Source organism: Microbacterium mangrovi, from assembly GCF_000802305.1.
Classification (GTDB): Bacteria; Actinomycetota; Actinomycetes; order Actinomycetales; family Microbacteriaceae; genus Microbacterium; species Microbacterium mangrovi.
Map to the genome: position 1 here is coordinate 1 of NZ_JTDK01000008.1, position 55,963 is coordinate 55,963.

A 55,963-nucleotide genomic window follows, 5' to 3' on the forward strand; every position below is an offset into this window, starting at 1 on the left:
GACAACGGCATCGAAACTCCGATCAATCGGTGTGCGAGAGGAACTCGGCGGTGGCGTCGTCGAACGACGCGCCCTCGCGGTGCGCCCACAGCGCGAAGGCGGCGGCACCGAAGGCGGTGCCCTCCTCGACAGTGTCGAGGCGGATGTCGGGGAGGATCTCGGCGCGGGCACGGACGACGCTGCGCATCGACGCCCATCCCCCGGTCAGGACGGTGGAGGTCGGCGCCGGCACCTCGCGGTGCATGACGGCGAGGAGCTCCTCGCACAGGTCGTTGCCGTGCTGCAGCGCGGCGATGAACAGCTCGGCGGGCGACAGGTTGTCGCTGCGCGCCGTAATCCGCAGCACACCGTCGCGATTCTCGCCGCCGCGCACCTCGAGCGCGTCGTCGACGAGGTTGCCGCCGGTGGACAGGGCCATCACGGCGGCGTCGAGGCGCTCGCGGCCGGCGGCGTCGGTCACCCCGACCAGCTGCAGCATCCGGCGCATGAGCAGACCGGCCTTGGTACCCGCCAGCAGTGCGTGCAGCCCCGGCAGCGGGTAGCGGCCGGTGGTGATGCCGGCCGCGGCGAGCCGCTCGCGGGCGGCGAAGGTCAGCGGCTCGGCGCTCAGCTGCACGAGGGCCTCGGCGGTGCCGATCGAGTCGTACAGCTGGTGACCGCGGGTGGCCCCCGCGGCGGCCGCCGAGACGAGGTGGTCGTGGCCGGCGATCGTCAGCACCGCGCCGCGGAACGGAGCGGGCACGCGGTCGGCGGTGATGGTGCCGATGGGTCGTCCAGCGTCGACGCGGGCGCCGAGGATGCCGGCATCCTCGCGTCCGAGCTGCTGCAGTGCCGCCGCCCACGGCTCGCCGGTGTCCTGGTCGATGAGTCCCGTGCGGGAGACGAGAGAGCTCTCGGCGACGCGCGGCGCGCCGAGGCGGTGCGCGATGAACTCCGGCAGATTGAGGAAGGTGGCATCCGTCAGGTCGATGCCGCGCGCCTGCAGGTGCCGCAGTTTCGAGAACGAGGCCATCGGCCCCACGGGAAGCCCCGTGGTCCCGGGGAAGGCGGCGCGGAACTCCTCGCCGGTCGCGGCCATCTCGTCTGCTCCGCGGGGGTCGAACCATGCCATGACCGGGGCCTTCGCCGCGCCCGCCGGGTCGAGGACGACCCCGGCCTCGGCCATGCCCGACGTGCCCGCCGCGACGATGCGGTACGGCCCGCGGGCGGCGAGCGTCGCGTCGAGTTCATGCGTCAGCGCGATGACCAGGTCGATGAGGGTCTCGGCGGCGAACTCGGCGCGTCCGCCGTCGAGGTCGGTCCACGGCGTGCGCCGGCTCGCGACCGCGACCCCGGTGCCGTCGAGGCGTGCCGCGAGCACCTTGACGCTCGTGGACCCGACGTCGATCCCGGCGACGTACTCGGTCATCGCCCGACCCCGGCCGGCCAGCCGACGCCGGGGCCGGCGACGAGGATGCCGGCATCCCCCTCGACGTGCCAAGCGCCGAAGTCGTGCGGCACCGCGTACACCTCGCCTCGGCTGACGGCGACGTCCCCGCCGCGGCCCACGAGGCGTCCCGCGCCGTCGGCCACGAGCACCACGCCGAACCCCGCCTCGACGGGGTCGGACGCCGCAGACGCGGTCGCCGCCGTCTGCCGCAGCCGGAAGAACGGGTCCGCGACGGCGGACAGCACCCGCTCGACGCGTGTCGTCGGACCACCGGAGCGGGTGACGACCTGCGCCAGCAGCTCGGCACCGAACGCCTCGGTCGAGACGGCCGGCATCACGGCGTCGAACCCCAGGTCGAGGTGCGATTCCTCGCGGGTCGACGTGGTCACCGACCACTCGAGCAGGATCGAGAAGTCGGTGGGCTCCTGCACCTCGGCGACGAAGATGCCGCCGTCGATGGCGTGCACGGTGCCGGCCGGCACCACGACGCCCATGCCCGGCTCGGCCTCGATGCGGTTCATGTGGTCGAGCATCCACTCGCCGTCCTGCGCGTCACGACGACGGTCGAGCTCGTCGCGGTCGACCGGCTGCCGCCACCCGAGGTGGAACGCGCTGCCCGGTTCGGTGTCGAGCACGAACCACGCCTCGGTCTTGCCGTACGGGCAGTCCAGGTGCGCGGTCGCGAACGGGCGGTCCGGGTGCACGTGGACGGGGAGGCGCTGCCGGGCATCCAGCAGCTTCACCAGCACGCCCACGTCGCCGGCGGCGGCATCCGCCGTTCCGACCCAGGCCTCGGGATCGGCGGCCACCAGGTCGCGCAGCAGCGTCCCGTCCTCGGTGCGCGACAGGCCGACGCCGGGCTCGCCGAACCGGTGGGTGGTGGAGGCCAGCCACTCCTCGGGCTGGTGGTCGCTTGTCACCGTGGCTCCGCGCAGGGCCGCGATGCGGTCGCCGCCGCGGTAGAAGTGCTGCACGGGAGCGGGCGGGATGCGCTGCGGGGTCGCCGGTGACATGGGGCCATAATAGGGGGCATGTCACCGGTGTCACAAGGGGCTGTCCGCCGGGCACGACGATGGCTAGCATGACTCGCAGCAGCGCTCCCGAACCTGTCGGGAGCCGTCTCGAAAGGAACGGTTTCCGTGGCATCCTTCCGCCTCAACCGACTCTTCAATCCGGCCTCCGGCCGGGCACTCGACGTCGCCGTCGACCACGGGTTCTTCGGTGAGCCGAGCTTCCTCGGCGGCATCGAGCGGATGTCGCACGTGCTCGACGTGCTCGTCGAAGCGAACCCCGACGCCGTCCAGCTGACGATGGGCCAGGCTGCCAAGCTGCAGTCCCGTCCCGGCCGCCACAAGCCGGCCCTCGTGATGCGAACGGATGTCGCGAACGTCTACGGCAATCCGCTCGACGAGCACATCTTCAGCCACCACCTGCCGCACGCGATCGAGGAGGCCGTGCGGCTGGATGCCGTCGCCGTCTGCGCGAACCTCATGCAGCTGCCCGGGCGTCCTGAGATCCGCGAGGCGAACATCCTCTCGATCATGGAGCTGCGTCGCGAGGCAACGCGCTTCGGGATGCCGCTCATGATCGAGCCGCTCGTGATGCAGGACAACGCCGCCGCCGGCGGTGGCTACATGGTCGACGGCGACCTCGACAAGATCGTCGCGCTGGTGCGGCAGGCCGCCGAGCTCGGCGCCGACCTCATCAAGGCCGACCCGTGCGACGACATCGCGCAGTATCACCGGGTGATCGAGGTCGCCGACGGCGTCCCCGTGCTCGTGCGCGGCGGCGGCCGCGTCGACGACCGCACCCTGCTGGAGCGGACGGCACGCGTGCTGGATGCCGGGGCATCCGGAATCGTCTACGGACGAAACGTCGTCCAGCACGAGAACCCCGCCGGGATCACCGCGGCGCTGATGGGGATCCTGCACGACGGCCTGTCGGTGGATGCCGCGCTCGCCCTCGTCTCCGAGGACGCCCGATGAGCGCCCGCGAGGTCGGCGTCGCGATCGTCGGCGGAGGACTCATGGGCCGCGAGATCGCGGCCGCGATCCAGCGCTGGCCGGCTCTGATCGACCACCCGGTGCGTCCCCGCCTGCGCGCGGTGTGCGACATCGACCCGGCGGCGCTGGAGTGGTTCGACCAGATCGAGTCGGTCACGCAGACGACTACCGACTACCACGACCTGCTCGCGAACCCCGACGTCGACGTCGTGTACGTCGCCGTGCGCCACGATCTGCACGAGCAGATCTACACCGACGTGATCCGGGCCGGCAAGGACCTGCTCGCCGAGAAGCCGTTCGGCATCGACCGGGCCGCGGCGAAGGCGATCCTGTCGACCCTCGCCGAACACCCGGAGAGCTTCGTGCGGTGCTCCAGCGAGATGCCGTTCTTCCCCGCCGCGCAGCGCGCGATCGACTACGTGCGCTCGGGGGCGCCCGGACGCATCATCGAGGTGCGCAGCGCCTTCCTGCACTCCAGCGACCTTGATCCGGGGAAGCCCGTCAACTGGAAGCGCCAGGCGAAGTTCTGCGGGCAGGCGGGCGTCATGAACGACCTCGGGCTGCATGCCTGGCACGTCCCGCTGCGACTCGGGTGGGAGCCGGAGACGCTGACCGCCGTGCTGCAGGACCTGGTGCCGACGCGTCCCGGGCCGGACGGCGATCCGGTCGTCTGCGACACGTGGGAGAACGCGACCGTGCACGGCTGGGTTCCGGATGCCGCGGGCGGCTTTCCGCTGACGGTCGAGACCAAGCGCATCGCGCCCGGCTGCAAGAACACCTGGGTCTTCGAGGTGATCGGCATGGACGGCGGCGTGCGGTTCTCCACCGCGAACCCCAAGCGCTACGAGGTCTTCGGGCTCGTCGACGTGCCCGGCACCGGGCGCGAGCAGTCCTGGCAGGCGGTGGAGGCGGGCAGCCAGTCGGTGTGGCCGACCGTCACCGGCGGCATCTTCGAGGCCGGCTTCTCGGACGCCATCCTGCAGATGTGGGCCGCGTTCCTCGCCGAGCGCGCCGGCGCCCTGGGCGACCGGTTCGGTACGGCGACCCCCGCCGAGGCCGCCCGGACCCATGAGCTGTACGCGGCGGCGGCCGAGGCCCACGAGACCGGACGCCGCGTGCAGCCGGCCGCGGTGTGAGCGCACCGTTGAACCCGCCCATCGTGACGGATCGGCCCGGCGCGGAGCCCTATTCCGCGCGGCGTCGCTCGCGCGTATCCTGGGCCGCGCGGAGCATCCGTCCTGGGGCGCCTGGGGAGGCGATCGGATGCCGTCCGCACTGGGGAAATGGGGGACGCCATGAACGCTCTGCCGATCGTCTACTGCCGCGGGTACGCGGGGCCGACGAGCACGATCGACACCTCGGTCGACGACCCGTTCTACGGGTTCAACCTCGGCGCGACGCACTCCCGGGTCAACGGCGACGGCAACCCGCGGTTCTATCAGTTCGAGGGCCCGATGCTGCGGCTCATCTCGGAGCAGGGCTACACGGTGCCCGTGCACGGCAGCCAGACGGAGTTCCTCGCCGAGGCGGCACCGGACACCCTCGACCCGAAATCCATCTGGATCAGCCGTTTCTACGACGCGGCATCCACGACGTGGAACCCCGACGACGCCGCCCATCATGAGAACGTGTTCCAGCGCCTCATCTCGGGCATCCACGATCACTTCACCGCCGACGGGTTCGACATCGAGCGGGCGGCGGCCGAGCTCTACGACCTGGTGGTCGCGGTCATCGACAAGACCGAGGGCGCGGACAGGGTCAACATCGTGGCCCACTCCATGGGAGGCCTCGTCGCCCGGTGCATGATGCAGAAGATCTGCCCGCAGAAGGGCAAGGCCGCGAAGGACCTGGTCGCCCGGTTCTTCACCTACGCCACCCCGCACGGCGGGATCGAGTTCACCGGGGGCGTGCTGAACTGGGCGATGGACACCTTCGGGCCGGCCGGCGGAGACATCTTCTCGCCGCCGAAGATGTACGGGTACCTCACGCCGGGCAAGAAGTGGGGCGACCTGCCCCCGGATCCGGCCGCGTGGGACCCCCGCGTGATCCCCGCCGACGTGCTCGACGTGAACGACGTGTTCTGCCTGATCGGTACGGACTACAAGGACTACGACGCCACCAAGTACATCGTCGGCCCGCAGAGCGACGGACTCGTGCGGATCGGCAATGCGTACGTGAAGAACGCGCACCGCGCGTTCGCGTACAAGTCGCACTCGGGCCGGTACGGCGAGGTGAACTCCGAGGAGGGATACCAGAACCTCCAGCGCTTCCTGTTCGCCGACTGGCAGGTCGACGTGGGGCTGGTCGGGCTCGCGGCGGAGGATCCGGGAGCGCAGGACGGGGATGTCGCGTGGCAGGCGGACCTCAGCCTCGCCGTGCGGGGCCTGTCCGTGCTCATAACCCAGCAGTCGGCCGCGCACGACAACCCGATCCAGCTCAGCAAGGAGCTCGCGCTCGGCAAGGGGATCGGGGATTCGCCGGACACGCCCGTCCCCCTGGTCAGCACGTTCCTGTTCAAGAAGGAGCCGCCGGTGGACCTCCCCGCGACGACGGTGACCGCCGCCGGAGACTCCCCGACGGCCGCGGACGACGGAGCACCGGATGCCGGCATCCTCGGGCTCGCCTCGATGTCGGCGGTGGAGACGCTGTCGCGGTACGCCCTGAGCCTGAAGGTGTACCAGGTCGCGACCAAGGCCACCGGCGCGTTCGACTTCACCGACAACCTCGAGCAGGTCGGCGACTGGAGCGACGTGCTCATCGTGGATGTCGGTTCCTCCGCCCCCGGGGCACCGTTCGGCGTGTGGTGGGGATGGAACAGCGAGATCGCGGGGTCGATCAGCGCGAAACCGCAGATGGACCACCTGCTGGGCGATGATGGCGTGATCGAGTTGCCCGCTCTGGCGAAGGCGCTGCCGATCTTTGGGGCCAAGGCGCAGCTGAAGATCACCGTGACTCGGCGCAGCCCCGTGCCGTGATGACGAAGAAGAAGGATGCGCCGGCGCCCGTTCATGTCGGGCGGCGGGTCACCGCCATCCTCTTCCTGCTGGCGCTCGCGGTCGGCGCGAGCTTCGTCATCACGAGCAGTCTTGCCGAGCTGCAGAGCGGCACGGCGCTGCAGAGGCCGCGGCACTCGGAGTTGGAGTCCTCGATCGCCGACTCCGCCGACGGCACATTGGCCGTCGACGCACATGTCGGCGGCAGGGTCGTGGCGACCTACATCCTGACGCTGCCCCGCACCGATCCACTGGTCGGGCTGGTCGAGAACGGCAGCTTCGCCGCGGCCGGCATCCCTCCGGAGGAGATCTTCGGCACCGTCGACGTCAACGCGTCCGGCCAATACGTGCCGACGTCGTGGGGACCGGTGACGACATCCGTGGGTCCGGATTCCGGACTCGCGCAGATCAGCGCCAACCTCACGACGCCGAAGTCCTCCCTGTCGACCCCGACCCGGCTCACCTTCTCTCTCCCGCGGAACAGCACGCTCTCCCTGCACACCTCGGACTGGTCGATCTCGGCGGTCTCTCCGGTCCACGGCGTGGCGGTGCAGACGAAGTCCTCCTTGACCGTCGAGCAGGCAGCCGACTCCGGCGGCGACCTGCTCGAGGTCACCCTCGCGAGCGCCGCCCGACCGCCGACGTCCGCATCCGACTACTCGTTCGGAGCGCAACTCGGTTCGTTCGGGATCTGGCTCATTCGATCGGTCCTCGTGATCCTCCCGTGGTCCGCGTTCTGGCTTGCCCTGCGCCGCTGGCGGGGCCGCGGTGCGTGGCCGGCGCAGCGCCCGCGACCGATCGAGTGGGACCGGTCGGGCCGGATCATCGTCGCCCTCGCCCTGTTCCTGCTCGTCGAGGGAATCAGCTGGATCGACTCGGCGGTGTACTGGGCGACGGTGCCGCTGCAGCCCGCGATCGGGTTCTGGGCCGGCTCCCCCATCGCCGCGGCCACGGCCCTCCTCGTCGTGATCGCCTGGGGGCTGTGGGTCCCCCAAAGCGACGACGCGCCGAGTGTCCGATGGCTGCCCGGCCTGATCGCTGCACTGATCGTCCTGTCCGCGATCGCCGTCGTCGGCGGCATCTCCCTCCTGTATCCGCTTGAGCCGGCGACCGACGACGTCGGACGGCTCGGCGGCGCACGATGGGTTTTCGGCATCACGGCCGTGGTGTGGGCTGCCGTCTGCATCGGGCTTCTCACCGTGTTCCGCGCGCGATACCGGGTGTGGGGCGGGATCGCCTCCGGCGCGAGCGGCCTCATCGCGGGGGCAGCCCAGATCGGCGGCACCTTCCCGCAGGTCGCGGAGAAGATCCTGGTGGCGTTCATCGGGGCGGCGCTGCTTTCGTTGCTCACGCGATACGTCGTTCGAGCCGTCGATCCCGGCGGTCCCGGATGGAGGGCCGCCGCGATCGCCGGCGCAGTGGGTGCCGCCGCGCTTCTCGCTCTCCTGCCACGCAATTTCCAGGACCTCGGCGGCGCTGCGTTCGACGCCGTCACCCTGGGCTACATCCTGGAGACCGTCACCGGCATCGCCCTGACTGTGCTGATCACCGCGGGGGCGATCTCCGCCGGAAGGGCGCCGCGTCCCTGGGTCTGGTTCGCGGGCGCGATCATCGGTGGCGTCGTCTTCCTCCGCTGGCAGGCGCTTCCGGCCGGCGTCCCCCTCGCCCTCCTGGTCGGCGTCCCCCTCTTCCTGTGGATCGCCTACCGGAGGTGGACATGGGACGGGACGCTCACGGGCGATCCCGCGTCGATCGCACGCGACTCATCGAACTTCGTCGATACGGCGAGCCGCCGCAGACTGACGCGAGACTACGCCAACGCAGTTCGCCGGAAAGTCGCGTCCGCCGACGCCACCGTGGATGAGGCTCCGCCGGGCGGCAGCGGTCTCCTGCCTTCTCAGCTGCGGGCCAAGCGCGAGCTCGGACTCGGCTGGGGCGGCACGGCCGATGCCTGGCAGCGCGCCTGGCAGGGCACTCTCGTCGGCCTGATCGTCGCCTTTCCGCTGGCGCTTCCCTACTTCACCAGCACCCTGGACCAGCTCAGCCGGAACGACGGCGTCCGGATGCTGTCCGGGCTGATCGACATCGTCTTCGTGTTCCGCTTCCCGCTCTACGGCTTCGCCTTCGGCCTGCTGTTCCCGATGCTGCGGGGCGCGGGCGGCATGGAGAAGGCCGTCCGGCTGCTCATCGTCCTCGCCATCACCGAGTCGGTGTTCATCCTCATCCCGTTCAACGACAGCGGATCGATGCGCAGCGCACTCCTCCTGCGGCTCGTGCAGCTTCTCGCCGTCTTCATCTCGCTCGGAGTCTGGTTCGATCTCAGATCGCTGCGCACCGCCGGCCGCGGGCTCGACCAGCTCGGGGACCTGTACAACGTCAACCGGCTCACACTGTGGTCATCCGGGGCGGCCCTGACCGTGCTGACCGCGGTGCTGACGAGCATGCTCGCCCCGGTCGCCACGACGCTTCTCCACGACCTGCTCCCGCCCAAGCCGCCCCCGGCGACGTCGGTCCCGGTCGACGGGAATTGAGAAGGAACGCTCAGCAGGGGCTGAGGAGCGCGTCGCGAAGGTCGCCCTCGATGCCGGGCACGGCATCCACCGGAACGGCGAGCGCGAGCAGCGACCGGCTGAAGTAGTTGCGCACCCCCGCGGCGAGGGTGATGTCGACGATCTGGCGATCGGTGAAGCCGACGTCGCGGAGCGCCTGGGAGTCGGCATCCGTCATCGCGGCGGCATCCGTCGACATCTTCTCGGCGTAGGCCATCACCGCGACGTCCGCGGCATCCAGATCCGCGTCGCGGTAGTCGCGGCCGAGGCGGGCGAGCTGGTCCTCGTCCATCAGGTCGGCGCGCAGCGTCTTGCGGCCGTGCGCGAGCAGGCAGTGTTGCGACTGGATGGCGCGCGCCGCGCCGAGGGTCGCGAGTTCGTACACGCGCACCCCGATCGAGGGGACGATCGTGCGCACCAGCGCCTCGAACGCCGCGTGCGCCTCCGGGTTGATGGCCATCGCCCGGGTGTATCCGAACACGAAGCCGTCGGAGGCGAGGTCGCCGGCGTACATGTCGGCGGCGTGCCCGTCGACCTCGTCGGGGGCGGGTGGGGTGACGATCATGACTCCTCCTCGGGGCGACGATGCCCAGACCGGCCGAAAGGGTCGGCATCCCTCAGTGTGGACCCTTCGCCGCCGGGCGTCGAGAGGGTGAGAGGGCGCACCCGACGATGTGCGGATGCACGCCGCGAACAGAGGCTTGAGTTTCGTCAATATCTTCGATAGAGTGACTGTGGGCGTTGATTCGCAGCAGTTGCTTCCCCTTGAGAAGATGAAGGTGGCGGGAAGCGTAGATCTCTCAAAGGATTTCGCATGTCTGCGCCTCATTCACCTCACGCCAACGGTCGGGTTCCGCTGACTCCCGCACTGGCGCGATTGAGTCGCGTGATCGACGAATTGGATGCCGGTCGACGCGACGCGGCTCGAACCTATGCACGACAGCTCGAACGGTTCGCCGCACTGATCCCGGTGGTGTCCGCCCGCCGCGAGGAGCGTGCCGCGGTCAGCGACCGGAGCAGTCGGAAGGTGTGGCTCGCCGAACGCGAGGTGGTCGCCGATGTCGCGGCGACCCTGCGGGTCAGCGAGCGGGTCGTGCAGGCCCGGATGTCGCGGGCACGACAGGTCGTGTCGGTGTTTCCTGCGGTGCATGCGGCGCTCATCTCCGCTGAGATCGATCCCGGCCACGCCGACGTGATCTGCGAGGCCGGGGCGGTCCTCGAGTCCGCCGATGTCGACGACGCGACGCGCGACGAGTACGCGGCGATCGGCGTCGCCGCCGCGGCGGGCGAGACGCCACCGCGTCTGCGGGGCATCCTCACCGCGGTCGTGTCCGCGCTGGTGCCCGAACAGGTCGAAGAGCAGGTGACGGATGCGGTTTCGCAGAGATGCCTTCGGGTGTTCGACCTCGCGCCCGGCCTGGCTCGGTTGACTCTCGACGGACCCACGGCGGAGATCCACGGCATCTACGATCGTGCGACGCAGCAGGCTCGTCGGATCCAGCAGTGGAACGACGAAGCCCCGGACGCCGACGCCGACGCGGCCATGGGTGCGGGTGCGGCCGCGACGACACCCGAACGAACCACGCCCCCGGCGGGAGGGGCGGTCGATGAGGGCACCGTGGTGGATGAGCGCACGCTCGAGCAGGTCCGTGCCGATGTGGTCATCGACACGCTGCTGACCGGAGCCCCGGCCGTTCCCGGGCGCACCGACGACGAGCGCGACGAGCTTGCCCGGATTCGCGCGACGGTTGTGGTCACGATTCCCGCGACCACGCTCGCCGGCACCACGCACAGTGGGGCGATCATTCCCGGTCACGGGCCGATCGACGAAACGACGGCGAAACGCCTGGCCGGTGACGCACCGATCTGGACCCGCGTCTTCACCGACCCGGTGACCGGCACGCCGGTGGCTGTCGACCGGTACAAACCGACGAGGGCGCAGCGCGACCTGCTCAAGGCACGCGACCAGCGTTGCCGGTTTCCGGGATGCCGGCGCCCGGCCGCGAGCTGCGACCTCGATCACAACCTCCGACATCGCGACGGCGGTCCGACCGCGCTGTGGAATCTCGCGCACTTCTGCACGGGCCACCACATCGTGAAACATCACACGGATTGGACGGTGGAGCAGATCGAAGGAGGCGTTCTGGTGTTCACCGGCCCGACCCGCCGCACGTACGTCGACCGGCCGCCGGGCATGAGCGCGTGCGCGCGTCCCGGCACTCGAAATGGAGCGGGCGCCGTCCGCTTCGAACCTGCGGACGGAGAGGAAGCCGCGGGGTTCTGACTGTGCCGCATGCGATGCCGGGTAGCTCGTGGACCAGCAAGCGGTTTCTGGGTCATCGTGCTGGCTTCGTGGGTGCAAGCTGCATCCAGCAGATCGTTCCGGAGGAAGCCGACTCACCCGCTTCGATGGTTACCCGCTACGGTTCTGTCGGTGGAGAAGGTGTGGATCGTTTATCACGACAGCGGCCCTGACAACAACATTTTGGGAGTGTTCGACAACCCTGAAGACGCGGAGGCGTACCAAGCTCAAGAGTGGCCCGAGTATGAGAACGGTGTGCTGCTGACCCCCTTTCCCGTTCCGTGGCGGGCGACTGACGGGGGAATGACAATCTTCATCGGAGATTGAGTTCTATGCCGAGCGTCATGGCATCACTCGTACCGATGACGCGTTCATTGATCTGGAAGCCCGAGCAGACAGGCCTTAAGCGACGATCAGCCGGGTCTGCCGCTGGTTGCCGCTACCTCGCCGTCCCCGCCATGCGGAGGGCAGCGTCCATGGCGGCCCGGGTGCGCGCCAGCACCGGTGCCGCGATGTTGGCGAGCGCGGTCACGGTGATCCCGGTCGCGGGGTCGTGGCGGCTGATGGCGGAGACGCCGTGGTCCGACCCCGACAGGACGAGGTGGGCGTCGTCGGTCCAGATCCCCCGCCCGTGCCCGCGGCCGTCGCCGGTGTCCGCCACGGTGGGCTCCGTCGCCAGCGCCCGCCACTGCCGGGACAGGATCACCCCGGCATCCAGCGCCCGCCAGAACCGGTGCAGGTCGCGGACGGTGGAGTGGGCGCCGCCGTCGCCGGATCCGACCACCGGAAGCTCGAAGACGTTCGTACGGCCGTCTTCGAGGTAGCCGGTCGCGGTGCCCGGCGGCAGGCGGTCCGACCGCGGGAATCCCGACTCCGTCATCCCGGCGGGCATGAACACCCGTCGCGCGACGAGTTCCGCGAAGGATGCCCCGCCGACCCGCTCGGCGATGACGGCGAGCACGACGTATCCGCTGTTGCAGTACGAGAAGCGCTCCCCCGCCGGGAACTTCGTCGGGAAGCCGTCGAGCATCGGCAGATAGGCGCCGGTCGAGTCGAGCGACTGCGCCGGCACCGACAGCGGGGCCAGGTCGTCGAGTTCTTCATCGAGGTAGTCGCCGATGCCGGACGTGTGGGTGAGCAGGTGGTCGACGGTGACGTCGTCGGCGATCGACGGGAGGTCGGGGCCGAGGATGCCGCGAGCGGTGGTGCCGAGGGCGAGGAGTCCCTCCTCAGCGAGGGACAGGATCGTGAGCGCCGTGAATGTCTTCGTGCCGCTCGCGAGACCGAACCGCGTCTCGGGAGTGTTCGGCGCGCCCGCCGTGCGATCGGCGAGCCCCATCGCCCACTCTCCCAGCACGTCGTCGCCGCGGCGAACGCTCAGCACCCCGCTGAAGCCGGCGAGGTCGGGTTCGAACCCCTCCATGCCCCGAACTCTAGCCGGGTAGTTTGGTTCCCCGTGGGTGGTGTGCTGACGGGATTCGGGATCATCTCCTTCGTGATCCTCGTCGGCTACCTCGCCGGACGCTTCCAGGTCGGCGGCGCGAACGCGGCGAACGTGCTCAACCGCCTGGCGTTCTTCATCGCCACACCGGCACTGCTGTTCGTCACCCTCGCGCACGCCGACCTGAAGATCGTCTTCTCCGCCCATCTGGTCGTCGCGGGGGTGTCCGCGGCGGTCGCGGCCGGCATCTTCGTGCTCGCCTCGCGGATCGCGTTCCCGAAGCCGGCCACCACCACCGCGATCGGGGCGCTCGGCGCGAGCTACGTCAACGCCAACAACATCGGGCTGCCCGTGGCCGTCTACGTGCTCGGCAGCGCGTCGTTCGCGGTCCCCGTGCTGCTGTTCCAGCTGATCTTCTTCGCCCCCGTGGCCCTCACCGTGCTCGACGTCACGTCGCGCGGCCAGGCATCGATCCGCACCATCCTCACCCAGCCGCTGCGCAACCCGATGATCCTCGCCTCCGCCGCCGGCATCATCGTGGACCTCGCGGGCTGGCAGCTGCCCTCGGCGGTCTACGAGCCGTTCGTCCTGCTCGGCGGCGCGGCCGTTCCGATGGTCCTCCTCGCGTTCGGGATGTCGCTGCACGGCGCCCGCCCGCTGCGAACCCGGAGCAGCCGCACCGACATCATCGTCGCCGTGGTCGTCAAGTCCGTGGTGATGCCCGCGATCGCGTTCGTCGTGGCGCACGTCGTGCTCGGTGTCCACGGCCACGAGCTGTTCGCCATGGTCGCGCTGGCCGCGCTTCCCACCGCCCAGAACGTCTACAACTTCGCGGCCCGGTTCGAGCAGGCGGTGGATGTCGCCCGCGACGTGGTGCTGGTCACCACGATCGCGGCCATCCCGGTGCTGCTCGTCGTGGCGGCGGTCTTCGCCGGCTGACGTCCGGCCCGCGCCGGCCGTCAGAGCGGCACGTCGACCAGGTCCGCCAGCCGAGCGCGGTGTGCGCCCGGCGTTCCGAGACCGATCTGGTCGGCCTTGGCCCGCTTCAGGAAGAGGTGGGTGGGATGCTCCCACGTCATGCCCATTCCGCCGTGCAGCTGCACCGCCTCCTCGGCGGCGCGCACCGCGACGTCGCTGACGAAGGACTGCGCGACACTCGCCGCCACGGCGGCATCCGGATCGTCGTCTGCCAGGGTCGCCGCGGCGTACCGGGCGGCGGACGCCGCCAGCTCGAGGTCGGTGTACAGGTTCGCGAGGCGATGCTTGAGCGCCTGGAATCCGCCGACCACCCGACCGAACTGACGACGCACCTTGAGGTACGCGACGGTCGTCTCCAGGCACCACTGCGCGACCCCGAGCTGCTCGGACGCCAGCAGCGCCGCGCCCGCATCGAGCGCTCCGGCGACGGCGGCCGCGGCATCCTCCTGCACCAGCCGGGCCGGAGTCGCGTCGAAGGCGACGTCCGCGACCTGCCGGGTCATGTCGAGCGACGTCACGGGCCGGATGCCGGCATCCGACGCCGAGACCGCGTACAGCGCCGCGGTCCCCTCCGTCCGAGGCACGGCGACAAGCAGCACGTCCGCGTCGATCGCGCCGGCGACGCTGCGCACCGAACCGGTGAGCCGGTCGTCCCGCTCGGTCACCCCGGGCAGCGCGCCGCCGGGGGCCAGGGAGAACGGCACCGCGAGCGCGGCCGTCGTGCGCCCCGCCGCGAGGTCGCCGAGCAGTTCGTCCCCGGAGGCGACGAGGGCCGTGGTCGCCACGACGGAACTCGTGAGGAACGGCACGGGTGCGACCGCCCGGCCGAGTTCTTCCAGCACCACCGCGGCCTCGCGGGCAGATGCCCCGGCACCCCCGAACTCCTCGGGCACCAGGAGGCCCGCCAGCCCGAGATCGCCGCCGAGCGCCGCCCACAGCGGACCGACGAGGCTGCGATCGCAGTCGGCCACGGCGATCACCGCGGCCGGGCGGCACCGCTCTGCCAGAAGGTCGCGCACGGGAGAACGCAGGTCGTCCTCGAGCTCGGTGTAGAGCAGGTTCGCTTCGCTCACTTCTCCAGGTCCTTCCACGGGACGTCCTTGTCGACGCGCGGTTCGGCCGGCAGACCAAGGATCCGCTCGGCGATGATGCCGCGGAGGATCTCGGACGTGCCGCCCTCGATCGAGTTGCCCTTCGCGCGCAGGTATCGGTAGCCGGCGTCCCGCCCGCCGAAGTCGACGCCGTCGGGGCGCACCATCGTCCAGTCCTCGTACCGCAGGCCGTCCGCCCCGAGCAGCTCCAGCTCGAGCCCGGACAACTGCTGGTTGAGGTCCGCGAACACCAGCTTCAACGCCGCACCCTCGGGCCCGGGGCGCCCGGCGGCGAGCTTCTGCCGGAGGCGCTGACCGGCCAGGCGCGCCGCTTCGCTCGTGACCCACAGCCGCAGGAGCCGGTCGTGCAGCTCGGGCGTGCGCAGCTCCGGATGCTCGCGCCAGGCCCGCGCGGCCAGGCCGATCATCCCCGCCTCGCGTCCGACGAACAGGCCGCCGATCGCGACGCGCTCGTTGCCGAGGGTCGTCATAGCCACAATCCAGCCCTGCCCGACGTCGCCCAGCCGGTTCGCATCCGGGATGCGCACGTCGGTGAGGAACACCTCGTTGAACTCGGCCTCCCCGGTGATCTGCCGCAGCGGCCGCACGTCAACGCCCGGGGCGGTCATGTCGACGACGAAGTAGGAGAGGCCCTGATGCTTGGGGACGGCGGGATCGGTGCGCGCGACGAGGATCGCGAACCGGGCGAGGTGCGCGACCGAGGTCCACACCTTCTGGCCGTTCACCACCCAGTCGTCGCCGTCGCGCACCGCCCGCGTCGACACGTTGGCGAGATCGGACCCGGCGCCGGGCTCGCTGAACAGCTGGCACCAGATGTCCTCACCCGTCCACAGCGGACGGAGGAAGCGCTCCTTCTGCTCCGGAGTCCCGAAGGCGAGGATCGTCGGCGCCGCCATGCCGAGCCCGATGCCGTTGCGGTGCTCCGGGTCGTTGCCGGGCGCCCCGGCGGCCGCGAACGCCTCGTCGACCTCGGCCTGCCAGTCGCGCGTCAGGCCCAGGCCGCCGTGCCCTTCGGGGAAGGAGATCCAGGCGAGCCCCGCGTCGTAGCGGGCGCGCAGGTAGTCGAGGCGGGCCGTCGAGGTCGGATCGTGCGCGGCGAGGAAGTCGCGCACCCGGATGCGCAGCTCGTCCTGGTCGATGGTCATGCTCGTTCCTCCCGGGCGCGGGCCTGGCGGCGCAGCTCGGCGCGCGCCAGGGAGTCGAGGTGGACCTCGTCGGGTCCGTCGGCCAGGCGCAGGGTGCGGATGGCCGCGTAGCCTTCGGCCAGCGGGAAGTCCTGCGACACCCCGCCGGCGCCGAACAGCTGCACGGCGTCGTCCAGGATCCCCTGCACGACCCGCGGCGTCGCGATCTTGATGGCCTGGATCTCGGTGTGCGCGCCGCGGTTGCCGACGGTGTCCATCAGCCAGGCCGTCTTCAGCACGAGCAGGCGCAGCTGCTCCACCTGCACGCGGGCCTCGGCGATCCGCTCCCGGACCGTCCCCTGCTCCGCGAGGGCGCGGCCGAAAGTGACGCGGGAGTCTGCGCGTTCGCACATCAGCTCGATGGCCCGCTCGGCCAGGCCGATGGCGCGCATGCAGTGGTGGATGCGCCCGGGCCCCAGCCGCGCCTGGGCGATGGCGAACCCCATCCCCTCCCCGGCGATGAGGTGGGATGCCGGCACCCGCACGTCCTCGAAGACCACTTCGGCATGCCCGCCGTGTTCGTGGTCGTCGTAGCCGAACACCCGCATGGCGCGCACGATGCGCACGCCCGGCGTCTCGCGCGGCACGAGGATCTGCGATTGGCGGCGGTGCCGCTCGGCGTCCGGATCCGTCTGGCCCATGACGATGAAGACCCGCGCGTTGGGGTTCATCGCGCCGGTGATGAACCACTTGCGACCGTTGATCACGTAGTCGTCGCCGTCGCGGACGATGGAGGTCTCGATGTTCGTGGCATCTGACGAGGCGACCGCAGGTTCGGTCATCGCGAACGACGAGCGGATGTCGCCGGCCAGCAGCGGTCGCAGCCACCGTTCCTTCTGCTCGTCCGTGCCGAACTCGTTCAGCACCTCCATGTTGCCGGTGTCGGGGGCGGCGCAGTTGAACACGGCCGGGGCGAGCTGGAGCAGGCGGCCGGTGATCTCCGCGAGCGGGGCGTACTGCAGGTTCGTGAGCCCCGCGCCGTCCTCCCCGGGAAGGAAGAGGTTCCACAGCCCGCGGGCCTTCGCCTCGGCCCGCAGCTCCTGCAGCACGGGCACCGAGTCCCACGCCCAGCGGTCCTCGAGCTCGTCCAGCTGTCGACGGAACGTCGGCTCGGCGGGCTCGATGCGGGTGCGGGTGAACTCGAGCAGGGCCTCGCGGACCTCGAGGGTGCGCGCGTCGTACTGGAAGTCCATGCGTTCTCCGTCCTCTGCCTTCAGTCCAGCGCGTCCAGGCCGCTCTGCAGCACGGGCTCCGTGAGCTCGCCGATGCGGGCGAAGCCGTCACCCACGGTCTGGCCGTGCACCGATCGGTAGTGGATGCCCTCCACGATGCCGGCGAGCTTGAAGGATGCCAGGGCGAGGTAGAAGCCGAACCTCGACAGGTCGCGGGAGCTGCGCGCCTCGTACCGGTCGATGCTCTCGGATTCGGAGAGGAACCCCGGCGCGAGGTTCGCGTCGGCGACGATCGCCCCGCCGGCCCGGGCCAGGCGGTCGTAGACGAGCATCAGGGCGAGGTCGGTGAGCGGGTCGCCGAGGGTCGCCATCTCCCAGTCGATCACCGCCGCCGGGCGATCCTGCGCGTCGATGAGCACGTTGTCGAGGCGGAAGTCGCCGTGCACGATGCCCGCGGCGCCGTCGGCCGGCACGTCCGCGGCGAGGCGTCGGTACAGCTCGTCGGCCGCCGGCAGCTCGCGCGAGTGCGAGGCATCCAGCTGCTTCTTCCATCGCTCGACCTGACGGACGAGGAACCCGTCGGGGCGACCGAAGTCGCCGAGGCCGACGTCTCCCGGCACGACCTCGTGGAGGTCGGCGAGCGTGTCGACCACGCGCTCGGAGACGGCGCGCGTACGGTCTGCTCCGAGCGACGCGAGCTGCGCGGCCCGCGTGAACGCGGTGCCCACGACCCGCTCCATGACGGTGAACGGCGCCCCGATCACGTCGGCGTCCGCGCAGAACGCGATCATCCGCGGCACCGGCACGGTGCTGCCGGCGAGCGCCGACATGACCCGGTACTCGCGCGCCATGTCGTGGGCGGTCGCCAGCACGTGGCCGAGGGGCGGCCGGCGCACGATCCACCGGTGCGAGCCGTCGGTGACGTCGTAGGTGAGGTTCGATTTGCCGCCGACGATGAGGGTCGCCGTCACCTCCGGGCCGGCATCCGGAATCGTCGCGTGAAGCCAGGATCCGAGCCGCTCGGGATCGAGCCCGGGAACGGGGTCGCTCACCGGCTCGTCCCCAGGGACTCGCCGGTCCCGAGGGTGGCGCCGCCGTCGATGACGAGCGTCTGGCCGGTGATCCAGCCGGCGTCGTCCGAGAGCAGGAACGCGACGACGCTGCCGACGTCGTCCGGAACGCCGAGGCGCCCCAGCGGATACGCCTGCGCGACCTCGGCCTCGCGGCCCTCGTAGAGCGCCCGTGCGAAGTTCGTCTTCACCACGGCCGGGGCGACCGCGTTGACGCGGATGCCCGGGCCGAGCTCGACCGCCAGCTCCTCGGTGAGGTGCACGAGGGCGGCCTTGCTCACCCCGTACATGGCGATCATCGGCGCGGCGCGGACCGCGGCGACAGACGCGATGTTCACGATCGAGCCGCCGTGGTCCCGCATCCAGGCGGCCTCCGCCTTCTGCACCCACGTGAGTGCCGCGATGACGTTGACCTCCAGGATCCTGCGCGCGGCGCCCGGGTCGAGCTCGAGGAGCGGGCCGTAGGCCGGGTTGATGCCGGCGTTGTTGACCAGCAGGTCGGCGCTGCCGAACTCCTCGATCGCGATGCGGATCGTCTCGTCCTGGTGGGCCGGGTCGTCGGCCTTGCCCGCGACGGACCGCGCCCGGGCGCCGAGGGCGGACGCGGCATCCGTCAGGGCTTGTTCACCGCGCGCGGTGATGACGACGTTCGCACCCTCGGCGACGAGGCGCTCCGCGACGGCGAAGCCGATTCCGCGGCTCGCGCCCGTGACGATCGCGGTCTTTCCGGCCAGCCCGTTCACGACGAGCGGCGGATGGTCGCGGTGATGCGGGCATCGAGCATGGGCGGCTCCTGTCGTCGTGACGCGCCCGGATCGGGCGTGCGTGATTCGAGGATGCCCTGCGCATCGGTCCCCGTCTACGGGGTGGCTCGCTCAGCGCAGCCCGCGCTCGGACGGGTCGGGGAGCCCGGAGTCCGGGTCGGTCTCGTCGAGATCGCCCTGGGCGCGGTAGTCGGCCGAGCCGTCGGCCTGACGCGGACCCGGAAGCGGGGATGCCCCGGCCTTCCCGTGCCCGTGCGGCGGTCGATCGGAGTCCACGTGCCCGGAGTAGTCGGGTCGCGGCGGCTGCAGCGGCTGGACAGTCCCCTCGCCGCCCTCCCGGCCGCCGTGCGGACGGCCGTGGTCGGCGAACTCGGCGCGCATGAAGACGAACCGCCACGGGCCGAGCACGAACTGCGCACCGGTCCGCAGAATCTGGCCCTCGGCGTGGACCGACACCTCGCCGGTGGGAGACCCGCTGGTCTCGTCGGCCGGGCCGTGCAGCACCAGCACGTATTCGTCGTCCTCGTCGTGGACGATCTCGGCGTGCAGCACGTCGAGGCCGTCGAGCCGCAGATCGCTGTCGCCTCCTGATCCGATCCGCGCGACATCCTCCGTCAGCGGGAAGTCCTGGTGGAGACCCTCGCGGGTGACGATCAGGTGCGGATCTCCGGCGCCCCACTCCGCGTGGGTGGTCGCCGGGCCGCTGCCGGGGTTCAGCTGCTGTTCTTGGTCGTGCGGTTCGTGGGCCGTCTGCTTGGGATTCACGTGTTCCCTCCTTCGTGTCGGCCGTGCTCGGTCTCCCGACGATAGGGCGGGCGCCGGGTCCCGCCGAGGGCCTTGACAGGTCGCCGGAAAGGCTGGTCCTGACATCCGCCATATCTTCCTATTGACAATGGGAAGATATCTGCCGAGAATGGGGACATGAGACGGCGACCCGGGGCCCTGCTCCCCCTCGAGGCGGAGATCCTCGATGCCGCGCTGCGGCTGGACCGCAGCGGCGAGCGGCGGTTCCACGGGTTCGGCATCGCCAAGGTGATCGCCGACGGGCAGGAGACCTCGACCCTCACGTCGCACGGAACGCTGTACAAGGCGCTCGGGCGGCTCGAGGCGGCAGGGCTCCTCGCCAGCGAGTGGGAGGATGCCGACACGGCCGTGGCCGAAGGCCGCCCCCGACGTCGTCTCTACGAGGTGACCGGCGCCACGCAGCTGGCGCTGGCCGAGCATCGCATGCGCACCGCCCCGGGCACACCGCTCGGGCGCGCGGCATGGGAGACGCCGTGAACGGGCAGCTCGCCCCGCAACGGCGCCGGACGACCGCGGCGACGGGTGTCGCCGCGCGCATGGTCCTCGCGTGGGTCGATTGCTACACGAGCGGGGTGAGCACGCAGGCGGCCGAGCGCCGGCGTGCTGAGATCCACTCCGATCTGTGGGAGCAGCAGGCCGACGCACGCGCGAACGGGCGCCCGCCATCGGCGGTGTCGCTCTCGATCGCGCGACGAGCGGTGTTCGGCGCTCCGGCCGACCTGCTCTGGGTACGCAAACAACGCGCGGCATCACGGGGTCTGCCGACCGAACAGAAGGCAAGATCCATGAACATCGCAACTCGTCTCATCGTCCGGTGGTGGTGGGCGTTCGGCGCCGCCCTGCTCGCCGCGTGGGGTCTCACCCAGAGCATCGGACAACTGCTCGAACCCGGCATGCCGTATCTCGCGGGCACCATCCAGGGCCTCACGGTGTCGACGCTCCTGATCGCCGGCATCGCCCTTCGCCGGTGGATGCCGCGCACCGCCGCGGCCCTCGTCGTCGCCGGCGGCGCCACCTTCGCGATGCTGACGTGGGCACCGGTCGTGATGGCGATCGGCATCCTGGTGGTCCTCGGTGCCGGCGCCGAGGTCGTGCGCCTGACCGCCCAGGGCGATCCCGGCCGCGTCGCTGCGGTCGTGGGCGGGCTCATCGCGATCGGCGCGACCCCGATCGGCTATGCGGTGGCCGGGCACGACGCCGGTGCCGTCGGACTCCTGTGGTTTGCGCTGGGCGCCGCGGGCGTCGCGCTGCTGATCGCCGCCGGCGCGCACCGCACCACCGGCATGCGCGCCGCCTGATCCGCACGCACAGACTCCGACGCGGAGGGGCTTCGGCCCCGACTCCGTCCGCGTCGGCGCGCGTCCCGGATGCCGCTCGGAAACGGCATCCGGGACGCGTTGCGTTCCCGATGCCCGGTGGCGCGAGCTTCAGGCGGCAAGCGCCGCGATCAGGGCCGTCGCGACCGCATCGCTGGACTGCGGGTTCTGGCCGCTGATCAGGTTTCCGTCGCGGACGACGTGCTCGGACCACGCAGTCCCGTCCTCGACCAGGACGCCCCGCTCGCGCAGGGTGCTCGCGACCAGCCACGGCGTGTTCTCGCCGAGGCCGCCGGTCAGCTCCTCCTCGTCGCTGAACACCGTCAGCCGGCGCCCGGCGAAGACGAACGCGCCGGTGGCGTCGACGGCGCTGAGCAGTCCCGCGGGGCCATGGCAGAAGGGCGCGATGAGGATGCCGGCGGCGTCCGCCGTCGTGAGGATGCCGCCGAGGGCCGCGTCGAACGCGAGATCGGCCATCGGGCCGTGTCCGCCGGGCAGGACGATCGCGTCGTAGTCGGACACCGCGACGGCATCCAACGCGAGGGGATGGGCCAGCTCGCCCGCGATCGAGTCGAGGTACCGCCGGAAGTCGGCGACCTTGTCCGTGTCGCCGACGATGTCCGCCGACAGCGAGCCGGGGTCGACGGTCGGGATGCGGCCGCCCGGGGTGGCGATCGTGATCGTGTGGCCGGCGCGGGTGAGGTCGCGGTGCGCGACGACGAGTTCCTCGGCCCAGTACCCGGTTGCGTGGTCCGTGCCGTCGGCGAGCGTGAGGGAATCGGCCGCGGTCACGACCATCAGGATGTTCGACATCAGGAGTCCTTTCGACGGACTCGATTCTCATCGGCGAGCGCCGAGCACCCCCATCTGATCGTCGAAGGCATCCATCGGCGAATCGATGGGGACGTCGGTCATCGGATGAGCCGCCGCAGGCCGGCGGCCGTCGCACCCACGGTCGCGCTGCTCTCGGCCTCCCTCCCGCGCGTCGCGAGATAGACGGTGTTCAGGGGCGCCACCTCGGGGGTGTCGAGCGCCACGAGGGTGCCCTCGTCGAGATCGTCGGCGACGAGGTAGGCGGGCAGGACCGACATCCCGAGGCCGGCCAGAAGGAGGGTCCGGATCGCGCGCAGGTCGGGGATCACCGCAGCGAGTCGAAGGCCCTCGGGCGGACGATCGAACACGCTGCGCCAGTATCGGCGCACGATCGGCAGGTCGTCCGCGTACCCGACGACGGGAACGTCGTCGAGGTCGACCTCCGACCATGCGGGCGAGGCCACGAGCACGAACTCCTCGTCGTACAGCGCCACGGCGGTGATCCCCCGTCGCCGCGGACGGACAGCGCTCACCACGATGTCGAGCGAGCCGTTCACGAGGCTGTCCAGGAGATCCTCCGCGAGCCCGAACTCGAGGAGCACGGGTGCGCCGACGGCCTCGATGAGGTCCGCGAAGTGCGGAACCACCATGGTGGAGATGATCTCCGCAGCCCCGCCGACGCGCACCGCCCGGACGGGCGTCGCGCCCGGCCCGGACAGCAGTGCGGCATCCTCGATCGCATCGACATGCCCGGCGACCTCGCGGGCGAGTTCCACCGCGCGCCCGGTCGGTGTCACGCCATCGCGGTCCCGGTGGAACAGGGCGTAGCCCAGGGATGCCTCCAGCGCGTGCACATGGGCGGACGCGGTGCCCTGGGAGATCCCGAGCAGCCCGGCAGCACGCGTGATCGATCCGGTCCTGTACACGGTGACGAAGGTGCGCAGATGGTCGAGGCTGGGACGATGGGGCGCCACGAGCCCACCCTACGGGAGACCCGCCTGGCCATTGCGGGGCCGGCCCCGGAGGGTCTACGGTGGCGCCAGAGAACGACACGTGAGCGCACTGGGGGCGGGAAATGTCCGACTTCTTCACGATGCTGCCCGGAGAGGCGGCGGCGCCGGTTCCCGACGGGCCGGTCCTGTGCCCGGCTTCGGCGGGCATGAAGCGCATCCACCGGGTCTTCCTCTGGGTGTACGACGAGGCTCCGGGGCTCGCACGCTCGGCCGACGACGGCGACACGGAGCGTTCGGCGTATGTCGCGGAGGTCCTGGGGAACTTCGACAAGCTCCTCCATGTGCATCACGAGAGCGAAGACCTCCTGATGTATCCCAAGCTCGAGCAGCGCGCGCCCGCGTGCGCGCTGCACGCCCAGGAGATGATCCGGCAGCACGAAGAGGTCAAACAGCACCTCGATGCGATCGAGCCCGTCCGGGAGGAGTGGGCGCGGACCGCGGATGCCGCCGTCGGAGAGGACCTCGCACAGCGGTACGAGGCGCTGTCGGCGGTGCTCAAGGTGCACCTGCGCCGCGAGGTGACGGAGGTCACGCCGGCGGTCGAGAAGGTGCTGACGGAGAAGGAGCTGGGCGAACTCGCGAGCCACGGCGTCGACTCGTTCGACAAGAAGGTGATGCTCGCCTACCTCGGGATGGTCCTCGCGACGAACCCGCCCGGCGAGCGGGAGGAGTTCTTCAAGGACATCCCGTTGCCCGTCCGCATGGCGTACCGGCTCATGGGCCGCCGGCTCTACCGGGAGCAGTACAGCACGCTCTTCCCGGGTCGGGCCATCCCGGAGACGCTGTAGCGGACCCGGCGGTCACCGGTTCAGCGCGGACCGGAATCGCCGCTGGTACTGCGACGGCGAGATGCCCAGGCGCGCGATGAACACCCGGCGCAGCGCTTCGGCGCTGCCGTACCCCGACAGCGCAGCCGTCTCGGTCACGTTCGCGCCCGCCTCCAGGTGCACCCGGGCGAGGTCGAACCGCACCGCGGTGACATACCCGGCGGGTGACTGCCCGAGTTCGTCGCGGAAGCGCCGGGTGAGGTGGCGGGGACTCACCGCGACCAGGGCGGCCAGGTCGGGCACGGTCCAGGCACGGGCCGGGTCGGCGTCGACGAGGTCGGTGGCCCGGCGCACGATCGAGGCAGGCCGCGCGCGAGCCCGAAGCGGTACCGAGTACTGCGATTGGCCGCCCGGGCGCTGCAGGTAGACCAGCAGCAGCTGGGCGACGTGCCGCGCGACGTCGGCACCGTGGTCGTCCTCGACGAGAGCGAGGGCCAGATCGATGCCCGCAGCGACACCGGCCGAGGTCGACACGTCGCCGTCGCGCACGAAGATCAGGTCCGGCTCGACGTGCACCCGCGGGTAGCGGCGGGCCAGCTCCGGCGCGAACTTCCAGTGCGTCGTGGCACGTCTGCCGTCGAGCACGCCGATCTCGGCCAGCACGAATGCGCCGCTGCAGACCGAGACGACGCGGCGGGAACGCGAGACGAGGTCGGCGGCCGCATCCGTCAGCGGCGTGCGTGCGAAGTCACACGGCGGCAGTTCACTGCCCGGCACGATCACGGTGTCGAACTCGCCCGCGTCACTCGCCGCACCCTGCACGGAGACCGTTCCGCCCAGTGACGTGGACACGTCTCGCCCGTCGGGAGAGAGCATCACGACGTCGTAGCCGTGCACGGCCTGGTTCGCCTCGACGAACACCTCCGCAGGACCGACGTAGTCGAGGCTCTTCACCCCGTCGAACAGCAGGAACGCGATTCGCCGCGGGGTGGGGGTCGAAGGCATCCCTCCATCCTTCTGGATGCCTGCCTCCCATCCAATTTGCGGCGCGTCGGCGCGGTGCTGGACCCAGCCTCGAGAAGTCGTCCTGATCCGTGGGGTGCGAGGCCGTTGAAGCGGGGCGCGGCGGCCGCGGATCGTGGAGGCTTGAGGCCGGCGCCGTCGCCCGTGACGGCTCCGGCGAATGGGGCGGCGGGCCGGCCCGTTGATCGCAAGGAGCCCGCCATGCCGACGTTCACCACCTCTGACGGCACTGAGATCTATTACACCGACTGGGGCACGGGCAAGCCGGTCGTGCTGAGCCACGGCTGGCCGCTCAGCTCGGATGCCTGGGCCGTCGAGTCGAAGCTGCTCGCGGATGCCGGCTACCGCGCCATCGCGCACGACCGTCGCGGTCACGGCCGGTCCGCCAACACCGACCGCGGACACGACATGGACACGTACGCGCGTGACCTCGCCGAGCTCATCGAGCACCTGGACCTCACCGAGCTCGTCGTGATCGGTCACTCCACCGGCGGCGGCGAAGTCGTCCGCTACGCGGCGCAGCACGGCAAGGGCCGCGTGCGCAAGGTCGTGACCGCCGGTGCCGTGCCGCCGATCATGGTCAAGTCCGAGTCCAACCGGAAGGCACCCCGATCGAGGCGTTCGACGGCATCCGCGCGGGCGTCCTCGCCGACCGCTCGCAGTTCTACAAGGACCTCGCGGTGCCGTTCTACGGCTTCAACCGCGACGGCGCGGCCGTCTCGCAGGGCCTCATCGACGACTTCCAGCGTCAGGGGATGCTCGCCGGCCTCGCCGCCGCGTACGACTGCGTCAAGGTCTTCTCCGAGACCGACTTCACCGACGACCTGACCTCGCTCGACGTGCCGATCCTGCTCGCGCACGGCTCGGACGACCAGATCGTCCCGATCGCGGCCGCCGCGGAGAAGTCGATCGGCCTGGTCGCGGACGGCACCCTGAAGGTCTACGAAGGCGCCCCGCACGGCATCTCCGGCGAGTACCAGAAGGCGCTGATCGCCGACATCCTCGCGTTCATCGCGGAGTGACGACCGAGCGGGCGGTGGGTCAACCCACCGCCCGCACCGGCTGCAGCCGGAACAGTCGCACGGTGCGTCCGGAGTCGCGCTCGTACGCGCGATACCCCGGCCATTGCGCCTCGATCCTCGCCCAGGCGGCATCCCGATCCTCGTCGGCGATGCGCTCCGCCCGCACCGGCATCCACCGGCCGCGCACGGTGATCGCGGCATCCGGGTGCGCGAGCAGGTTCGAGGTCCACGCGGGATGCCTCTCCCCCGCGAAGTCGGTGCCGGCGACGATCGCCCGGCCGTGCCCGTCGGGCGTGTACATCAGAGGGACGTCCCGCGGCTCGCCGCTGCGCGCACCGGTCGTGTGCAGCACGAGCGACGGCACGAGCAGGGCGCTCACCTGCACGCGGCCCCCGGACACGAAGGCGACCGCCGCTTCGAGCGGCCGCAGCAGGGTCGGGCCGAAGCGGCGGAACAGGCGGGTTCGCGTGAGCGGGGCGACGAGGCTCCGGACGACATCGACGACCGTGGCCATGGGTTCGATCCCTTCGTTGATGGCTGTCGAGCCTAGCGACTCCCGGCCGCCCCCATAATGCTTCCGACCGGTCTGCGCCAGTGGCTCGCGGCGCGGCGGCACGCTGTCTAACGTGGAGGCATGGCGCGTGATGAGCAGCTGCCGGAGGATCTCTACACCGGCCCAATCGACCTCGCGGGCGTGCGGGAGCTCGACGGCGACGAGACGGAACCGGAGGTTCCGGAGATCAGCTACGACGAGCAGAGGTATCCCGCGCGGCCGCGCCGGCTGCGTCCGCGCGACAATCTGCGCGGCAGCAGCCTGCGCCGCATCCGCACCGACCCGCGCACGGCGAACGGCACGAATCCGTCGTACGTCGAGTGGCTCGTACGCCAGTCGATGCTGAAGGATGCCGACGTCCTCGCCCGTCCCCTCGCCGGGCAGCCCTCGATGTGGCGTCACGCCTACGCGCGCCCCGATCCGCGGCGCGCCATCGCCACCAGCGACGCCTGGTTCACGGCGTACCCCATCTCGCTCATCACCCGGCCCGGGCAGTCGTTCCTGGCCGCCCTCGGAGACGAGCAGCTGTGGTCGGCGTTCGAGCGCATCGGCATCAGCGCCATCCACACGGGTCCCGTCAAACGCGCCGGCGGCATCGTCGGATGGGTCGACACCCCCAGCGTCGACGGACACTTCGACCGCATCAGCACGCAGATCGACCCCGCGTTCGGCACGGAGGACGAGTTCCGCGCGCTCTGCGACGTCGCGGACGCGTACGGCGGCGGCGTCATCGACGACATCGTGCCCGGACACACCGGCAAGGGCGCCGACTTCCGGCTCGCCGAGATGGGCTTCAAGGACTACCCCGGGATCTACCACATGATCGAGATCCCGCCCGAGGACTGGATGCTGCTCCCCGACGTGCCCGACGGGGTCGACAGCGTCAACCTCGACGTCCCGACCGAGCGCGAGCTGATGGACCGCGGGTACATCATCGGCGCCCTGCAGCGCGTGATCTTCTACACGCCCGGCGTCAAGGAGACGAACTGGAGCGCGACCGCTCCCGTCATCGGACCCGACGGCGTCACCCGCCGCTGGGTCTACCTGCACTACTTCAAGCAGGGCCAGCCGTCGATCAACTGGCTCGATCCCACGTTCGCGGGCATGCGCCTGGTGATCGGCGACGCGCTGCACTCGCTCGGCGATCTCGGCACCAGCGCGCTGCGACTCGATGCCAACGGCTTCCTCGGCGTGGAGAAGAGCGCCGAGGGTCTTCCGGCCTGGTCCGAGGGGCATCCCCTCTCCCACGCGGCGAACCACATCATCGCGGGGATGGTCCGCAAGGTCGGGGGCTTCACGTTCCAGGAGCTCAACCTCGCCATCGAGGACATCCGCGACACCGGTGCCGTCGGAGCCGACCTCTCCTACGACTTCATCGGGCGCCCGGGATACCACCACGCGCTCGCGACCGGCCAGAGCGAGTTCCTCCGGCTCGCACTCAACCAGTCGCTGCAGCTCGGCGTGCAGCCGGTGCAGCTCGTCCACGGGCTGCAGAACCACGACGAACTCACCTACGAACTGGTGCACTGGGCTACGCGGCACGGCGACGAGACCTTCTCTTTCCGGGGGCGCGAGATCTCGGGCAGCCAGCTCGCGGAGGAGGTGCGCGCCGACCTCACCGAGGCCCTCACCGGCACGGCGGACTACAACCGCGTCTTCACCCAGAACGGCATCGCCTGCACGACGGCATCCCTCATCGCGGCGACGCGCGGGATCGCACGACTGGGCGACATCACCGACGAGGATGTCCCGGCCATCCGCGATGCGCACCTGCTGCTCTCTGCGTACAACGCCTGGCAGCCGGGGGTCTTCGCGCTCTCGGGGTGGGATCTCACCGGCATGCTCACCCTCCCGGGCGACGAGGTCGCGGACCTCATCCGGGTCGGCGACACCCGGTGGATCGAACGCGGAGCCCACGACCTGCTCGGCGCCGACCCGAGCGCGACGCGCTCTTCGGCGGGGATGCCGCGCGGGCGGTCGCTCTACGGAACGCTTCCCGACCAGCTCGGCGATCCGGCATCGTTCGCCTCCCGGCTCGCCGACATCCTCCGCCTCCGCCGGGAGCACGGCATCGCGACGGCGTCGCAGGTCGACATTCCCGAGGTGGCGCACGCCGGGATGCTCGTGCTCGTCCACCGCCTGGACGACGGAGACCCGCGCGCCGAGGCGCCGATGCAGGTGACCGTGCTGAACTTCTCGCCCGAGCCGACCGAGGGAACGGTGCGGTCGGAGCAGCTCGTGCCGGGCAGCATCGTGCGGGATGCCGCGTCGGGCGACGACATCGGCCGCGTCGACGACCTGCAGAGCTTCTCGGTCTCGCTTGGCGCCTACGGAGCGATGTTCCTGCTGCTGCAGGCGCCGGAGGCGGCCGCGGAGTAGGCGAGACCGCTCAGGCGAGCGCCGCGTCGATGCCGGCGAGCGGCACCGACAGCCAGTCCGGGCGGTTGCGCGCCTCGTAGATCGACTCGTAGACCGCCTTGTCGAGCACGAGCGCGCGCAGGAGCACCGGATCGAGTTCCACCGATCCCGGCGCGCCGGTGTAGGCCTCGACGAACGCCTGCTGGCAGGTCGCCGCCCAGCCGCGCGCATCGGATCCCCCGGCGAGGGCTCCGGCGTAGTCGAAGGACCGCAGCATCCCGGCCACGTCGCGCGGCGGCAGGTCGGGGATCGCACGCTCGGCCATCGGACGCAGCGGCTCGCCCTCGAAGTCCACGATGCGCCAGCCGCCGCCGGGAACGGCGAGCACCTGTCCCAGGTGCAGGTCGCCGTGGATGCGCTGCAGCCGCGGCCACGGCCGGTCGAGCGCGGCGCGGTAGACGGCATCGATCGCGGCGCGACGCTCGGCGACGGCCGGCACCTCCGAGGCCGCGATGGCGAGGCGGCGCTGCCAGGCCTCCCCGGTGGACGCCACCTCGCCCGGTCCGGCATCCATCGTCTCCAAGGCGGAGCCGAGCGCGCCGTGGACCCCGGCGACCGCCGTGCCGAGATCGCGGGCGGCGGCGGTGAAGTCCCGCCCGTCGCGCGCGGCCTCGAGGGCGACCTCCCACCCGTCGCGCACCCCGGGGAGGAACTCCTGGGCGAAGCCGAGGGTGCCGTGGGCGACACCCGACCCGCGTCCGACATCCGGCCACTGCGCGTCCAGGCTGCCGAGGAATCGGGGCACGAAGGGCGATCCGGCGTCGCTCAGCACGCGCTGGACGGTGACGTCGGGATTCTCGCCGTGATGGAGCGTGCGGAAGAGCTTGAGGATGATCGTCGGCCGCCCGTCCTCGTCGAACACGATCGACGTGTTGGACTGCTCCCCCGACAGCACGCGCGAGCCGGTCACGCGAGTGACGTCGACCTTCATCTGCGCCAGCATCCCGACGGTGAAGCCCGCGTGCCGGGCGGCATCGATGAGCGTCTCGCCGTCGTCGCCGGTGACCACGTCGTGCGACTCGAACGACTCGGCGACGCGGGTGAGCGGCACCTGGTACAGCACGGGCTGCGTCCCGGCATCGTCCATCAGCAGGTAGCGCGTGGCTCCCGGGGCGGGCTGCTCGTCGAGAATCCGGAATCGGGGAGCATGGCTCTTGCCCGCGTACCACCGTTGCTGCGCCACCCAGGCGCCGAGTTCCTCTGCGAATCCCACAGTCCACCCTTACCCGTTTCGGGTAGCTGAGGAAAGGGGTGGACGGATGCGGCCGGAGGGCGTACCGCCGCCCGGGTCAATCCTCCTTCGCCGAACGGTCGGCCAGTGCTCGTCGCAGGCGCCCGTTCTCGTCCTGCAGGGGCAGCACCATCGCGATGCCGGCGAGGTTGAGCCCGGCCGTGAGCAGATCCCGGATGCGCCGGAGCCGGTCGAGGTCGTCGGCGCTGTAACGGCGTGTGCCGCCCTCGGTGCGCGCCGGGACGAGCAGGCCGCGCGCCTCGTAGGCCCGCAGGTTCTGCACGCCCATCCCGACCAGCTCCGACGCCACAGTGATGCTGTAGACGCCGCGGTCCCGGTCTGCCATGTCCTGCCCGATCTTCCCGTCGATTTCTTCTTGACCCAAGCTACCGACGGTGTTATAAAAAATCTACCGCGCATGGTACAGATCTCGATGGTCTGGACCACATGAAAGCATCAACAGAGATGAAGTCATGGAGGTGGAAACGATGCTTATGCGCTCTGATCCGTTCCGTGAGCTGGACCGACTCACCCAGCAGATGTTCGGAACAGAAGGAACCATCGCTCGCCCGGCGGTCATGCCGATGGATGCGTGGCGTGACGGCGAGACCTTCCTGGTGGAGTTCGACCTTCCCGGCGTGGATGCGCAATCCATCGATCTGGATGTCGAACGCAACGTCGTGACCGTGCGAGCCGAACGCTCGCTGCGCGCCAGCGACGCAGAACTCATCGCCGCCGAACGCCCCCGCGGCGTCTTCAGCCGGCAGCTGGTCCTCGGGGACAACCTCGACACCGAGAACATCGCCGCCAGCTACGACGACGGCGTGCTGACCCTGCGGATCCCGGTCGCCGAAGAGGCGAAGCCGCGCAAGATCAGCGTGACCAAGGGCGAGAACCTGCAGGCGATCCGCGCCTGATGCAGGAGGCGATCATGACCGTCATGAACGCACCCCGGGAGGATGCCGACGAACGCGTCGAGGAGGCCTTCATCGAACTCATCTGCACCGTGGACGCGCTGGTGGAGGCCGAGTTCGAAGACATCGTGTGCGCACGACGCATGGCGTGCCCGCCGATCGAGGGCCGCACTCCCCCCGGTCCGTCCGCGGGGCTCGGCTCCGACGCCCGGCGTGCGCGGAGCAGGCCCCGCAGCGTGGCCCGCCAGGTCCGCGCTGCGGCGACGGAGCGCTCCCCGCCTCCGCGCTCTTGCATCGAATGCTGATCGACTCCACGTCGAGGTGACAGTCACCCCGCCCGCCCTCTCCACTGCGCGGCCCGCGCCGCGACGCCCGGGCCGGTGCCCACAGGGGCGCTGACAGGCGGGCCGGGTGGCTGCCATCCTCGCCCATCACCGACACCCGAAAAGGAGCACCCCATGGCCGCTGAGCTGTCGACCTCCAGGGACGGCCGATTCGCCCTCCAACAGCTCACCTCGATCGAATGGATCGTGGTGGACACCGCCCTCGACGCGAACGACCCCCACCGCACACTGGCGTGCGTCTACGAAGCCGACCAGTTCGAGTACGACGTCCTGTGGCTGCGCGATCTGGCGCTGCCGACCAAGTACATGTGTCCCACCGACGTCCTCGACGACATCAGCCGGGCGATGCGGCGAGGCAGCCGCGTCCCCTCCCGCAAGCCCATCCCGATCCCGCACCGCGCCCCCGCGGCCGCGTTCGCCTGACCACGGCCCCGGCAGGGGCCCGATCCGTCACGAATGGCGGCCTGAACCCGCCGTTCGTGACGGATCGCTGCGGTCACCGGCATCCAGAGGGCTGCTCATGGACGACTCGCCGCCCCGGCCTCGCGCACGGCGGCCTCGGTGAGCTCGTCCAGGTCGATGGTGTGGGCATCCTTCGCCACGGCGCGGACGACGTACCCGCCACGCTCGAGGCGCAGCAGGCTCGCCTGACCGTGATCGGCCGGCGGGTCGCCGGCATCCCCCACCGCGATCACGCTGTCCACCACCCGGTGCCCTCCGAGAACCCCGGGCACAGGGGCGTCCCCGCGCACGCGCAGCGTCTCCACCAGGACGGGGCCGAGCGGATCCTCGACGCCGAGACGGGACACGATGCCGCCTCCCCGCTCGCCGGTCCTGCCCAGCACCAGCGTCTCACGCACGATCGCCGACGCACCCGGGCCGAGGCTCAGGGCCATCGAACGCTCGACCAGGGCCCCGTCGGCGACGATGAACGGCAGGGCCCGCCACACCAGCCGGGCATCCGGTCCGAGCGACACGTTCACGTCCCAGGTCGCGAGCCGCCCCTCCCCGTCGTACGCGACGGTGCCGCCGACGTCCTCGATCGCCAGGGAGCATCCCGCTGCGACGCGGACGTCGAGGCGCACCGCATCCCCGCCGAGCAGCAGCGCTCCACCCGCACCGATGGCGACGGAGGCGGATGCCGGCCCGCGCGACACCAGCCACGGCACGATGCCCGCACCGCGCAGCCCCACGCGCGCACGGCGCGCGCCCGGGGCGACCGTGATCAGTGCGTGCCCGCCGGGGCGCACCGAGACGGCGTCAGTGGGTGTGCTCGTGGTCGTGGTCATGCGTGTGGATGTACCCCGCCCCGTCTTCGTCGGCGTGGAAGTGCGGCGCCATCGGGCCGGGGTCCTGCGGGGTGTGCGTTCCGGCGCGGTGGGCCTCGAGCATCCCGAGCACCCACGACTTCAGCTGCGCGATGGATGCCTCGTCGGTGCGCGACAGCGCGACGACGGCGCGCCCCTCGCGCGCGGCGAGCGCGTCCGCCACCATCTGCTCCACATCCACTCCCACGTAGGGCGCCAGATCGGTCTTGTTCACCACGAGCAGATCGGCGCGGCCGATGCCCGGTCCTCCCTTGCGCGCCACGTCGCCGCCGCCGGCGACGTCGAGCACGAACAGCTGCGCGTCGATGAGGGCGGGTGAGAAGGTCGCGGTGAGGTTGTCGCCGCCCGACTCGATGAGCACCAGATCGAGCGGGTCGAAGTCGCGCTCCAGGTCTTCCACGGCGAGCAGGTTCGCGGTGACGTCGTCGCGGATCGCGGTGTGCGGGCACGCCCCGGTCTCGACGGCGCGGATGCGTTCGGGCGCGAGGACGCCGGCCGAACGCAGGAACCGGGCATCCTCGTCGGTGTAGATGTCGTTCGTGATGACGCCGATCTGCAGTTCTCCGGCGAGCGCGCGGCAGATCGTGGCGACCAGCGACGACTTGCCGACGCCGACGGGACCGGCGATTCCCAGGCGCAGGGAGCGGGCGGGTTCAGGCACGGAACAACCTCCTGGTGAGTCGGGAGTGGGCTTCGGCCCACCCCTCGGATTGCGGCGCCCCGTCGCACGGGATGCCGGCGGGATCGGTGAGCCGCTCGAGGGCGGCGAGGTGCGGCTCCGCGGCCGCGCACGCGTCGAGCACCCAGGCGACGGGCAGGGCCGGGTCGGTGGGTTCGAGCTTGAGCAGAGCCGCCGCCGCGGACTGCGCGTCGTCGTAGACCGTGAGCCGGGCGAGGTCGGCGGCCTCCAGGCCGGCAGCGCAGGCGATCGCGCCGAGCACGACCGGCCGGGGCAGGCCGGGGCCGGGTCCGGCATCCTGCGCGACGCACCGCGCGACGGCCGGATGCCCGCCCCACACGTGCCGCGCGAGCCGCACGTAGCCGCGGCCGAGCAGGCGGGAGGCCTCGCGCAGCGCCGCCGACGGGGTCCGCGCGGCCCACGCGGCCACGACGTCGTCGATCGGCTCGCCGGCGGCGAACCGGAGCCGGGCGACGACGGCGGTGCCGGCATCCACCAGGGACGTCGTGACCGCCCGGCCGCGGATGAGCGCGGGAACGTCGGAGGCGGGCATCCCGGCGACCAGTGCGGGCTCCACCCCGGCCGAGTGCGCGTGGCCTCCGGTCGGCAGGCGCGCGTCGGCGAGCAGCATCGCGAGCGTGCCGGATGCCACGGGGGCCGGTGCCGTCGTCATGGGATCCCGCCGTTCAGAACAGCGAATAGAGCTGGGCGAGCGGCACGCGGTCGACCGGCGCCGGTTCGACCGGCTCGCCGTCGATCGAGATGGCGAACGTGTCGGGACGGATGTCGATGCGCGGCAGCGCGTCGTTGTTCTTGAGGTCCGCTTTGGTCACCCGGCGGGTGTCGTGCACGGCGACGAGCGCGCGGCGCAGGCCGAGGCGGTCTTCGAGCCCGTCGGCGAGCGCTGCGGGAGAGACGAACGACACCGACAGGTCCGCGCCGATCGCGTCGGTGAACGAGGGCCGCATCAGGGTCGGCTGCGGGGTCGGGATCGACGCGTTCGGGTCGCCGAGCGCGCCCCAGACGATGCCGCCGCCCTTGATGACGACCTCGGGGCGGATGCCGAAGAACCGCGGATCCCACAGCACGAGGTCGGCGAGCTTGCCCGGCTCGATGGACCCGACGACGTGGTCGATGCCGTGGCCGATCGCCGGGTTGATCGTGTACTTCGCCACGTACCGGCGGGCGCGCTCGTTGTCGGCGGGCAGCGCGGTGCCGAGTGATCCGCGGCGGTGCTTCATGACGTGGGCGACCTGCCAGGTGCGGGCGATCACCTCGCCGATGCGGCCCATCGCCTGCGCGTCCGACGACGTGATCGACAGGGCGCCCATGTCATGCAGGATGTCCTCCGCTGCGATCGTGGTCGCCCGGATCCGCGACTCCGCGAACGCGAGGTCCTCCGGCACCGCCGGGTTCAGATGGTGACACACCATGAGCATGTCGAGATGCTCGGCGACGGTGTTCACGGTGTGCGGCAGGGTCGGGTTCGTCGACCCCGGGATGATGTTCGGCAGCGAGGCGATCGAGAGGATGTCGGGGGCATGCCCGCCTCCGGCGCCCTCGACGTGGAACGCGTGGATGCCGCGCCCGCCGATCGCGTCGATCGTGGACTGCACGAATCCCGCCTCGTTGAGCGAGTCGGAGTGCAGCGCCACCTGCAGCCCCCACTCGTCGGCCGCACGCAGCGCGGCGTCGATCGCCGCCGGCGTCGAGCCCCAGTCCTCGTGCACCTTGTAGCCGCCGGCGCCGGCGAGCGCCTGCTCGCGCAGCCCCTCGTGCGACACCGTGTTGCCCTTGCCGAGCAGCAGCACGTTGACCGGCAGATGATCCATCGCCCGGTGCATCGTCTGCAGGTGCCACGCGCCCGGTGTCACGGTCGTGGCCTTGGATCCCTCGGATGGTCCGGTGCCGCCGCCGAACACGGTGGTGATCCCGGTCGCGAGAGCCTCGTGGATCTGCGACGGCGAGAGCAGGTGCACGTGCGAGTCGATGCCGCCCGCGGTGAGGATGCGCCCCTCGCCGGAGATCACATCGGTCGACGGCCCGATCACCAGGTCGGGATGCACGCCGTCGGCGATGTCCGGGTTGCCGGCGCGGCCGATCGCGGCGATGCGCCCGTCGCGGATGCCGACGTCGGCGCGCACGATGCCCCACCAGTCCAGCACGATGACGTTCGTGATGACGGTGTCCGGGGCGCCGTCGGCGCGGGTCGCCATGCCCTGGGCCATCGACTCCCGGATCGACTTGCCCCCGCCGAACACGGCCTCCTCGCCGCCGAAGGTGCGGTCTTCCTCGATCTGGATCCACAGGTCGGTGTCGCCCAGCCGCACGCGGTCGCCGACGGTGGGTCCGAACAGGGCGGCATACCGCTCGCGATCGATGCGCATCAGGCATCCTTTCCGTCGAGGTCCGCGGAGCCGTCGCGCCGCTGGATGCCGGGAACCCGTCGCGCGCCGCGCAGCGCGACGGCGTCGAGCACGCGGGATGCCCCCGGCTCGAAGCGCTGGGACGTGCCGGCCGGGATGTCCAGCCGGAACCCGTGGGCAGCCGCCCGGTCGAACTCGAGCGCGTCGTTCGCGTCCGGCAGGTGCAGGTGCGATCCGATCTGCACCGGCCGGTCGCCGGTGTTCACGAACGTGAAGGTGCGGCGTTCCTCGGCCGACCGGTCGGCGTTGAGTTCGAGGATGCCGGTTTCGAGGTCGTACTCCCCCGGGATCATGCCCTCTCCGGATGCCTCGCCTCCGGCATCCTGAATCGGCCAGTGCAGCGTGACGAGCTTGCGGCCGTCGGGGAACGTCGCCTCCACCTGCACGTCGTGCAGCATCTCGGCGACTCCCGGCATGACGTCGTCGGTGGTGAGCACCTCCCGGCCCTCGACCATGAGTTCGTCGACGCGGCGCCCGTCGCGGGCCCGCTCGATGACCCAGGTGCTGAGCAGCGCCACCGCCTCGGGATGATTCAGCTTCACGCCGCGCGCCAGCCGGTCCCGGGCCACCATACCCGCGACAGACAGCAGCAGCTTCTCCGTCTCACCCGGCGTCAGATGCATAGCCAGACAGTACGCCCGGCACGTTTCGCACAGATCACACGGGGAACGGCGGGACGGCGCGGTCTGCGCGACCACACCGCCCCACCCGCTTTGTCAGTTCGGGTATTTCGCGAGCGCGGCCTTCGTTTCCGCGTCCGGCTTGAGACCCCACTTGCTGAAGAACGCGGTGAGGTTGTGCCCGGAGGCCTCGCCCGCGGTCACCATGAAGTACTGCTGCATCGCCACGGTGCCGCTCACCTTGAGAGTTCCGGCGTCGACCCGTTCGCGGTACAGACGGCTGAGCTTCGCATAGAAGCCGATGCCGTACTGGTCGAAGAGCTGCTCGAACATCCTGAGCTGGATCTTCTTCGCCGTGTTGAAGTCGCGCTGCTCTTCCGGGAGCGCCATGAACTCGTCAACCTCGGGTTGGTGAGACGGCGGACCGGAAACGCCGAAACCCTCCAGAACGGAGTGCGACGCGATGTTCACGGTCACCTCCGTCATTCCCGACCACCGGTACTGCGGCGTCTGGTAGGTGTGTCCGATCTCGTGCCAGAGCCCCCATTGGTTGTCGATGGCCTGGGTGAGCACCTGGTTCGCGACGCCCCCGTTCACCTGGAACGTCACGTGGTCCTGCGTCGCGGACGCCCCGCCGGCGCCGGTGTCCGGGTTCGCCATGAAGACGCGCGCGAGCGACTTGCGGTTGAGGCCCGTCTCCGACACCGACAGCCCGTACGTGCGGTCGATGCGGGCGACCGCGTCATCCCACGACTGCACACGCCCAACGGTGACGCCGGCGAGCCGGGGAACCAGGAAGCGCCGCTGGAATGCCGCGACCAGGCGCCTCCCCTCGACGACGGTCAGGGGCGACTCCGGGAACGCCGCCAGGTCACTCTTGAACTGCGCTTCGGTGGTCTCGCCCAGCACGAAGCTCGGCACGGCGACGCCGCCGGAGACCGAGACTCTGGTCGCCGCCGCAGACGTGTTCACGAGCGAGACGAGGCCGTCGATCGGCGCCGTGATGGTCAGGGGCCGGTCACCGGGCACGGAGACGTACGAGAGCGCCTTGCTCGCCCCGCCGTTGATGCCGGTGTGCGGGCCGTACTGACCGATGGCGACCTTGAGCCCGGACGCGCCCTCGGCCGGCGTGACGGTGATCTTCTGACCCGCCGTGACGTAGCGGCCCGCCGGCTCGAGCACACTGTGCCGGAACCACCGGTTCTCACGCTTGCGGTCCGCTTCCGCGTCTCCGCGCGGAATGACGGTCAGCGACGACGAAGCCTTCTCGACCGTCAGCTGCGGACCGGGGCCGGCAAGGTCGACGTGCGCGATCACCGTCCCGTCGACGGTCATCTCGAGCGTCTCGTCCGGTGCGTATTTCAGGGTGCGCTGAAGGGCGACCGTATCGCCCTGGCGGCGGTGGCCCATGTAGTACGAGACGCCCTTGACGGTCGAACCCACGTACCCGCCGTCCACCGTCACCCGCACCTTGTGCGCCGACTCGAACAGGGCGCGCGGCATGGTGACCTTCAGCGTGCGGCCGCCCACCACCTGAAGCGTCGGCGCCGCGCCGTACATCACCGTCGAGGCGACGGTGCTCGCCGTCGACGCGTTGTACCCACCGCCCGGCCGACCCGCGACCCGTTGCACCTCCACACGCTGACCGAACGCCGCCTTGCGCGTGGCGGTGACCGTCGCCACGCCATCGGCGATGGACACCCGCGAATAGTAGGCGACGCCCTTGTACGTCTCGCCCGCGTATCCGCCGCCGACCCGCAGCATGACGCGCTGCGCCGACCGGAACAACGCCTCCGTCATGCGATAGCGCACCGTGCCGTCGGCGTCGACCGACACCGAGACGGCGTCGGTGGTCGCAGTCGCCGACGCCGCCGCGGTCGACACGGCGTGCGAGGGCTCGGCGGCCATCGCCGTCTGGCCCCCGGCCACGAGCAGGGTCGCCCCGAGAGAGAGCGTCAGGGCGCCGGCGGCGCAGCGACGCGCGCCCGCCCTGGTGAGGATTCGTGAGGTCATGATTCTCCTTCAGCCCGATCGGTTCGAGCGACCCGAGCGTATGTACGGAGAAGCCCCGGCGATCTCCGGTCGGGCGGAAATGAGTAGTCGAACGGCGAAATTGAGTACCGATTGGGTTTGCACGTGCGCACGGCAGCGGACCGGATCGTGACGTTGCGTGGCGGTCCTGTTTCACGCCGTGACGATCGCCGGTTGCACGGTCGCGGCGGCTGGCGAAGAGTGGCCGGATGCCCCACCCCTCCACGGCCGTCCCGCTCGACGTGCCCCTTGCGGACGCCGAGGTCCTCGACAACGCGCAGTGGTCCGCGCTCACCGGACCGCAGGCATCCTTCGCGATCGGCGGAGATCTCGTTCGTCGCTATCCGGAGGATGTCGCGCCGTTCGTCGCCGTGCGCACGTGGGATGACCCGGCTGTGTGGGACGCGCTCGTCGACCTGGTCGGGCCCGGTGCGGAGTTCGGCCTGTCGGGATACGCCGGACAGCTGCCCCCGGGGTGGGAGCTCGTGAGTCACGGCGAGGGGGTGCAGCTCGTGGAGACCGCGGCCCTCGTGCCGCGGCCCGACGAGGAGGTGGTCGTCCTCGGTGCTGACGACGTGCCCGAGATGCTTGCGCTCGTCGAGCGCAATCAGCCCGGACCGTTCCGGCCGCGCACGTACGAACTCGGGCGGTACATCGGCATCCGCCGCGGCGGCCGTCTCGTCGCGATGGCGGGCGAGCGCGTCCGGCCCGAGGGCTGGACCGAGATCAGCGCCGTGGCCGTCGACGTCGGCGAACGGCGCAAGGGTCTCGCGTCGCGGCTCGTGCTCGATGTCGCCTTCCACATCCGCCAGCGCGGCGACCGGGCGCTGCTGCACGCCGCGGCGGCCAACGTGGGGGCGATCGCCGCCTACGAGCGGCTGGGCTTCGCGCTGCGCCGGCGCAGCCGGTTCATCACCGTGCGCACGCCGGCATAGCGCGCTCCGGGTGCGGTCACTGCGCGCGCAGGATGCGCCACGTCGCGCGTGCGCTGAAGCGGAGCGCGTCAACCGGCACGCGCTCGTCGGCGGCGTGGAACTCTCCGAACACGTCGAACCCGTCGGGCACCCGCAACGGGACGAAGCCGTAGCCGCGGATGCCGAGGGACGCGAGGTGCTTGTTGTCCGTCGAGGCCGGCAGAAGATAGGGCACGACGATCCCGCCGGGGTCCTCGATGTCGACCGCGTGCTGCAGGTCGTCCAGCAGCGGCACATCGATGGGCGCCTCGGTGGCCGACCACCACCGCCCCCACGCGATCTCCACGTCGTCGCCCGCGATCCGTTCGAGCTCTTCGCGCAGAGCCTCGTCCTGCCCGGGCAGCACGCGCAGGTCGAGCCGCGCGGTCGCCTCCGCCGGGATGATGTTCGTCTTGCCCCCGGCCTCGAGCACCGTCGGTGTCGCCGTGTTCCGCAGACTCGCACCGATCAGCGACGACACGAATCCCAGCTGCTCCAGGTCGGCGTCGAGATCCGCGTCGCCGAAGGCGAGGCCGCGCTCGCGACCGACGATGTCGAAGAATCGCTGCACGGCCGGGGTGCGCACCACGGGGAACGAGTGGCGTCCGATCGCCGAGACGGCATCGGTCAGCCGCACCACGGCGTTGTCGAGCGTCGGCCGGGATCCATGGCCCGCGCGTCCGCGCGCGGTGAGCGTCGCCCAGGCGACGCCCTTCTCACTCGTGGCGACGAGATACCCGCGGCGATCGTCGCCGATCGGCACGGAGAACCCGCCCACCTCGCTGAGCGCTTCCGTGGCACGGGCGAACAGATCCGGACGGTTGCGGACGAGCCACCGTGCTCCCCACACTCCTCCGGCCTCCTCGTCGGCGAAGAACGCGAACACGAGGTCGCGCCGCGGAACGACGCCTTCCCGGCGCAGCGCCCGGGCGACCGCCAGCAGAACACCGGCGAAGTTCTTCATGTCGACCGCCCCGCGCCCGTAGAGGAACCCGTCGTGGATCTCGGCGGCGAACGGCGGATGCGTCCAGTCGTCCTCCACCACCGGCACGACGTCGAGGTGCGCGTGCAGGACGAGGGCACCGGCATCGCGATCCGAACCCTTCAGCCGGGCGACGACGTTGCCGCGCCCCGGCCGGGTCTCGATGAACGCCGTCGCGTATCCGGCATCCTCCAGGCGCTCCTGCACGTAGCGCGCGGCACGCGTCTCGCCGTCGCCGATCGTCTCGGCGACCCCCGTGTTCACGCTGTCGATTCGGATGAGATCGCGGATGAACGCGACGGCTTCGGTCTCCAGCAGGGCCAGGTCGGTCATGCCGCCAGAGTAGGCGGGCGGCATCCAGCGCGCCTGTGCCGGACGACTCGGGGTGACATGCGAGCGACGCGATTCGTAACGTGGCGAAGCATCCACCGCGTCTCCCACGCACGTCAACCCCCTCAACGCCCACCGGACGTTCTCCGTACGCTCGGGGAACCGAACAGAGGAGACATGATGGGCGATCCGAAGAACACGCAGGGCACCCCCGGGGCCGACGAAGAAGCCGACACCGCATCCGGCGGCGCGCCCGAGAAACCCGATGAGGACGTCGAGAAGACCACCGACGACGACGGCAAGCCCCTCGAGAACCCCTCCGGCGGCTGAGCGTCAGGCCGGCGCTCTCACGACAGGCGGTCACGGAGCCGCCGGGCATCCCTCACCGCGTAGCCGGAGTCGTCGTTGTTGAAATAGCAGAGCACTGCGTGACCGGTGGATCGCCACTCGTCGATCCGCTGCGCCCACCAGTCGAGGTCTGCGTCCGAGTAGCTCCCGACGTACAGCCGCGAGCGGTCGGGCCCGTGCATCCGCACGTAGACGAGGTCGGATGTCGCCCGCAGCTCGCAGGGCAGCCCGGCTCCGCTCATGACGCAGTAGGCGGCGTCGTGGCGTTCCAACATCCGGAAGACATCGTCATCCACCCAGGACGGATGCCGGAGCTCCACCACGACGCGGGCCTCCGCCGGCATCGCCGCGAGTGCGTGCTCGAGACGATCGTCGTCGCGCTCGAGGTCCGGGGGCAGCTGAAGCAGCAGCGGGCCCGCGCTCGACCCGAGCGCGGCGAGCCCTTCGGCGAGCCGGGCGGCCCACGACTCGGGGGACGCGAGCTTGCGCGCGTGCGTCAGCCCTCTCGGCGCCTTCACCGCCACGATGAACCCGTCCGGGATCTTCTCGCGCCACCGCCGGAAGGCCTCGGGTCTCGGCCAGTGATAGAAGCTCGCGTTCAGCTCCACGGTGTCGAACGCGGCCGCGTACACCTGGAGCCGACGGTCCCCCGTCCCCTTCGGATAGAGCACCCCGCGCCAGTGGTCGTACGACCAGCCCGAGGTGCCCACACGCACCTCGCCGCGGTCGATGTCCAGTCCTCGCAACGGCATGTTCGCGAGTGTCGTCCGGGCGGGGCCGGCCGACGAGGGGCTTTCGTCGTCGAAGTCCCCGTGGTACGGCTCGCGCCCGCGCCTGACGACGACCGTCGCTCAGCGCAGCACGCCGAGGTTGCGTGCGGCCGACACGGCGGCGGTGCGGGATGCCACGCCCAGCTTCGAGAACACGTGCGTCAGGTGCGACTTCACGGTCGCATCCGTGATGTGCAGGCGCGCGGCGACCTCCGCGTTGGAGGCGCCCGCGGCGACGAGCTGCAGCACTTCGATCTCCCGAGCGGACAGACTGACCTGGGGTGCCCGCACCCGCTGCATGAGGCGTCCTGCGATCGCCGGGGCGAGCGCGCTCTCGCCGGCTGCGGCGGCCCGGACCGCGGCCACGAGGTCTTCGGGAGGAGCATCCTTGAGCAGGTAGCCGCTGGCCCCCGCCTCGACCGCCCCGAGGATGTCGCCGTCGCTGTCGTAGTTGGTGAGGACGAGCACGTAGGGCGGCGCCGGGAGCGCCCGGATGCGACGGGTGGCATCGGCCCCCGTCGTGTCCTCGCCGAACTGCAGGTCCATCAGCACGAGTTCGGGAGCGAGCGCTCCGGCGAGGTCGACCGCCGCGTCCGGGGTGGACGCCTCCCCCACCACGATGATGTCGCTCTCGCCCTCGAGGAGCGCGCGGATGCCGGCCCGCACGACGGGATGATCGTCGGCGATCACGATGCGGATCATGGCTCACCCCGCGGGAACGTGACCGTGATCGACGTCCCGGAGCCCGGTGCGCTCTCGACCGCGAGCGTCCCGCCCAGCTGATCCACGCGCTCGCCGATCGCCCGCAGCCCGAACGAGTCCGACGCGACCCGGTCGCCCACCGCGGCGGGGTCGAACCCGACTCCGTCGTCGGTGACGGTCAGGCGCACGTCCGCGCCGGATGCCTGGACGGCAACGATCACGCGGGATGCCTCGGCGTGCTTCACCACGTTCGCCACCGTGCTCTGCACGATGCGCAGCAGTGCGGTCTGGACGTGCATCGGCAGGTCGAGGTCGGCAGGCATGTCCACCTCGACCCGCAGGCCGTCGGTCGTCCACTCCCGCTCGGCCAAGCGCAGCACCGCCCCGCGGAGCCCCTCGTCGAGCGCCGGCGGCGCGAGCTCGCGGATGAACCGCCGGGTATCGGCGAGGCTTGCGGCCGCGGTCTCGCGGGCCAGCCGCAGGTGCTCGGCGCCGGGCCGGTCGCCGTCCGCGCGCTCGGCCGCATGCAGCAGCATCTGGATGCTCGACAGCGACTGGGCGACGGTGTCGTGGATCTCCCGGGCGAGGCGGGCGCGCTCCGCGAGAACACCCTGCTCCCGCTCGGAGGCGGCCAGGCGATCGCGCGTGGCGAGGAGCTCGGCGAGCAGGGCCTCGCGCTCGGCGGCATCCCGCGCGAGCTCCTGGTACCCCAGCCCGATGAGCAGAGCCACCGCCGCGCCGATGAGCGGCCCGACCACCCCGCCGATGCTGAACCCGCCGTGCAGGCCCAGCGCCAGGATCGCGACGCCGGTCGTCACCACGACGAGGATCGGGCCCCACGGCGCCGGCAGCAGGTGCAGGTACAGGAAGAACAGCGGGAAGACGAGGTACGCGGACTCGGGCACGAGGAACAGTAGCGCCACCCACACGACGGTCAGCACCATCAGCCACACGATGCTCGCCGTGCGCCGTCGTGCCACCGGCATCCGGATCACCCAGATCCCGGCCAGATACACGAGCCCGAGCAGCACCGCGCAGCCGAGTCCGAGCCAGCGCAGCGGCGGCTCCAGGAGCACGATCCGCACGATGACGAACACCAGGAGAACCGCGAACAGCACGTGGAGCCCCAGCCGCAGCGCGAAGAACACGCGCGTGAGGTTGTGGTGCACACCGGGCTGCTGGGTCATGTCGCGTCCAGGCTACGGGGCGCGCGTCCGCGTGGCATCAACCGAAAGTCGGAGTCGAAGAGCAACCTCGCCGCCGATGTCGGAAACGCGTGCGATCGCGAGGCTGGAAGGGATGGTGCGCGACCCTGCGCACCACGGAAAGGACTCCCGTGTTCGTCGCCTGGCGCGATCTGCGCTTCGCCCGGGGGCGGTTCGTGCTCATCGGATCCGTCGTCGCCCTCATCACCCTCCTCGTCGGATTCCTCGCCGGACTCACCGGCGGGCTGGCCGCCCAGAACGTCTCCGCCGTGCTCGCGCTGCCGGGCGACCGCATCGTGCTGCAGCATCCGGAATCGGGCGCGCCGAGCTTCGGCGAGTCGTCGATCGATCAGGATGCCGTGGCCGAGTGGCGTGCGGCTCCCGGCGTGACCGACGTGCTGCCCGTGGGCATCGTCCAGGGCAAGGCGAAGGCCGGCACCACCACGGCGGGGGTCGCGCTGTTCGGGATGCCGCACGGAGCGGCGGCATCCGTCGTCACCGACCTCGTGCCCGCCGGCGGCGACGAAATCGGCCTCTCCGCCGGCGCTGCGAAGGACCTCGGCGGTGTCGTCGCGGGCGACAGTATCAGCATCCTCGGCACCTCGTTCCGGGTGGCCTCCGTCGGGGGCGACGCCTGGTACAGCCACACGCCCGTCGTGGCGCTGACCCCCGACGCCTGGACCCGGCTCGACAAGGGCCTGGGCGGCGACGGATCCGCGACCGTGCTGTCGGTGACGGGCACGCCGGACTGGGCCGCAGTCTCGGACCGCACCGACACGGTCGCCGAACCGCCGCTGCAGAGCCTCACCGCGCTGGAGGCCTTCAAGTCCGAGATCGGGTCGCTCGGGCTCATGATCGCGATGCTGTTCGGAATCTCGGCCCTCGTCGTGGGCGCGTTCTTCACCGTCTGGACGATGCAGCGCTCCGGCGATGTCGCCGTGCTCAAAGCCCTCGGCGCGACGACCGGCTCGCTCATCCGCGACGCCCTCGGGCAGGCCCTCGTGGTGCTCGTCATCGGGATCGGGATCGGGATGCTCGCCGTCACCGGCCTCGGGATGCTGGCCGGCGGAGCGCTGCCGTTCCTGCTGAGCCCGCTCACCACCCTGGTGCCCGCCCTGGCCATGGGCGTCCTCGGTCTCGCCGGCGCGGCCGTGGCCCTGCGCACCGTCACCAAGTCCGACCCCCTCACCGCCCTCGGGAGCAACCGATGATCACCCTCGACGACGTCACCCTCACCTTCCCCGACGGCGCCTCCCGCGTCACCGCGGTCGACCACGTCACCCTCGTCGGCCGGGCCGGCGTGCTCACCGGCATCACCGGGCCCTCCGGGTCGGGCAAGTCGAGCCTGCTCGCGCTGGCGGCGACCCTCATCCGGCCCGACTCCGGGCGCGTGATCGTCGACCACGTGGATGCCACCACTCTGTCGCGCGAAGAGGCCACCGCCCTGCGCCGCGAGCGCATCGGAATCGTCTTCCAGCAGTCCAACCTGCTGCCCTCCCTCACCGCGCGCGAGCAGCTCCTGGTGATGGGCGAGCTCGGCGGCCGCGGCGCATCGGCCCGGCGACGGGCCGTGCGCTCACGGGTCGACGAGCTGCTGGATGCCGTCGGCCTGGGCGACCACGCGGCCAAGCGTCCCGCCCAGCTGTCCGGAGGGCAGCGGCAGCGCGTCGCGATCGCTCGCGCCCTGGTGCACGAGCCGCAGGTGCTGCTGGTCGACGAGCCCACGAGCGCGCTCGACCAGGAGCGGGGCGCCGAGATCATGCGGCTGATCGCGCGACTCACCCACGAGCGCGAGACAGCGACCCTGCTGGTGACGCACGACCTCGTGCACGACCACCTCCTCGACGAGCTGGTCACCGTCGTCGACGGGCGGATCGTGCCGGCGGCGGAACCGGTCGCGGTCTGACAGCAGGCCGCGCCGACACGCCCCCTTGCGGCCGTGACCGGATCGGCGTTGGCTGTGGCCTGTGACCGACGACATCCAGGTTCAGCTGCTCCGAGACACGACCCACGGCGGATCCGCCGATCAGCCCGGCGAGGTGGCATCCGCGCTGGCCGCCTTCGTCGGGGCCGCGACATCCACCGTGGATGTCGCGATCTACGACTTCCGCCTCGTCGATCACGGTCTCGTCGCAACTGTCGTCGGCGCGTTCGCCGATGCCGTGTCCCGCGGCGTGACGGTACGGATCGCCTATGACGCCGGCAAGCCCGCAGACGGTGGCGCCGCAGAGTTCGCCGCACTCGGGGCGGACCCGGCGCCGGTGGGAACGGGCGCCTGGCTGACGCAGAACCTCGGGGGAACCGGCGTGCAGCTCACGGCCATCGATTCGGCACCGCACCTCATGCACTCGAAGTACATCGTCCGCGACGCGGCAGACGCGGCCACCGCCGCGGTCTGGATGGGTTCGACCAACTTCACCGACGACGCGTGGACGCTGCAGGAGAACAACATCCTGCGCATCCCGGACCAGCAGATCGCCGCCGGCTATTCCGCCGACTTCGCCCAGCTGTGGGAGACCGGCAGCATCAAGGGCACAGGAAAGGGCGACACCACCGGCAGCACGGATGCCCTCGGATGGGATTTCAGCCCCGGCGACGGGCCCGCCATCGACGCCGCACTCACCGCCCGCATCGACGCGGCCACCACCGACATCCGGATCGGCACCATGGTGCTCACCAGCCACGCGATGCTCGCAGCCCTGGCGGCAGCCGTCGACCGAGGTGTCTCGGTCAGCGGTGTCTACGACGCCGGCCAGATGGGCCCGATCGTCAAGAAGTGGCGCGCAAGCTCGAACGACGCCGCCATCGTCGCGGACTGGGACAAGGTCTCGGCGAAGCTTTCGGCGAAGCATTCCACGCCGTACTCCCCCACCGGGCCGCACGACTTCATGCACCTGAAGGTCATCGTGACCGACGGCATCCTCTCCACGGGCAGCTACAACTTCTCCGCCAATGCCGAGAAGAATGCGGAGAACCAGGTGCACACCACCGACGCGGCGCTCGTCGCGACGTACGCGCAGTTCCTCGACGACGTGGCGGCGGTGTACGCCTCATCCTGACGGTCAGCATCTCAGGTACTGACGGACATGACGAAGCCCCCGCGCGACCTTGTCGCTCGGGGGCTCGCTTTGGTCCTTCAACGACTGGGGCTCATATTCTGCATCCTTCCCTCGGGGACAGGGGTAAAGGCGAATGTAGTCCGCCCGCAGAGCCCGCACAATACCCGCCTCAGAATGCGGCCGGCGAGCGCGATTCTGCCCCGATGACCGACAGCAGCCGCAGCTTGTCGTGGCTCTCGCTGCCCGGGACGGCCGTGTAGACGAGCAAGAAGTGCCCCTCGTCGGGGTCGAGGAGCGTCTGACAGGTCAGCTCGAGGGCGCCGACCTGCGGGTGCACGAAGTGCTTGACCGGTCGCGGGCGCAGGCCGATCTCGTGCGCGTCCCACGCGGTGCGGAACTCGGCGCTGCGTTCGTACAGGTCGTCGGCGATGCGCACCGCCCGTGATCCGGGCCCGCGTCGCGACACGACGTCGCGCAGCCCCGACACCCACAGCCGCGTGAGAAAGGCGCGGTCCGCCGGAGCGTACAGGAGGCGGGCATCCGGATCGGTGAACCAGCGGTAGGCGAGACTGCGTTCCAGGCCGCGATGCGCGGCGGCGTCACCGGTGAGCGCGATGCCGAGCGGGGTCTGCGCGAGCGTCTCGCCCAGTTCGGAGACCACCTCGGCCGGGGTGTCGTGGAGCCGGTCGAGGATGCGGAGCATCCCGGGGCTCACGTGCGTGCTTTCGCCGCCCCGCGGCGGCGGAGAGTGCCCGGCGAGACGGAACAGATGATCCCGTTCGTCGAGAGAGAGGTGCAGGCCCTGCGCGATGGCGGCGACCATCTGCGCGGACGGCTGCGGGCCGCGCTGCTGCTCGAGGCGCGCGTAGTAGTCGGTCGACATGTGGCTGAGCTCGGCGACCTCCTCGCGGCGCAGGCCTTCGGTGCGGCGGCGCTGTCCCCGCGGCAGGCCCACGTCGTCCGGCTGCAGCGCGGTGCGCCGCAGGCGCAGGAACTCGGCGAGCCCCGGCCGATCGATCTCCATGTCCCCATTGTCGAGGGGACGGCGCCCGCGATCCACGGATCACCGAACCCTGGATACGCCGCCGCGCCGAGGGGAACGTGGAGGGATGCCCCAGACCATCGATCCCACCACCCCCGATCTGACCGGCCGTCGCGCCCTCGTCACCGGCGCGAGCGACGGCATCGGCCTCGCCATCGCCACCCGGCTCGCCGGGGCGGGCGCGCACGTGATCATGCCGGTGCGCAACCCTTCCAAGGGCGAACGGGCCATCGCCCGCATTCGGGAAACCGTGCCGGACGCATCCGTGTCGCTGCGCGACCTCGACCTCGCATCGCTGGCGTCGGTCGCCGCGCTCGGCGACACTCTGATCGCCGAGGGACAGCCCATCCACCTGCTGATCAACAACGCGGGCGTGATGACGCCGCCCGCGCGCGCCGTCACGGAGGACGGATTCGAACTGCAGTTCGGCTCCAACCACCTGGGCCATTTCGCTCTGGTCGGTCACCTGCTGCCGCTGCTGCGCGCGGGACGCGCCCGCGTCACGTCGCAGATCACCATCAGCAGCGGACGACTCAATTGGGACGACCCGAACTGGGAGCGCTCGTACAGCCCGATGGCGGCCTACAACCAGTCCAAGACGGCACTCGGGCTCTTCGGCCTCGAACTGGACCGTCGATCCGAAGCGCACCGCTGGGGGATCACCAGCAACCTCGCCCACCCGGGCATCGCACCCACCAGCCTGCTCGCCGCCCGCCCCGAGGTGGGCCGATCGCGCGACACCGCCGGGCGTCGCGCGATCGGCTGGATGTCACGACGCGGCATCCTTCTCGGGACCCCCGAGACCGCCTGCCTGCCCGCGGTGTACGCAGCCACCTCACCTGACGCTCTCCCCCGGCACCTCTACAGTCCGCGCGGTCCCGGTCATCTGGGCGGCACTCCCGGCGAGCAGAAGCTCTTCCGGCACCTGCGCGACCCGGAGGATGCCGCCCGCCTCTGGCGTGTGTCCGAAGACCTGACCGGGGCCTGGTCTCGCGTGTGACAGAGGGCGCACGCGGCCAGATGACCCGAAACCGCATTCATCGGAACGACCGAACGGCGACGCCTCTTTTCGGTGGTGCCGACAGTCTGGCCCCCGTCGATGCTCTGCAGGATGGTCTCAACCTATCCGAATCCCAGGAGCATCGATGTCTGCAGTCCCCGAAGCGGCCCTCCGCGAGCACGTCCTCGACACTGCCAGGATGACGGCCGACACCCTGGACCTCGTCGGATGCGAATCTCCGTCTGAGGACCGTGGCGCCCTCGCGCGGAGCGCCGATCTGATCGACGCTCTCGGCGTGCGCTACCTCGGCGAGCCCGCGGAGCGCATCGAGGTCGACGGCATCACGCACCTGCGCTGGCGTTTCGGCTCGTCGCCGCGCGTGCTCGTCCTCGGGCACCATGACACCGTCTGGCCCCTGGGCACGCTCGAGACCCACCCCGCGCGGGTGCAGGCCGGTCGCCTGACCGGCCCGGGGTCGTTCGACATGAAGGCGGGACTGGTCATGGCGTTCCACGCCCTGGCCGCACTCCCCTCCCGCGACGGCGTCACGCTCCTCATCACGAGCGACGAGGAACCGGGCTCCACGACCTCCCGCGCGCTCATCGAGACGGAGGCGCGCGGATGCCGGGCCGCGCTCGTGCTCGAGTCGGCCGGACCCGGTGGCGCGCTCAAGACGGAGCGGAAGGGCGTCTCCCGGTATGAGGTCCATGTGCACGGCCGTGCCGCCCATGCCGGGCTCGAGCCGGGTCGCGGGATCAACGCGACGCTCGAACTGGCTCACCAGGTTCTCGCGATCGCGGAGATCGGCACTCCCTCGCTCGACACGACCGTCACGATCACCCGTGCGGAGTCGGGGACGACATCGAACACCGTCCCGGCGCGCGGGCGCTTCTTCGTCGATGTGCGGACGGCGACCGCCGCGGAACAGCGAAGGGTGGATGCCGAGATGCGGTCGCTCCGGCCACGAGTGCCCGGAGCATCGGTCCGCGTGACCGGTGGCGTGAACCGCCCGCCTCTCGCTGCAGACGCCTCCGGTGCGCTCTTCGAACGCATCAACCGCATCGCCGTCGAACTCGGACTGCCCCCGCTCTCGGGCCTTGCGGTCGGCGGAGCATCCGACGGCAATTTCACGGCCGGGGTGGGCACCCCGACCTTGGACGGGCTGGGCGCGGTCGGCGGCGGAGCCCACGCCGACGACGAGCACGTGGTCGTGGCCGAACTCGCGCCGCGCGCACGGCTGCTGTCCGCGCTCATCGCCGACCTGCTCGCCGAGACGGGTCACGCCGGTGCGTGACGCCGAGACTCCGGCGGCCGCGGATGCCCGCTCGGCCGCACTGCGCGCGGGGGTCGCGGTCGTCGAGCTCGACGACATGCGCGCTTTCTCGGATGCGCGCCGGCTGTATGAGGCGGTCTGGCGTGCCGGCCCGACCGGGTCTCCGGTGACCGCCGACATGCTGCGCGCGATCTCGGCGTCGGGCAACCCGGTGCTCGGAGCGTACGACGGGCAGGTACTCGTCGGGGCGTGCTTCGGATTCTGCTCCCCGCCGGAGACGGGGAATCTGCACAGCCACATCGCGGGCGTGCACGCGCGGATGCAGGGCCGCAGCATCGGATTCGCCCTCAAGCTCCATCAGCGCGCCTGGGCGATCGACCGCGGCATCCGGACCATGACCTGGACCTTCGATCCCCTGATCCGCCGCAACGCCGTCTTCAATCTCGTCAAGCTCGGCACCGAGGTCGCCGCGTATCTGCCGGACTTCTACGGCGACATGGACGACGAGGTCAACCGGAGCGACGCGAGCGACCGGCTCCTCGTGAGGTGGCAGCTGCACCGGCCGCTTCCGGGACCGGATCCGATGCCCCGGGCCGCCGAACCGATGATCCCGGTCGCGGTGCCCGCCGACATCGAGGCCCTGCGCCTGGCGGATCCCGTGGCCGCCGCGGGGTGGCGCAGCCGCATCCGCCGCGAGCTGGGCGACCGGCTGGCGGCGGGCGCCCGCGTGCGCGGCTTCGATCGCGACGGCCACTACCTCATCGCGCCGGCGCATCCGGCTGACAGCAAGGAGAGCGCATGAAGCTCGTCGAGATCGAGACCCGCATCGTCCAGATGCCGCTGGTCGCCCCGTTCCGCACCTCGTTCGGCACCGAGACGGTGCGCGAGCTGCTCGTCGTGCGCGCGGAGACCGAGGATGCCGTCGGCTGGGCGGAGTGCGGGACCAACGAAGCACCGCTCTATTCCTCGGAGTACACCGCAGGCGCGTCCGCGGTCATCGAGAAGTTCTTCGTCCCGGCCCTGCGCACCGCGCAATCCGAGATCGGCGCGGACTTCGACGCCCATCGCGTCGGATCGATCCTGTCGCCGTTCAAAGAGCACCGCCTGGCGAAGTCGGCGGTCGAGACCGCGCTCCTGGACGCACAGTTGCGCGCCCAGGGCGTGACGTTCGCCTCGGCGCTGGGCGCCGTGCGGGACCGCGTCCGGTGCGGTGTCTCGCTCGGCATCGCCGCCTCGACCGAGGCGCTCCTGGACGACGTCGCCGCGGCCCTCGACGCCGGGTACGTGCGCATCAAGCTCAAGATCGAACCGGGGTGGGACGTCGCCCCGGTGCGCGCGGTGCGCGAGAGGTTCGGAGACATCGACCTGCAGGTCGACGCCAACGCCGCCTATCGACGCGGCGACGCGGGGCACCTCGCCAAGCTGGATGCGTTCGACCTCACGCTGCTCGAACAGCCGCTGCCCAGTGACGACCTGCTCGGGCACGCGGCCCTGGCCGAACGGATCGCCACGCCCATCTGCCTCGACGAATCGATCACCTCCAGCCGCGCCGCGGCAACGGCGATCGCGCTCGGCGCGTGCAGCATCGTCAACATCAAGCCCGGCCGCGTCGGCGGCTACCTCGAAGCGCGGCGCATCCACGACCTGTGCGCGGCGCACGACGTTCCGGTCTGGTGCGGCGGGATGCTGGAGACCGGCATCGGGCGGGCGGCGAACGTCGCCATCGCCGCCCTGCCGAACTTCCTGCTTCCCGGCGACACGTCCGCGTCGGAACGCTACTACGCCGTCGACCTCACCGAGCCGTTCCGCCTCGACCACGGCACCATCGCCGTGCCCCAAGGACCGGGAATCGGCGTCGATCCGCTTCCCGACGTCCTGGAGTCGGTCACGGTCCGCCGCGAACGCTTCGCCTGCTAACCTCTGCCGCGGGAGCTTCCGCCTCTGACCTGGAGGACACAATGACGACCCCACGTCGGCCGACGCACCGGCCGCAGACGAGCCTTACTCGGGTGCTCGAGGAATTCGGCACGACGCTGCTCGGCGTCGCAGCCGGCGAGATCACGTACCGCAGCGTCGAGGCGATCGTCATCCACGATCCGCTCGATCAGCCGGAGTCGCCGCGCGGCGCCCTGGTGCTGGGGGTGGGCGTCAGCGACCCCGCCGAGGTCGCACAGATGCTTCCGCGTCTGGGGCTCAGCGGCGCGGTGGCGCTCGTCGTGCGCTCCCCCTTCGCCGCGACGCCGGAGGTCGCCGCCGCGGCCGCCGCATCCGGCGTCGCGGTGCTCACCCTCACCCGCGGCACGGCCTGGGCGCACCTGGCCGGCCTGCTCCGTGCTCTGATGACCCCGGGCGACCCCGACGACGCCCGTCCCGTCACGTTCGGCGGCATCCTCGCCGGCGACCTGTTCACCGTGGCGAACGCCATCGCCGCCCTCCTCGGCTTCCCCGTGTCGATCGAGGACCGCTACGCGCGCCTCGTCGCCTATTCGGCGCGGCACGACGGGCCGGAGGGGCGCACCTCCTCCGGCGCGGTCCCGCCGCAGTACACGCGCATCCTGGAGGAGCGCGGGCTCTTCCAGGAGGTGTCGCGCAGCGAGCGCCCGGTGCTCGTCTCGGAGCTCGTCGCCGAGATCGACGCGCGCACGGTGCTGGCCGTGCGCGCCGGCGAGGAGGTTCTGGGAACCATCTGGGTCGCGACCGACCAGCCGCTCTCCGAGGAGCATCTGCTGGCGCTCCACGACGCGGCCAAGCTCGTCGCCATGCACATGGTCTGGCAGCGCACCGATGCGGATGCCGAGCGGCGCCGACGAGCCGGGCTCCTGCGCACCGCGCTGGACGGCGGCACCGACGCGCCCGAGGCCCTCCAGCGACTCGGGCTGCGCGACGAGAACATGGTGGTGCTCGCACTCGCCCTCATCGATCCCGCGGCGGGCGAGGCGACCGGAGCCACTCCCGACGCCACCTCCCCCGCGCTACTCGCCGCCGAACGCAAGCGCGTGGCGGATGCCTTCGCGGTCCACCTCGGTTTCGCCCACCCCCGAGCGGTGACCGGGCTCGTCGGCGAGGTCGCCTACGGAGTCCTGCCGACCGAGCAAGACGGGTCCGCCGTGCGGCTGGGCACCGAATTCCTCGCCCGTGTCCGGTCGACGCAGCGCGCGGTCGTGGGGATCGGCCCGATCTCGCAGGGAGCATCCGACCTGGCACGCTCGCGTGCCGGAGCAGACCGCGCACTTCGCGTGCTCCGTGCGACGCCCGGCATCCATCGCGCGGGCCCGGTCGTGAGGTTCGAGGACGTCCACGCCGAAGCGCTGCTGCTCGAGCTGCCCGTGCCGGCGCGCGATCTTCCGTCCGGTGCCATCGCCCGGCTCGCGGAGTACGACGCCGAGCACCAGAGCGCGCTGATCGACACGCTGCGCGCGTGGCTGGACGCTTTCGGGGATGTCGCGATCGCATCCGCGGCGATGTTCGTGCACACCAACACCTTCCGGTACCGGCTGCGCCGCGTCGCGGAGGTGGGCGGAATCGATCTCGACGATCCGGAAGCCCGTTTCGCAGCGATGCTGCAACTGCGCCTGCTCGCGCTCACGGCCGATCGGTAACGCGGCCGCGAGCGCGAGCGAGCGACCCGGGTCAGGCCGGTCGAGCGCCGAGCCGCAATGCGCCTGCGAGCACTGCCAGCCACTCGGCATCCTGAAGCGAGTGCACCTCGGGGCTCGTCGCGCCGCCGTGCCCGGCGTTCTCGAAGACGTGCAGCAGGATCGGCGCGTCGCCCAGCTGCGCAGCCTGGAGGCGGGCGGCGAATTTGCGCGCCTGCCAGGGCGGGCAGCGCGGGTCCGTGGCGCCGGCCTGGATGTACACCGTGGGAAAGCGTCCCGGAGCGATCAGCTCGTACGGCGAGATCCCGGCCAGGCGGCGCACGTCGCCCGGATCGTCGGGGTCGCCCCACGCCTTGCGGATCACGAACTCCAGGTAGGGGTGGCGGATGCCGCCGATGAGGTCGAGAAGCGGCGCCCGGGGCAGCACGGCGGCCCAGAGGTCCGGTCGCCGCGTGACCGCCACACCGCACATCAGACCGCCGTCCGAGCCGCCGGTCAGCGCCAGACGCCCGGGGTCGGCGATGCCGTCGGCGAGGAGGCGCTCCGCCACAGCCACGAGGTCGGTGTCGCGAACATGGCGCAGCTCGCGGTGCGCGCCGCGGAACCAGTCGCTGCCGAGCTCGCCGCCTCCGCGCAGGTATGCCTGGACGAGGGTCCCGCCCATCGCGACGTAGGCGGCCAGGTCCCCCTGGTACTGCGGCAGCAGCGGCACGTTCGCGGCACCGTACGCGGAGATCAGCACCGGGGCCGGTCGTGTGCGGTCGGCGCCGGCCGGGCGCACGACGTGGAACGGGACGGCAGTTCCGTCCGACGCCACCGCCTCGCGCAGCTCCACCGTCGCCTCGAGGGTCACCCGGGGTGGACGAAGCGTTTCCGGCGCATCCATGCCCGGCTTGTGACGGTAGACGCCCCACGAGGTCACGAGGCTCGAGAAGGCGAAGACGAAGCCGTCCTGCTCGGTGGCCGGCGCGGTCGTCGCCAGCGCGGTCAGGGCGAAGAAGGGCGCACCGATCGCGCCCTCGCCCGGCAGCGGCACGGCCCCGAGGTCCGCGCCCTGCGCGTCGATGACGCGCAGCGTGGCGACGGTGCGGTCGAACCCGCTGAGATACAGGGACCGGCCCACCGGGGTGATCGACCGCAGCACGGTGTCGCTCTGCGGCACCAGTTCCGTCCACGTCCCGGGGTCGGCGGGATCGGCCGCGGTGAGCGGGATCGACACCACGCGCCCGCGCGGCGCATCCACGTCGGTCACCGCGATGTAGGCGTCGCCGACGATGTGCCCGGCGACGGTGCCTCCCGGTCCGAGCGGAAGTCCGGTGACGAACGGTCGCCAGGTCGCGCCTTCGACGCCGCTCTCGCGCACGGCGACCGGCGCGGGGCTGCCCAGCCGGTGACTCGCGACGGTCCATCGGCCGTCAGCCGAGCACTGGAGCCGCGTGTACTCCCGGGAGCCGTCCGGGATCGGGACGTCCTGGACGGTCGTCGGCCCGCCGACGCGGTGTTCGAACACGGCCTGCGCGAAGTCCTCCGGCTCGCCGGTGAGGGCGAAGAAGGAGAATCCCCGGCTGTCGGGCCACCAGCTGACCCCGCCCGCCCAGGCGCTGTGCAGGACCTCGGACGGCCCGTCGGCGCGCAGCAACCCGGAGGCGACCTCGACGAGGTGGATGCGATTGTGCTCGCTCCCGTCGGTGCACACGCCGATCGCGAGCAGCGTGCCGTCGGGGGCGGGCGCCAGCCAGGAGAGCGTGGGGCCGGGGGCATCCGGATCCTGCCCCGGAAGACGGAAGACATCGAGGTCGATGAGCTCGCGGCCGGGTCCGTACGGCGTGGACGACACGCAGACCGTGGTGCGGTGGCCGCCGGACTCCGCACGGAACCACTGCCCGGCGGCAGGGACGGGAAGGTCGGGCCGTGCCCCGTCGTCGTACGTCTCGATGAAGGCATGCGCGTCGTCGAAGCGTCCGTGCGCGGCGATGGTCCGTGCAGCCAGAGCCGCCTGCGCCCGCTGCCACGCGCGCACCTCGTCATCGTCGGCTTCGAGCCAGCGGTACGGATCGGCGATCCGCACACCGGCGGGTGCCGAAAAGGCGTCGACGGTGCGACTGACCGGATAGTCGACGGTCATCGCACCGCCTCCACGGCTTCGGCATCCGGGACGCCCATGCCGAACTCGGCGCGAAGGCGCTCGAAAGCACCGGGCACGCGGCGCGCCTCGTGCAGGTGCACGAGTGCGTCGAACGTCGCGGGGAAGTCATCGACCGGGTCGAGGTCGCCCCCGGCGAGGATGCCGACCGACCCCGCCACGGCCTGTGCGAGCGCGGCATCCGGCTGCGCGCCCGAGTCCGCGGGCGCGTCGCCCTCGCGAAGATCCAGCAGGACGGCGTCGTGGGCGGCCCCGTCGTCG

The 55,963-nt window shown here is 71.2% G+C and carries 54 protein-coding genes and 1 pseudogene (1 of these 55 cut by a window edge); 26 read left to right on the top strand and 29 right to left on the bottom strand.

What is annotated here, in order from left to right:
- Positions 1-22 precede the first annotated feature (22 nt).
- Both LK09_RS09530 and LK09_RS09535 read right to left on the bottom strand, forming a co-directional pair.
- Positions 23-1,408 carry an FGGY family carbohydrate kinase gene (locus LK09_RS09530; protein ID WP_039398689.1) on the bottom strand — a complete coding sequence of 462 codons (1,386 nt, stop codon included), beginning with the start codon at positions 1,406-1,408 and terminating at the stop codon, positions 23-25.
- On the bottom strand, positions 1,405-2,442 hold the full coding sequence (locus LK09_RS09535; RefSeq protein ID WP_039398691.1) for a class I mannose-6-phosphate isomerase: 1,038 nt from the start codon (positions 2,440-2,442) through the stop codon (positions 1,405-1,407). The genes LK09_RS09530 and LK09_RS09535 overlap by 4 nt, the downstream gene beginning before the upstream one ends.
- Positions 2,443-2,568: 126 nt before the next feature.
- Between LK09_RS09535 and LK09_RS09540 the strand changes: the two genes are divergently transcribed.
- From LK09_RS09540 to LK09_RS09555, 4 genes are all read left to right on the top strand, one after another.
- The gene (locus LK09_RS09540; RefSeq protein WP_039398692.1) at positions 2,569-3,414 is read left to right on the top strand and encodes a class I fructose-bisphosphate aldolase; all 846 of its coding nucleotides are present in this window, start codon (positions 2,569-2,571) and stop codon (positions 3,412-3,414) included.
- Complete coding sequence (locus tag LK09_RS09545) at positions 3,411-4,568, top strand: Gfo/Idh/MocA family protein (protein ID WP_039398695.1); 1,158 nt, start codon at positions 3,411-3,413, stop codon at positions 4,566-4,568. The genes LK09_RS09540 and LK09_RS09545 overlap by 4 nt, the downstream gene beginning before the upstream one ends.
- Positions 4,569-4,727: 159 nt before the next feature.
- A complete protein-coding gene (locus LK09_RS09550; RefSeq protein ID WP_197061013.1) occupies positions 4,728-6,407 on the top strand; it encodes an esterase/lipase family protein in 1,680 nt (559 codons plus the stop codon).
- The gene (locus LK09_RS09555) at positions 6,407-8,956 is read left to right on the top strand and encodes a hypothetical protein (RefSeq protein ID WP_039398697.1); all 2,550 of its coding nucleotides are present in this window, start codon (positions 6,407-6,409) and stop codon (positions 8,954-8,956) included. The genes LK09_RS09550 and LK09_RS09555 overlap by 1 nt, the downstream gene beginning before the upstream one ends.
- 10 nt (positions 8,957-8,966) lie before the next feature.
- Here LK09_RS09555 and LK09_RS09560 read toward each other — a convergent pair whose 3' ends face one another.
- Positions 8,967-9,539, bottom strand: coding sequence for a carboxymuconolactone decarboxylase family protein (locus tag LK09_RS09560; protein ID WP_039398699.1), 573 nt, complete (start codon positions 9,537-9,539; stop codon positions 8,967-8,969).
- 249 nt (positions 9,540-9,788) lie between these two features.
- On the opposite strand from LK09_RS09560, the gene LK09_RS09570 reads away from it, so the two are divergent.
- A complete protein-coding gene (locus LK09_RS09570; protein ID WP_082008173.1) occupies positions 9,789-11,258 on the top strand; it encodes an HNH endonuclease signature motif containing protein in 1,470 nt (489 codons plus the stop codon).
- A gap of 150 nt (positions 11,259-11,408) precedes the next feature.
- Positions 11,409-11,603, top strand: coding sequence for a hypothetical protein (locus tag LK09_RS21445; protein ID WP_156138711.1), 195 nt, complete (start codon positions 11,409-11,411; stop codon positions 11,601-11,603).
- Positions 11,604-11,715: 112 nt separating this feature from the next.
- Here the strand turns inward: LK09_RS21445 and LK09_RS09575 are convergent, their stop codons facing one another.
- Positions 11,716-12,699, bottom strand: a complete 984-nt coding sequence (locus LK09_RS09575; RefSeq protein WP_052226628.1) for a serine hydrolase domain-containing protein — start codon at positions 12,697-12,699, stop codon at positions 11,716-11,718.
- Positions 12,700-12,732: 33 nt separating this feature from the next.
- Between LK09_RS09575 and LK09_RS09580 the strand changes: the two genes are divergently transcribed.
- Positions 12,733-13,656, top strand: coding sequence for an AEC family transporter (locus LK09_RS09580; protein WP_039398703.1), 924 nt, complete (start codon positions 12,733-12,735; stop codon positions 13,654-13,656).
- A gap of 20 nt (positions 13,657-13,676) precedes the next feature.
- Here LK09_RS09580 and LK09_RS09585 read toward each other — a convergent pair whose 3' ends face one another.
- The 6 genes from LK09_RS09585 to LK09_RS09610 form a co-directional block, all read right to left on the bottom strand.
- Positions 13,677-14,768 carry an acyl-CoA dehydrogenase family protein gene (locus tag LK09_RS09585; protein WP_039398705.1) on the bottom strand — a complete coding sequence of 364 codons (1,092 nt, stop codon included), beginning with the start codon at positions 14,766-14,768 and terminating at the stop codon, positions 13,677-13,679.
- Positions 14,765-15,952: an acyl-CoA dehydrogenase family protein gene (locus LK09_RS09590; protein ID WP_039398707.1), complete on the bottom strand. Its 1,188-nt coding sequence runs from the start codon at positions 15,950-15,952 to the stop codon at positions 14,765-14,767. Before LK09_RS09590 ends, LK09_RS09585 begins: the two co-directional genes overlap by 4 nt.
- On the bottom strand, positions 15,949-17,184 hold the full coding sequence (locus LK09_RS09595) for an acyl-CoA dehydrogenase family protein (protein ID WP_039398708.1): 1,236 nt from the start codon (positions 17,182-17,184) through the stop codon (positions 15,949-15,951). The genes LK09_RS09590 and LK09_RS09595 overlap by 4 nt, the downstream gene beginning before the upstream one ends.
- Before the next feature lie 20 nt (positions 17,185-17,204).
- Entirely contained in the window at positions 17,205-18,215 is a 1,011-nt protein-coding gene (locus tag LK09_RS09600; RefSeq protein ID WP_039398711.1) for a phosphotransferase family protein, read from the bottom strand.
- The gene (locus LK09_RS09605; RefSeq protein WP_039398713.1) at positions 18,212-18,976 is read right to left on the bottom strand and encodes an SDR family oxidoreductase; all 765 of its coding nucleotides are present in this window, start codon (positions 18,974-18,976) and stop codon (positions 18,212-18,214) included. The genes LK09_RS09600 and LK09_RS09605 overlap by 4 nt, the downstream gene beginning before the upstream one ends.
- 132 nt (positions 18,977-19,108) lie before the next feature.
- A complete protein-coding gene (locus LK09_RS09610; RefSeq protein ID WP_197061014.1) occupies positions 19,109-19,762 on the bottom strand; it encodes an FHA domain-containing protein in 654 nt (217 codons plus the stop codon).
- Positions 19,763-19,918: 156 nt separating this feature from the next.
- Between LK09_RS09610 and LK09_RS20730 the strand changes: the two genes are divergently transcribed.
- The gene (locus LK09_RS20730) at positions 19,919-20,278 is read left to right on the top strand and encodes a PadR family transcriptional regulator (protein ID WP_052226629.1); all 360 of its coding nucleotides are present in this window, start codon (positions 19,919-19,921) and stop codon (positions 20,276-20,278) included.
- Positions 20,263-21,099, top strand: a complete 837-nt coding sequence (locus LK09_RS09620) for a hypothetical protein (RefSeq protein WP_039398715.1) — start codon at positions 20,263-20,265, stop codon at positions 21,097-21,099. The genes LK09_RS20730 and LK09_RS09620 overlap by 16 nt, the downstream gene beginning before the upstream one ends.
- A gap of 129 nt (positions 21,100-21,228) precedes the next feature.
- Here the strand turns inward: LK09_RS09620 and LK09_RS09625 are convergent, their stop codons facing one another.
- A complete protein-coding gene (locus tag LK09_RS09625; protein ID WP_039398717.1) occupies positions 21,229-21,930 on the bottom strand; it encodes a type 1 glutamine amidotransferase domain-containing protein in 702 nt (233 codons plus the stop codon).
- Between the two features lie 98 nt (positions 21,931-22,028).
- Positions 22,029-22,904 (bottom strand): LysR family transcriptional regulator, encoded by an 876-nt coding sequence (locus LK09_RS09630; RefSeq protein ID WP_039398719.1) that lies wholly within the window; start codon positions 22,902-22,904, stop codon positions 22,029-22,031.
- Positions 22,905-23,005: 101 nt separating this feature from the next.
- Between LK09_RS09630 and LK09_RS09635 the strand changes: the two genes are divergently transcribed.
- A complete protein-coding gene (locus tag LK09_RS09635) occupies positions 23,006-23,731 on the top strand; it encodes a hemerythrin domain-containing protein (protein WP_039398721.1) in 726 nt (241 codons plus the stop codon).
- A 12-nt stretch (positions 23,732-23,743) separates the two neighbouring features.
- Here the strand turns inward: LK09_RS09635 and LK09_RS09640 are convergent, their stop codons facing one another.
- Complete coding sequence (locus tag LK09_RS09640) at positions 23,744-24,715, bottom strand: GlxA family transcriptional regulator (protein ID WP_039398723.1); 972 nt, start codon at positions 24,713-24,715, stop codon at positions 23,744-23,746.
- Positions 24,716-24,934: 219 nt separating this feature from the next.
- Here LK09_RS09640 and LK09_RS22175 point away from each other — a divergent pair.
- Both LK09_RS22175 and LK09_RS22180 read left to right on the top strand, forming a co-directional pair.
- A pseudogene (locus LK09_RS22175) lies at positions 24,935-25,333 on the top strand (alpha/beta fold hydrolase); the annotation flags it as partial.
- 80 nt (positions 25,334-25,413) lie between these two features.
- Positions 25,414-25,755: an alpha/beta fold hydrolase gene (locus LK09_RS22180; RefSeq protein ID WP_331454268.1), complete on the top strand. Its 342-nt coding sequence runs from the start codon at positions 25,414-25,416 to the stop codon at positions 25,753-25,755.
- Between the two features lie 19 nt (positions 25,756-25,774).
- Here LK09_RS22180 and LK09_RS09650 read toward each other — a convergent pair whose 3' ends face one another.
- The gene (locus tag LK09_RS09650) at positions 25,775-26,269 is read right to left on the bottom strand and encodes a nitroreductase family deazaflavin-dependent oxidoreductase (RefSeq protein WP_039398725.1); all 495 of its coding nucleotides are present in this window, start codon (positions 26,267-26,269) and stop codon (positions 25,775-25,777) included.
- Positions 26,270-26,389: 120 nt separating this feature from the next.
- Between LK09_RS09650 and treS the strand changes: the two genes are divergently transcribed.
- Positions 26,390-28,687, top strand: a complete 2,298-nt coding sequence (treS, locus tag LK09_RS09655) for a maltose alpha-D-glucosyltransferase (protein ID WP_039398727.1) — start codon at positions 26,390-26,392, stop codon at positions 28,685-28,687.
- Between the two features lie 10 nt (positions 28,688-28,697).
- On the opposite strand, the gene LK09_RS09660 is transcribed toward treS, so the two are convergent.
- The gene (locus LK09_RS09660; protein WP_039398729.1) at positions 28,698-29,939 is read right to left on the bottom strand and encodes a phosphotransferase; all 1,242 of its coding nucleotides are present in this window, start codon (positions 29,937-29,939) and stop codon (positions 28,698-28,700) included.
- Positions 29,940-30,015: 76 nt separating this feature from the next.
- Positions 30,016-30,303, bottom strand: a complete 288-nt coding sequence (locus tag LK09_RS09665; protein WP_039398731.1) for a MerR family transcriptional regulator — start codon at positions 30,301-30,303, stop codon at positions 30,016-30,018.
- A gap of 142 nt (positions 30,304-30,445) precedes the next feature.
- On the opposite strand from LK09_RS09665, the gene LK09_RS09670 reads away from it, so the two are divergent.
- The 3 genes from LK09_RS09670 (at position 30,446) to LK09_RS09680 (ending at position 31,638) form a co-directional block, all read left to right on the top strand.
- Positions 30,446-30,874, top strand: a complete 429-nt coding sequence (locus LK09_RS09670; protein WP_039398918.1) for an Hsp20/alpha crystallin family protein — start codon at positions 30,446-30,448, stop codon at positions 30,872-30,874.
- A gap of 14 nt (positions 30,875-30,888) precedes the next feature.
- Complete coding sequence (locus LK09_RS09675) at positions 30,889-31,176, top strand: hypothetical protein (protein ID WP_156138713.1); 288 nt, start codon at positions 30,889-30,891, stop codon at positions 31,174-31,176.
- Positions 31,177-31,329: 153 nt separating this feature from the next.
- The gene (locus tag LK09_RS09680) at positions 31,330-31,638 is read left to right on the top strand and encodes a hypothetical protein (protein WP_052226630.1); all 309 of its coding nucleotides are present in this window, start codon (positions 31,330-31,332) and stop codon (positions 31,636-31,638) included.
- Between the two features lie 95 nt (positions 31,639-31,733).
- Here the strand turns inward: LK09_RS09680 and LK09_RS09685 are convergent, their stop codons facing one another.
- The 6 genes from LK09_RS09685 to LK09_RS09710 all read right to left on the bottom strand — a co-directional run bounded on the left by LK09_RS09685 (position 31,734) and on the right by LK09_RS09710 (position 38,281).
- On the bottom strand, positions 31,734-32,504 hold the full coding sequence (locus LK09_RS09685; RefSeq protein WP_082008174.1) for an urease accessory protein UreD: 771 nt from the start codon (positions 32,502-32,504) through the stop codon (positions 31,734-31,736).
- The gene (gene ureG / locus LK09_RS09690) at positions 32,476-33,204 is read right to left on the bottom strand and encodes an urease accessory protein UreG (RefSeq protein ID WP_039398735.1); all 729 of its coding nucleotides are present in this window, start codon (positions 33,202-33,204) and stop codon (positions 32,476-32,478) included. Before ureG ends, LK09_RS09685 begins: the two co-directional genes overlap by 29 nt.
- The gene (locus LK09_RS09695) at positions 33,197-33,895 is read right to left on the bottom strand and encodes an urease accessory protein UreF (protein ID WP_039398737.1); all 699 of its coding nucleotides are present in this window, start codon (positions 33,893-33,895) and stop codon (positions 33,197-33,199) included. Before LK09_RS09695 ends, ureG begins: the two co-directional genes overlap by 8 nt.
- 13 nt (positions 33,896-33,908) lie before the next feature.
- Positions 33,909-35,609, bottom strand: a complete 1,701-nt coding sequence (locus LK09_RS09700; RefSeq protein WP_039398739.1) for an urease subunit alpha — start codon at positions 35,607-35,609, stop codon at positions 33,909-33,911.
- A complete protein-coding gene (locus tag LK09_RS09705; protein ID WP_052226631.1) occupies positions 35,609-36,271 on the bottom strand; it encodes an urease subunit gamma in 663 nt (220 codons plus the stop codon). The genes LK09_RS09700 and LK09_RS09705 overlap by 1 nt, the downstream gene beginning before the upstream one ends.
- A gap of 93 nt (positions 36,272-36,364) precedes the next feature.
- Positions 36,365-38,281, bottom strand: a complete 1,917-nt coding sequence (locus tag LK09_RS09710) for a M60 family metallopeptidase (protein WP_039398741.1) — start codon at positions 38,279-38,281, stop codon at positions 36,365-36,367.
- 227 nt (positions 38,282-38,508) lie between these two features.
- Between LK09_RS09710 and LK09_RS09715 the strand changes: the two genes are divergently transcribed.
- Complete coding sequence (locus tag LK09_RS09715) at positions 38,509-39,234, top strand: GNAT family N-acetyltransferase (RefSeq protein WP_039398743.1); 726 nt, start codon at positions 38,509-38,511, stop codon at positions 39,232-39,234.
- 16 nt (positions 39,235-39,250) lie between these two features.
- On the opposite strand, the gene LK09_RS09720 is transcribed toward LK09_RS09715, so the two are convergent.
- A complete protein-coding gene (locus LK09_RS09720) occupies positions 39,251-40,567 on the bottom strand; it encodes a M20/M25/M40 family metallo-hydrolase (RefSeq protein ID WP_039398745.1) in 1,317 nt (438 codons plus the stop codon).
- A gap of 177 nt (positions 40,568-40,744) precedes the next feature.
- Here LK09_RS09720 and LK09_RS21755 point away from each other — a divergent pair, with 177 nt between their 5' ends.
- Entirely contained in the window at positions 40,745-40,894 is a 150-nt protein-coding gene (locus tag LK09_RS21755; protein WP_197061015.1) for a hypothetical protein, read from the top strand.
- 17 nt (positions 40,895-40,911) lie between these two features.
- On the opposite strand, the gene LK09_RS09725 is transcribed toward LK09_RS21755, so the two are convergent.
- From LK09_RS09725 to LK09_RS09735, 3 genes are all read right to left on the bottom strand, one after another.
- The gene (locus tag LK09_RS09725) at positions 40,912-41,664 is read right to left on the bottom strand and encodes a DUF72 domain-containing protein (RefSeq protein WP_052226633.1); all 753 of its coding nucleotides are present in this window, start codon (positions 41,662-41,664) and stop codon (positions 40,912-40,914) included.
- Positions 41,665-41,763: 99 nt separating this feature from the next.
- Positions 41,764-42,384: a response regulator gene (locus LK09_RS09730; protein ID WP_039398747.1), complete on the bottom strand. Its 621-nt coding sequence runs from the start codon at positions 42,382-42,384 to the stop codon at positions 41,764-41,766.
- Entirely contained in the window at positions 42,381-43,571 is a 1,191-nt protein-coding gene (locus LK09_RS09735; RefSeq protein ID WP_039398749.1) for a sensor histidine kinase, read from the bottom strand. The genes LK09_RS09730 and LK09_RS09735 overlap by 4 nt, the downstream gene beginning before the upstream one ends.
- A 149-nt stretch (positions 43,572-43,720) precedes the next feature.
- On the opposite strand from LK09_RS09735, the gene LK09_RS09740 reads away from it, so the two are divergent.
- The 3 genes from LK09_RS09740 (at position 43,721) to LK09_RS09750 (ending at position 46,648) form a co-directional block, all read left to right on the top strand.
- Positions 43,721-44,800 carry an ABC transporter permease gene (locus LK09_RS09740; RefSeq protein ID WP_039398751.1) on the top strand — a complete coding sequence of 360 codons (1,080 nt, stop codon included), beginning with the start codon at positions 43,721-43,723 and terminating at the stop codon, positions 44,798-44,800.
- Entirely contained in the window at positions 44,797-45,495 is a 699-nt protein-coding gene (locus LK09_RS09745) for an ABC transporter ATP-binding protein (protein WP_039398753.1), read from the top strand. The genes LK09_RS09740 and LK09_RS09745 overlap by 4 nt, the downstream gene beginning before the upstream one ends.
- 61 nt (positions 45,496-45,556) lie before the next feature.
- Positions 45,557-46,648 (top strand): phospholipase D-like domain-containing protein, encoded by a 1,092-nt coding sequence (locus LK09_RS09750; RefSeq protein WP_039398755.1) that lies wholly within the window; start codon positions 45,557-45,559, stop codon positions 46,646-46,648.
- A 169-nt stretch (positions 46,649-46,817) separates the two neighbouring features.
- On the opposite strand, the gene LK09_RS09755 is transcribed toward LK09_RS09750, so the two are convergent.
- A complete protein-coding gene (locus tag LK09_RS09755) occupies positions 46,818-47,672 on the bottom strand; it encodes a helix-turn-helix transcriptional regulator (protein ID WP_039398757.1) in 855 nt (284 codons plus the stop codon).
- Positions 47,673-47,757: 85 nt separating this feature from the next.
- Between LK09_RS09755 and LK09_RS09760 the strand changes: the two genes are divergently transcribed.
- The 5 genes from LK09_RS09760 to LK09_RS09780 all read left to right on the top strand — a co-directional run bounded on the left by LK09_RS09760 (position 47,758) and on the right by LK09_RS09780 (position 53,562).
- A complete protein-coding gene (locus tag LK09_RS09760; RefSeq protein WP_039398759.1) occupies positions 47,758-48,690 on the top strand; it encodes an SDR family oxidoreductase in 933 nt (310 codons plus the stop codon).
- Between the two features lie 145 nt (positions 48,691-48,835).
- Positions 48,836-49,984: a M20 family metallopeptidase gene (locus LK09_RS09765; RefSeq protein WP_052226634.1), complete on the top strand. Its 1,149-nt coding sequence runs from the start codon at positions 48,836-48,838 to the stop codon at positions 49,982-49,984.
- A complete protein-coding gene (locus tag LK09_RS09770) occupies positions 49,977-50,765 on the top strand; it encodes a hypothetical protein (RefSeq protein WP_052226635.1) in 789 nt (262 codons plus the stop codon). Before LK09_RS09765 ends, LK09_RS09770 begins: the two co-directional genes overlap by 8 nt.
- A complete protein-coding gene (menC, locus tag LK09_RS09775; protein ID WP_039398761.1) occupies positions 50,762-51,880 on the top strand; it encodes an o-succinylbenzoate synthase in 1,119 nt (372 codons plus the stop codon). The genes LK09_RS09770 and menC overlap by 4 nt, the downstream gene beginning before the upstream one ends.
- Before the next feature lie 92 nt (positions 51,881-51,972).
- A complete protein-coding gene (locus LK09_RS09780; RefSeq protein ID WP_039398763.1) occupies positions 51,973-53,562 on the top strand; it encodes a PucR family transcriptional regulator in 1,590 nt (529 codons plus the stop codon).
- A gap of 31 nt (positions 53,563-53,593) precedes the next feature.
- Here the strand turns inward: LK09_RS09780 and LK09_RS09785 are convergent, their stop codons facing one another.
- Complete coding sequence (locus tag LK09_RS09785) at positions 53,594-55,684, bottom strand: prolyl oligopeptidase family serine peptidase (protein WP_039398765.1); 2,091 nt, start codon at positions 55,682-55,684, stop codon at positions 53,594-53,596.
- A protein-coding gene (locus tag LK09_RS09790) for an erythromycin esterase family protein (protein ID WP_197061016.1) crosses the window boundary here: on the bottom strand, positions 55,681-55,963 show its 3' portion. Its footprint extends 1,073 nt past the window's final position; only the last 283 of its 1,356 coding nucleotides appear in the window; the start codon falls outside the window, past its right edge — the gene reads right to left on this strand; it ends in the stop codon at positions 55,681-55,683. Before LK09_RS09790 ends, LK09_RS09785 begins: the two co-directional genes overlap by 4 nt.

What these genes read in the sequence shown, in the direction of transcription:
- LK09_RS09530 (WP_039398689.1), bottom strand. Translation starts at nt 1,408, where the DNA reads ATGACCGAGTACGTCGCCGGGATCGACGTCGGGTCCACGAGCGTCAAG.
- LK09_RS09535 (WP_039398691.1), bottom strand. Translation starts at nt 2,442, where the DNA reads ATGTCACCGGCGACCCCGCAGCGCATCCCGCCCGCTCCCGTGCAGCAC.
- LK09_RS09545 (WP_039398695.1), top strand. Translation starts at nt 3,411, where the DNA reads ATGAGCGCCCGCGAGGTCGGCGTCGCGATCGTCGGCGGAGGACTCATG.
- LK09_RS09550 (WP_197061013.1), top strand. Translation starts at nt 4,728, where the DNA reads ATGAACGCTCTGCCGATCGTCTACTGCCGCGGGTACGCGGGGCCGACG.
- LK09_RS09555 (WP_039398697.1), top strand. Translation starts at nt 6,407, where the DNA reads ATGACGAAGAAGAAGGATGCGCCGGCGCCCGTTCATGTCGGGCGGCGG.
- LK09_RS09560 (WP_039398699.1), bottom strand. Translation starts at nt 9,539, where the DNA reads ATGATCGTCACCCCACCCGCCCCCGACGAGGTCGACGGGCACGCCGCC.
- LK09_RS09570 (WP_082008173.1), top strand. Translation starts at nt 9,789, where the DNA reads ATGTCTGCGCCTCATTCACCTCACGCCAACGGTCGGGTTCCGCTGACT.
- LK09_RS09575 (WP_052226628.1), bottom strand. Translation starts at nt 12,699, where the DNA reads ATGGAGGGGTTCGAACCCGACCTCGCCGGCTTCAGCGGGGTGCTGAGC.
- LK09_RS09590 (WP_039398707.1), bottom strand. Translation starts at nt 15,952, where the DNA reads ATGACCATCGACCAGGACGAGCTGCGCATCCGGGTGCGCGACTTCCTC.
- LK09_RS09595 (WP_039398708.1), bottom strand. Translation starts at nt 17,184, where the DNA reads ATGGACTTCCAGTACGACGCGCGCACCCTCGAGGTCCGCGAGGCCCTG.
- LK09_RS20730 (WP_052226629.1), top strand. Translation starts at nt 19,919, where the DNA reads ATGAGACGGCGACCCGGGGCCCTGCTCCCCCTCGAGGCGGAGATCCTC.
- LK09_RS09620 (WP_039398715.1), top strand. Translation starts at nt 20,263, where the DNA reads ATGGGAGACGCCGTGAACGGGCAGCTCGCCCCGCAACGGCGCCGGACG.
- LK09_RS09625 (WP_039398717.1), bottom strand. Translation starts at nt 21,930, where the DNA reads ATGTCGAACATCCTGATGGTCGTGACCGCGGCCGATTCCCTCACGCTC.
- LK09_RS09635 (WP_039398721.1), top strand. Translation starts at nt 23,006, where the DNA reads ATGTCCGACTTCTTCACGATGCTGCCCGGAGAGGCGGCGGCGCCGGTT.
- LK09_RS09640 (WP_039398723.1), bottom strand. Translation starts at nt 24,715, where the DNA reads ATGCCTTCGACCCCCACCCCGCGGCGAATCGCGTTCCTGCTGTTCGAC.
- LK09_RS09650 (WP_039398725.1), bottom strand. Translation starts at nt 26,269, where the DNA reads ATGGCCACGGTCGTCGATGTCGTCCGGAGCCTCGTCGCCCCGCTCACG.
- treS (WP_039398727.1), top strand. Translation starts at nt 26,390, where the DNA reads ATGGCGCGTGATGAGCAGCTGCCGGAGGATCTCTACACCGGCCCAATC.
- LK09_RS09665 (WP_039398731.1), bottom strand. Translation starts at nt 30,303, where the DNA reads ATGGCAGACCGGGACCGCGGCGTCTACAGCATCACTGTGGCGTCGGAG.
- LK09_RS09670 (WP_039398918.1), top strand. Translation starts at nt 30,446, where the DNA reads ATGCTTATGCGCTCTGATCCGTTCCGTGAGCTGGACCGACTCACCCAG.
- LK09_RS09675 (WP_156138713.1), top strand. Translation starts at nt 30,889, where the DNA reads ATGACCGTCATGAACGCACCCCGGGAGGATGCCGACGAACGCGTCGAG.
- LK09_RS09680 (WP_052226630.1), top strand. Translation starts at nt 31,330, where the DNA reads ATGGCCGCTGAGCTGTCGACCTCCAGGGACGGCCGATTCGCCCTCCAA.
- LK09_RS09685 (WP_082008174.1), bottom strand. Translation starts at nt 32,504, where the DNA reads ATGACCACGACCACGAGCACACCCACTGACGCCGTCTCGGTGCGCCCC.
- LK09_RS09695 (WP_039398737.1), bottom strand. Translation starts at nt 33,895, where the DNA reads ATGACGACGGCACCGGCCCCCGTGGCATCCGGCACGCTCGCGATGCTG.
- LK09_RS09700 (WP_039398739.1), bottom strand. Translation starts at nt 35,609, where the DNA reads ATGCGCATCGATCGCGAGCGGTATGCCGCCCTGTTCGGACCCACCGTC.
- LK09_RS09705 (WP_052226631.1), bottom strand. Translation starts at nt 36,271, where the DNA reads ATGCATCTGACGCCGGGTGAGACGGAGAAGCTGCTGCTGTCTGTCGCG.
- LK09_RS09710 (WP_039398741.1), bottom strand. Translation starts at nt 38,281, where the DNA reads ATGACCTCACGAATCCTCACCAGGGCGGGCGCGCGTCGCTGCGCCGCC.
- LK09_RS09715 (WP_039398743.1), top strand. Translation starts at nt 38,509, where the DNA reads ATGCCCCACCCCTCCACGGCCGTCCCGCTCGACGTGCCCCTTGCGGAC.
- LK09_RS09720 (WP_039398745.1), bottom strand. Translation starts at nt 40,567, where the DNA reads ATGACCGACCTGGCCCTGCTGGAGACCGAAGCCGTCGCGTTCATCCGC.
- LK09_RS21755 (WP_197061015.1), top strand. Translation starts at nt 40,745, where the DNA reads ATGGGCGATCCGAAGAACACGCAGGGCACCCCCGGGGCCGACGAAGAA.
- LK09_RS09725 (WP_052226633.1), bottom strand. Translation starts at nt 41,664, where the DNA reads ATGCCGTTGCGAGGACTGGACATCGACCGCGGCGAGGTGCGTGTGGGC.
- LK09_RS09730 (WP_039398747.1), bottom strand. Translation starts at nt 42,384, where the DNA reads ATGATCCGCATCGTGATCGCCGACGATCATCCCGTCGTGCGGGCCGGC.
- LK09_RS09735 (WP_039398749.1), bottom strand. Translation starts at nt 43,571, where the DNA reads ATGACCCAGCAGCCCGGTGTGCACCACAACCTCACGCGCGTGTTCTTC.
- LK09_RS09745 (WP_039398753.1), top strand. Translation starts at nt 44,797, where the DNA reads ATGATCACCCTCGACGACGTCACCCTCACCTTCCCCGACGGCGCCTCC.
- LK09_RS09755 (WP_039398757.1), bottom strand. Translation starts at nt 47,672, where the DNA reads ATGGAGATCGATCGGCCGGGGCTCGCCGAGTTCCTGCGCCTGCGGCGC.
- LK09_RS09760 (WP_039398759.1), top strand. Translation starts at nt 47,758, where the DNA reads ATGCCCCAGACCATCGATCCCACCACCCCCGATCTGACCGGCCGTCGC.
- LK09_RS09765 (WP_052226634.1), top strand. Translation starts at nt 48,836, where the DNA reads ATGTCTGCAGTCCCCGAAGCGGCCCTCCGCGAGCACGTCCTCGACACT.
- menC (WP_039398761.1), top strand. Translation starts at nt 50,762, where the DNA reads ATGAAGCTCGTCGAGATCGAGACCCGCATCGTCCAGATGCCGCTGGTC.
- LK09_RS09785 (WP_039398765.1), bottom strand. Translation starts at nt 55,684, where the DNA reads ATGACCGTCGACTATCCGGTCAGTCGCACCGTCGACGCCTTTTCGGCA.